Origin of the sequence: Lentzea aerocolonigenes, from assembly GCF_000974445.1 — a bacterium.
Classification (GTDB): Bacteria; Actinomycetota; Actinomycetes; order Mycobacteriales; family Pseudonocardiaceae; genus Lentzea; species Lentzea aerocolonigenes.
In genome coordinates, this window is the sequence record NZ_BBOJ01000004.1 from 1 (window position 1) to 57671 (window position 57671).

Below are 57671 nucleotides of genomic sequence, written 5' to 3' on the forward strand. Positions count from 1 at the left end.
TGGAAGTCCCCCACACCTAGCACCCACCGTTTACGGCGTGGACTACCAGGGTATCTAATCCTGTTCGCTCCCCACGCTTTCGCTCCTCAGCGTCAGTATCGGCCCAGAGACCCGCCTTCGCCACCGGTGTTCCTCCTGATATCTGCGCATTTCACCGCTACACCAGGAATTCCAGTCTCCCCTGCCGAACTCAAGTCTGCCCGTATCGACCGCAGGCTCGGGGTTAAGCCCCAAGTTTTCACGGCCGACGCGACAAACCGCCTACGAGCTCTTTACGCCCAATAATTCCGGACAACGCTCGCACCCTACGTATTACCGCGGCTGCTGGCACGTAGTTAGCCGGTGCTTCTTCTGCAGGTACCGTCACTTGCGCTTCGTCCCTGCTGAAAGAGGTTTACAACCCGAAGGCCGTCATCCCTCACGCGGCGTCGCTGCATCAGGCTTTCGCCCATTGTGCAATATTCCCCACTGCTGCCTCCCGTAGGAGTCTGGGCCGTGTCTCAGTCCCAGTGTGGCCGGTCACCCTCTCAGGCCGGCTACCCGTCGTCGCCTTGGTAGGCCATTACCCCACCAACAAGCTGATAGGCCGCGGGTCCATCCCATACCGCCGGAACTTTCCACCCTCAAAGATGCCTTCAAGGGTCGTATCCGGTATTAGACCTCGTTTCCAAGGCTTATCCCAGAGTACAGGGCAGGTTACCCACGTGTTACTCACCCGTTCGCCGCTCGTGTACCCCGAAGGGCCTTACCGCTCGACTTGCATGTGTTAAGCACGCCGCCAGCGTTCGTCCTGAGCCAGGATCAAACTCTCCAATAAGGATCGTTGTGATCGCTCCAGACGGAATATGTCTGGCAATCTGGTCTATCTACTCAAAGGAACACTCCTGACGAGGAGTATTCATATTACTGGCTGTGTTTCGGCACGCTGTTGAGTTCTCAAAGAACACGCGCTCACCGCAGCTCTTCTCCGAGGAGAGTCACTTCCGGGGCTGTGTCAAGCTAAGAAGTTTTGTCGCCGCGCTCCGTTCCGGTGTTTCCCGGCCCGTTCCGCGCTGGCAGAGAGAAATTTACACGGGCGCCCACCAACATCCAAATCGGGGGTCCCGCACCGCGTAACCGCAGGTCAGCCACCACGCGGACGGCCCAAACCCGCCAAGATCGACGCACAGTGTGACCGGGACCACGCCGACAATCTTGGATCTGCCGCTAGCGGGGTGCGCTCGGCAGGTGCACCGTCACCGACAGACCACCGGTCGGCACGGCCACTGCCTGCGCAAACCCTCCGTGCGCGGCCACCGCGGCCCGCACGATCGAGAGGCCCAGACCGGTACCGGAGTGGCTCGTGCGGTCCTTGCCCCCGCGCCGGAACGGTTCGAACAGCTCCTCGACGCGGTCCGGCGGGATCAGCTGACCCGACGACGACACCCGCACGACGGACCACTGCGGCCCGGTCTCCACCACGGTCTCGATCCACCCGCCGACGTGGTTGTGCCGAACGGCGTTCTCCAGCAGGTTCCCCGCGATGCGCTCCAGCAGGGCGGGATCCCCGACCGCGAGCGCCGGCGCGCACCGGAACACCGTGCGCAGGTTGCGCGCCTCGGCCTCCGCCCGCACGGCCTTCCACGCGGACTCCACGACAGCCGACAGGTCGACCGGCTCACGCACCGCGAGCCCGATTCCGTCCGTGCGCGCGAGCAGCAGCAGCGCGGACACCAACTGTTCCGCGCGCTCCCCCGCCGCGCGCACGACGCCGGCCATGCGTCGCAGCTCTTCCACGTCTGCGTCCGGATCGGACAGAGTCACGTCCAGCTCCGTGCGCACCACCGAGAGAGGAGTGCGCAGTTCGTGCGATGCGTTCGCCACGAACCGGCGTTGCGAGTCGAAGGCCGCCTCCAGCCGGTCGAGCATCGCGTCGAACGTGTCCGCGAGGTCCGCGACCTCGTCACGCGGCCCCTCCAAGCGCAGCCGCGACCCCAGCGACTCCGCCGACAACCGGCGCGCGGCACCCGTGACGTCGTGCAACGGCTTCAGCACCCGGCCGGTGAACGTCCACGCCAGCACCGCGGCGGCCAGCACCATGCACGCGAACGCGATCAGCCCGGCGCGGAGCAGGTCCTCACGCGCGGCCTGCGTCAACGCGTTCGTCAGCACCGTCACGTCGACGTTGACCCCGTCGACGGTGACCTGGCTCCCGGACGGGAACGAGGGCGAGGAGTCGAAGACCCGCCCGACCAGCGTCCACCCCAGGAAGAGCAGCACAGCACTCACCACCGCGACGAGCGCGGTGGTGAGGAGCGTGATCCGGAGACGCAGTCCGGGTCCGCGCCTGCGCATGGGGCTAGTCCTCAGCAGGTCCGATCGAAGCGCTGGGCACCCGGTAGCCGGAGCCCACGACGGTGTCGATGATGCCCGGCTCACCGAGCTTCTTGCGCAACGTCATGACCGTGACGCGCACGGTCGTGGTGAACGGGTCGGCGTTCTCGTCCCACACCCGCTCGAGCAGCTCCTCGCTGCTGACGACCGAGCCCTTCGCCGCGAGCAGGACCTCCAGCACGCCGAATTCCTTGCGGGTGAGCTCGATCGGCTGCCCGCCGCGCGACACCGTCCGCCGCGCCGGGTCCAGTTCGACGTCCTGCGCGGACAGCACCGGAGGCGTCGCGGGCGTCGCACGCCGGGCCAACGCCCGTACGCGCGCGACCAGCTCGGGGAACGCGAACGGCTTCGCGAGGTAGTCGTCCGCGCCCAGCGACAACCCGGCGACGCGGTCCTCGATCGTCCCGCTCGCCGTCAGCATCATGACCCTGGTGAGCGCGCCGGAGCTGAGGATCTCCTTGCACAGCTCGTCACCGGACATCCCCGGCAGGTCGCGGTCGAGCACAACCACGTCGTACCGCGTGACGGTCGACTTCTCGTGCCCGGTCTCGCCGTCGTACGCGACGTCCACGGCCATGCCTTCACGCCTCAGGCCGCGAGCGATCGCGTCGGCCAGAGGCGCCTCGTCCTCGACTACCAGAATCCGCACGCGTCAAAGGTGCCACATTCACCTGAGACGACGCTTAACGGCACCTTCACGCGGCCTGTCGGCCTCAACCGCGCTGGTGGTGCGTGAGCAGAACGCCGAGCAGCCGCGTCAGGGTCTGCCGCTCCTGCGCCGAGAGAGGTCCGAGCAGATCGTCCTGCGCCTGGTCGAGCGCCCGGTCGAGCCGGCACAACTGCGTCCTGCCGAGCTCGGTGACCATCACCATGTTGCGCCTGCGGTCCTTCGGGTCCTGCGTGCGTTCGACGAAACCCTTCTCCTCCAGCTCGGTCACCGCCGCCACGACGTCGCTGCGGTCCATGTTGCAGCGGCGGCCGAGCTCGGCCTGGCTCGCGACACCGAACTCGTCCAGCGCGGCCAGGACGCGGTAGTGGTAGCCGCGCGCCCCCGCCTCGACGAAGCCCTCGGAGGCCAGCCGGTGGGCGTGCACGGCGAGCTGGGTGAGCAGCCAGCTCGGCTTGTCAGCCAGGCGTGCGGGGGTGTCTTCCATGAACGTCATCCTAAGTCGTTGGCGCGGCCAACGATGATGTGTATGTTGGTGGCGCCAACGTTGGCGCCACCAACATAGGGGGATCACATGTCCGCGCAGTCCGTGTCCGCAGGAGTCCTGCTGGACCGCATCGAGATCACCGACCTGTTCAGCCGGCTCAACCGCCTGCTCGACGAGAAGCGGTGGGACGACGCGCACACCGTCTTCGACCACGACATCTCGGTGTCGTCGCCACGCAACGGCGAGCTCAACGGCATCGACGAACTCGTCGCCGTCATGCGGAAGGCCGAGAACCCGGACGAGCTCACCCAGCACGTGACCACGGACCTGCTGGTGGATCTCGACGGCGACAAGGCCACCACGTCGGCGAACTCGGTGACCTACTTCTTCCGCGCGGGCCAGGCTCCCCACCGGACCGCCGGCCTGCGCCTCGACGGCGTCGTCGTCAGGACGTCCTCCGGCTGGCGGCTGAGCGAGTCCCGGACCACCCTCGTGTGGCTGAACAAGGACTGATCAGGACCTGCGGGCGGGCCGGTCCACCACGACGGTCGACGCGGCCTGCAACGCGCGGAGCTCCAGCAACGCCGGGTGCTCCTCCGCCAGCCGGGCCGCGTTCAGCAACGACCGCAGCGCCGCGGTCTCGCCGCGGGCCCGCTCCAGCGCCGCACGTCCCTCCGAGGCCGCCACCAGCTCGGCCAGGGCGGCCCGCCGCAGCTCACCGGGCATGACGACGTCCCGGACGGCCACGTCGGAGACCAACACACCGAGCTCAGCCGCCCGCACCGCCACGCCCTCGTGCACCTCGGCAGCGATCGCCTCGCGCTCGGCATCGACAGCCGAGTGCGCGCGCGTAAGCACCGCACCGCGCAATGCGAGCTGCACGGCCGTGTAGAGCTCAGCCTCAGGACCAGCAGACGCCAGGACGAAGGTCGTCGCCGACGACACGGCCCACCGCACAACAACGGTCACGCGGACGAGCACACCGTCGGACGTCGGCACGTCCTGCGCGGCGGGAGTCATCGTGCGTGGACGGACATCGACGCGGTGCAGCACGACGCGCCGCGGGAACTTGTGCTGTCCGGGCTCCACCTCACCCACCAGCACGCCGCGATCGAACCGAACACCCCGCTCCCACGGGTACAACGTGTGCTTCATCGTCTCCACCGTCTCCAGGTAGACCACGACCCCGGTCGGCGGAACGTCGAGGCGGGAGTCCACAAGGGACTCGCAAAGCCCGACATCCCCGTGTGCGACCGGGGTCGTGGCGCTCAGGGATCGAACCTGAATGCTTCTGAGGCACCCAACACCCGCCTTGAGCGCGGAACCCGGACAGGAAGTCCTGCCGGGTCGCTTCGGCGGGCGCGAGACGGAAGGGTAGCCGAACTACTTGTCCGCGGGCGCGTCGATTTCGACCGGCAGGCACTCCAGCCGCGCGGCCCACTCCGTGACGCGCCGTGCGACGTCCTGCGCGGTGATGCCGCACAACGCCAGCACCTCACCGCGCGAGCCGTGGTCGTGGAACTGCTGCGGCAACGCGATGTCGCGCAACGGCACCTCGACGTCGGCGTCGCGCAGTGCGGCCGCGAGAGCCGAACCGAAGCCACCGTGCCGGCCACCGTCCTCGACGGTCACGACGAGCTTGTGCGACGCTGCCATCTCCACGAGGTCGGAAGACATCGGGTAGATCCACCGCGGGTCGACGACCGTCACGCCTATGCCCTGGTCCTCCAGCCGTTGCGCGGATTCGAGCCCGAGCTCACCCAACGCACCGATGGTCACCAACAGCACGTCGTTGCCCGACCGCCGAAGCACGTCAACGGAACCGACGCGCTCAAGAGCGGGCAGGTCCGCGCCGACCGAAGCCTTCGGATAGCGGATGACCGACGGCGCGTCCGAGATCGCCACGGCCTCGCGCAGTTCCTCGGCGAGCGTGCCCGCGTCACGCGGCGCCGCCACGTGCACGCCGGGGATGACGCCGAGGATCGACATGTCCCACATGCCGTGGTGCGACGCGCCGTCCGGGCCGGTGACACCCGCGCGGTCGAGCACGACCGTGACGCCCTGCTTGTGCAGCGCCACGTCCATCAGCAGCTGGTCGAACGCCCGGTTCAGGAACGTCGCGTAGACGGCCACGACCGGGTGCAGACCGCCGATCGCCAGGCCGGCGGCGGAGGTCAGCGCGTGCTGCTCGGCGATGCCGACGTCGAAGAAGCGCTCCGGGAACGCCTTGGCGAACGCGTCCAGGCCGGTCGGGCCCTGCATCGCGGCGGTGATCGCCACGACGTCGGAGCGCTCGCGGCCGATCTCGACCAGCGAGTCGGAGAACACGTGGGTCCAGGTGCGGCTGGACGGCTTCAGGTCCTCGCCGGTGATCGGGTCGATGACGCCGGTGGCGTGCATCTGGTCGGCCTCGTGGTTCTCGGCCGGCGCGAACCCCATGCCCTTGCGGGTGACGGCGTGCACGATGACCGGTCCGCCGAACGCCTTGGCGCGCTGCAGAGCGGACTCGAGCGTCGCCATGTCGTGGCCGTCGACCGGGCCGATGTACTTGAGGCCGAGGTCCTCGAACATCGCCTGCGGCGCCAGCGCGTCCTTGATGCCGCGCTTGGCGGCGTGCAGGGCGGCGTAGAGGGGCTTGCCGAAGATCGGCGTCTGCTGCAGCGCGCTCTTGCCCCTCTCCAGCACGCGCTCGTAGCCGGGACGCAGGCGCAGCGACGACAGGTGGTCCGCGAGACCACCGATCGTCGGCGAGTATGAGCGGCCGTTGTCGTTGACCACGATCACGACCGGACGCGTCTTGTCCGCCGCGATGTTGTTCAACGCCTCCCAGCACATGCCGCCGGTCAGCGCGCCGTCACCGACGACAGCGACCACGTGGCCGTGCGCACCGTTGATCTGCTTCGCCTTCGCCAGGCCGTCGGCGTAGGACAGCGCCGTCGAGGCGTGCGAGCTCTCCTGCACGTCGTGCTCGGACTCCGACCGCGACGGGTAACCGGACATCCCGCCCTGCTGGCGCAGCCGGTCGAAGCCGTCGCGGCGACCCGTGACGATCTTGTGGACGTACGACTGGTGACCGGTGTCGAAGACGATCGGGTCCTGCGGCGAGTCGAACACGCGGTGCAGCGCGACGGTCAGCTCGACGACACCCAGGTTCGGGCCCAGGTGCCCGCCCGTCTTGGACACCTTGTCGACCAGGAAACGACGGATCTCCCCGCACAGCTGCTTCAGCTGCGCCTCGTCCATCCGTTTCAGATCAGCTGGTCCGTGCACGGACTCCAGCAGGGTCACCACGCCCACCTCACTCCTGAAGACTTCGGCCCAGTCTACGGAGACTCGCCTGAGACGATTTGTCACCTCGTCTCAGGTACGAGCAGGGCGATGCACTCCACGTGATGCGTCATGGGGAACGCGTCGAACGCCCGCAGGTCCTCCAGCCGGTAGCCCTGAACTGTGAATTCGGCCAGGTCACGAGCCAGCGCGGCGGGGTCGCAGGCCACGTAGACGACCCGTTCGGGACGGCGTCGTGCGACTTCAGCCACAACGACCTTGCCCGCACCCTTGCGTGGCGGGTCGAGCACCACGACATGAGGGTCCTCAACGGGCAGTTTGCGCGTCACTGCTCGCTCCACCTTGTCCACCACCCACTCGACCTGGGACATGCGGCGAAGGTTGCGGCGACCGTCCTCCACGGCACCCGCGAAGGACTCGACGACCAGCACCGATCCGGTCTCGCCAACCTGCCGTGCGAGCACCGAAGCGAAGAGGCCCGCACCGCCGTAGAGGTCCCACGCGCGTTGGCCCGGTTCGGCCGCGATCCACTCCCCCACGACGGTCGCGAACGTGTCCGCGGCCGCCGGGTGCACCTGCCAGAAGCCGTCGGCCGAAATTCGCCACTTCCGGTGAGCGGCGGTCTCCACGGCCGTACCGGATCCGGCGCGTCGCACGGTGTGTCGGCCACGCACCTCACCCACATGACGGTTGCCGTCACCGTCCTGGACGATGGTCAGCTCCTGGGCTCGCCACCGACGGTCAGCGACCGCCTCGACCATGCCCGGCCGGGAGATCACACAGTGGTCGACCGGGATCACTTCGTGGGAACGCGTGCCGCGGAAACCCGGCCTGCCCTCGCTGTCGACGGCCATCCGGATCCTGGTCCGCCACTCCAGCGGGCCACCCGGCAGAGCCTCCACGACGACGTCACGTTCGATCTTGCCCAGGCGCGCGAGCTGCTCGCGGACGACCTGGGCCTTCAGCTCCCGCTGCGCGTCCCACGACACGTGCTGGAAGTCGCAGCCACCGCACATCCCCGGCCCGCTGAACGGGCACGGCGGCTCGACGCGGTCCGGTGACGGCTGAAGAACCTCCACCGCGTCCGCACGGCAGAAGGACCCGCCGTTGTCCTCGTACACCGACGCGATGACGCGTTCGCCAGGCAGTGCGTGACGCACGAACAGAACGCGCCCCTCGTGCCGTGCAACGAAGTGCCCACCGTGTGCAACTGATCCGACTTCTACTTCGAACTTCTCGCCAACCCAGCTCATCGGTCGTCAAGTCCCCTTCGGACGGCGCCGGGCGCGATGACGTCCTTGTCGCGGACCTTCGTCGACGACGCCAGCTGCCACGGCACGCTGGTGACCATCACTCCCGGCTGGAACAGCAGCCTTCCCTTGAGCCGCAACGCGCTCTGGTTGTGCAGCAGCTGCTCCCACCAGTGACCGACGACGTACTCGGGGATGAACACGGTGACGACGTCGCGCGGGTTGTCGGACTTCACGCGCTTCACGTAGTCGAGGACGGGCCGGGTGATCTCGCGGTACGGCGACTCGATCACCTTCAGCGGGATCTTGAAGTTCTCCTTCTCCCACTGCACGACGAGCTTGCGGGTGTCGCCGTCGTCGACGTTGACCGTGACGGCCTCCAGCACGTCCGGGCGTGTGGCCTTGGCGTAGGACAACGCGCGCAACGTCGGCATGTGCAGTTTGGACACGAGCACCATCGCGTGGTTGCGCGCCGGCATCGTGCGCACGCGCTCCTGCTGGCGCAGTTCCTCGGCGACGGTGTCGTAGTGCTTGCGGATCGCCGTCATCAACGCGTAGATGGCGGCCATCGCGGCGATGGCGATCCACGCGCCCTTGGTGAACTTGGTGATCAGCACGATGATCAGCACGGTCGCGGTCATGACGAGACCGAACGTGTTGATCGCCTGCGAGCGGCGCATCCGGGTGCGCGCCTGGGCGTCGGTCTCGGTCTTGAGCAGCCGCTGCCAGTGCTTGATCATGCCGAGCTGGCTCAGCGTGAACGACACGAACACACCGACGATGTAGAGCTGGATGAGCCGCGTGACCTCGGCGTCGAAGGCGATCACCAGCACGACCGCGAAGCCCGCCAGGAACAGGATGCCGTTGGAGAACGCGAGCCGGTCGCCGCGGGTGTGCAGCTGGCGCGGCAGGTAGCGGTCCTGGGCGAGGATCGAGCCGAGCACCGGGAAGCCGTTGAACGCGGTGTTCGCGGCGAGCACCAGGATCAGCGCGGTGACGCCCGCGATGAAGAAGAAGCCGGGCGGAAAGTTGTCGAAGACGGCGTGCGCGACCTGCGCCACCATCGTCTTCTGCTCGTAGTCCTTCGGCGCGTTCGTGATCTGGTCGGCGGGGAACTCGGCCATCCGCACGTCGGTCAGCTGCGCGAGCACGATCAGGCCCATCAGCATGGTCACCGAGATGGTGCCCATCATCAGCAGCGTGGTGGCCGCGTTGCGCGACTTCGGCTTGCGGAACGCGGGCACGCCGTTGCTGATCGCCTCGACACCGGTGAGCGCGGCGCACCCGGACGAGAACGCCCTCAGCACCAGGAACACGAACGCGAGGCCCATGAGGTGGTCCTGCTCGGCGTGGATCTCGAAGCCGGAGCTCTCCGCGCGCATCTCGTCACCGAGCACGAACCCGCGGAACAGGCCCCAGGCGATCAGGGCCATGATGCCGATCATGAACGCGTAGGTCGGTACCGCGAACGCGCTGCCGGACTCGCGGATGCCGCGCAGGTTGATCGCCGTGAGGATGACGATCGCGGACACCGCGAACAGAGCCTTGTGCGTCGCGACGAACGGGATGGCCGACCCGATGTTCGCCATCGCCGCCGAGATCGACACCGCGACCGTGAGGATGTAGTCGACGAGCAGGGCGCTCGCCACGGTGAGCCCTGCTCTGCGGCCCAGGTTGACGGTCGCGACCTCGTAGTCGCCGCCGCCTGACGGGTAGGCGTGCACGTTCTGCCGGTAGCTGGCGACGACTGTCAACATGACCACGACGACGGCGACGCCCACCCACGGCGCCAGCGCGTAGGCGCTCAGCCCCGCCACCGACAACATCAGGAAGATCTCCTCCGGCGCGTACGCGACCGACGACATGGCGTCGGAGGCGAACACCGGGAGGGCTATTCGTTTGGGCAGCAGGGTGTGAGCGAGGCGATCACTGCGGAACGGCCGTCCGACCAGGAGGCGTTTGGCAGCGGTGGCGAGCTTGGACACGGCCAGAGCGTAAGGGGTCCGCTCACCGGGACGGGCTAATGCTCGGTAGGTTCTGCGCAGAGTTCGCCTGAGGAGGCATGTCGTGCACGTGGTGATCATGGGATGTGGCCGGGTGGGAGCCTCCCTGGCCAGGGCCCTCGAGCGGCTCGACCACCAGGTGGCCGTGATCGACAAGGATGCGCAGTCGTTCCGCAGGCTGGGCAGCGACTTCCACGGCCAGCAGGTCGTCGGCAACGGTTTCGACCGCAATGTCCTGATCGAGGCTGGCGTCGAGCGCGCCGGAGCGTTCGCGGCGGTCTCCAGCGGCGACAACTCGAACATCATCTCGGCGCGCGTGGCGCGGGAGACGTTCGGCGTCGAGCACGTCGTCGCCCGCATCTACGACCACAAGCGCGCCGCCGTGTACGAGCGGCTGGGCATCCCGACGGTGGCGACCGTGCCGTGGTCGACCGACCGGTTCCTGCGGATGCTGCTGCCCGAGGGCGCGGCGACCGCGTGGCGCGACCCGTCCGGCACCGTCGCGGTGCTGCCGATCGAGGTCGACGAGACGTGGGTCGGCCGTCCCGTGTTCGAGCTCGAAGGGGCCATCGGCGCCCGCGTGGCGTTCCTGATGCGGTTCGGCACGGGTGTGCTGCCGGACGCCAAGACCGTCGTGCAGGCCGACGACACCATCTACGTGGCGGCGCTGTCCGGCACGATCACCGACGTCGCGGCGGCGGCGCTGCAGGCACCGGAGGAGAGCTGATGCGGGTCGCGATCGCTGGCGCGGGCGCGGTGGGGCGGTCCATCGCGCAGGAGCTCGTGTCCGACGGGCACCAGGTGATGCTGATCGAGCGGGACCGGGCGCACTTCGACCCGAACTCGGTCGAGCAGGCGGAGTGGGTTCAGGCCGACGCGTGCGAGCTGTCCTCTTTGGAGGACGCCGGCATGCAGCTGTGCGACGTGGTGATCGCCGCGACCGGTGACGACAAGGTCAACCTCGTGGTGTCGCTTCTGGCCAAGACGGAGTTCGCGGTACGTCGCGTCGTCGCGCGCGTGAACGACCCCACGAACGAATGGCTCTTCACCGAGTCGTGGGGCGTCGACGTCGCCGTGTCGACGCCACGGCTGCTCGCCGCGATGGTCGAGGAGTCCGTGACGATCGGTGACGTCGTGCGGCTGCTGACGTTGCGGCAGGGGCAGGCGAACCTCGTCGAAATCACCCTCGACGAGTCGACGCCGTTCGCCGGCCGTGCCGTCTCGGAGCTCACGCTGCCCCGCGACGCCGCGCTGGTGACGATCCTGCGCGGCGGACGGGTCATCGTGCCGCAGCCGGACGACACGCTCGAGGGCGGCGACGAGCTGTTGTTCGTCACGACCGCCGCCGTCGAGCAGGACATCAAGACCGCACTCGGCTATTAGGGGGCGTTCCAGTACTGGTTGCCGCCGCCGTGGCAGTCCCACAGCTGCACGGAGGCGCCCTGCCACCAGTTCGCGCCCGCGATCTCGACGCACCGGTTGCCGGACATCCACGACCGGATCCGGCCGATCTCGTAGCTGTACGAGGCGGGGCGGTAGAAGAGCTGGTGGGCGGGACTGTTCGGCTGGCAGTCGTACATCTGCAGGTGGGCGCCGTTGTCACCGTTGCCCCAGGCGGCGGTGAGGCATCTGCCGCCGTCGGCGTTGCGCAGCCGCAGCCCGTCCCAGTACCAGCGCTGGGTCGGCGCGTTCTGGCAGTCGACCATGATGATCCCGGCGCCGTTCTGACCGGTGGCCGCGGTCATGCACCGGTTGTTGAACCGCGACGAGATCTGGAACGTCGTCTGCGCCTCCGCCGAGGAGGACGTCGTGACGAGGACGCCGCCAGCGACGAGCGTCAGTGCTGCCATGAACGTTGCCTTGCGCTTGAGAAGGTTCATGGCGATACGACGCTGCGCGCGCACGGCCTGATACGCCCTGAAGGTATCTGCGCTGCGGAAGCGAGCACTTACCAGCTGTGAGCGATCAGCTGCCCCTGGTCGGGCGCGAGAGTGAACTGCGGGCGGCGCTGCGGGCGCTTTCCGCGGACGGTGCGGTGCTGCTGTCCGGCCCTCCCGGCGTCGGCAAGACACGCCTGGCGGCCGAGACTCTCGCCGCCGTGCCTCAGCCGGTGGTGCGGTGCTACGCCACGGTCGCCACCTCGCGGATTCCTCTCGGCGCGATCGCCTCGCACGTCCCGGCCGACCTGCCCGCCTCGCAAGGGGCGTCGCTTCTGCCGTTGTCCTCCGTACGTGCCGCTGCCGAACATCTCTCTCGTGGCGGGCGACGGGTGTTGTCGATCGATGACGCACATCTGCTCGATGACGCGTCGTTGTTGGTGTTGCAGCACGTTGTGCGCCACAGGCTGACGAGGGTCATCTGCACGGCGCGGCCCGGCTGGGGTCTGGAAGGACTGACGGTCGTCAGCGTCGACGCACTCGACCAGGAACGCGCGGACCAGTTGCTCACGACGGCGCTCGGCGGGCCTGCCGACGCCTCGACGCGGCACCTCGTGTGGGCCAACAGCCAGGGCAACCCGTTGTACCTCAAGGAACTCGTCGCGGCGGGGGTGCACTCGGGCGCGCTCACCGCGACCCAGGGCGGCTGGAGCTGGAACGGGCCGCTGGAGCTGTCCGGCAGGCTCGCCGAGCTCGTCGACCTGACGCTGGGACGGCTCGCGGAACCGCAACGGCGGGCGCTGGAGCTGCTGTCGTACGGCGAGCCGCTCGAACCCGAGCTGATGCCGATCCCGCGGGAGCTCGTGGACATGGGGTTCGTGCGCATCGGTGACGACGGTCGCGCGCGCGTCGCCCATCCGCTCTACAGCGCGCGCCTGCGTGCGACGTGCCCCACGTTGAGAGCGCGCGCACACCGAAGAGCGTTGGCCGACCGGCTCGAAGCAGGAGGCGCGGACCGGCCCGGCGACGCGGTGCGGGTCGCGACGTGGCGCCTCGACAGCGGCACGGCGGAGTCGCCCGACGTGCTCGCACGGGCCGCCGAACAGGCGCTGTCGGCCCAGGACTGGGAGCTCGCGGAACGATTGTCGCGTGCGGCGGTGGCGCGCGGGGCCACGTCCCGCGTCGGGCTCGTGCTCGGGCTGGTGCTCATGTACCAGCGGCAGTGCGCCCAGGCCGAGGAGGTGCTCGCCGAGACCATGGCGGCGGGCGGCGAGGCCCTCACGTTGATCCAGGTCGGCTGCACGCGCGCGTTCAACCTGTTCTTCGGCCTCGGCGACGAGGAAGCCGCGGTAGCGGTGCTGGACGAGGTCACCGCGCGGGAGCTGCCGCCGGAGCTGGAGCACGCGGTGCTGTTCTTCGCGCTGACGTTCGCGCTGGAGGCCGCGCCGCTGCCGATCGCGCGGCTCGGCGGGGAGCTGCTGATCGCCGAGGGCGGCTGGGCGGCGACGGCGGGACGGCAGGTGCTGGCGTTCGCCGACCAGTTCGCCGGCCGCTACACCGAGGCCATCGCGCGCATCGAGGACAACCACGACGCGGTCCTCGCGACGGCGGGGCGGTTCCCGTCGCTGGCGAACGCGGCGAACGGCGTGCGCAACGAGAGCATCCTGCGCTGCGGTGACCTGGCTCAGGCGGAGAAGCGGGCCGCGCAGGCGCTGGCCGAGGTGATCGAGGAGGGTCGCTGGTCGGTGACGCAGGTGCCGCCGCGGGTGCTGCTGAGCCAGAGCGCGCGGTTGCGCGGACAGGCCGCCGCCGCCGTGCGGATCACCGCGGAGGGCGTTCCCGAGTTCGACGGCAGGCCGAACTCGCGGCCGATGATGTGGGACGTGCTGCTGCTGGCCGAGTTCGCCGCCGGTGCCGCGTTGCACGGGCAGTCCGAACGTGCGGAACGGGCGCTGGCGCGTGCCGAGGCCGGGTTGCGGCCCGCGTGGCGCATCGCGCAGTTCGCCGTAGGCGCCGCACGGCCGTGGGTGCTCGCCGGTGCGGGACGGGTCAACGAGGCGATGCAGGCCGCTCTGGACAACGCCGCTGCCGCGCGTGCACACGGCGCGCACTCCGAGGAGATCGTGTCGCTGCACGACGCGGCACGGTTCGGTGCGGACACCTCGCCACGGCTGCTGGAGCTCGCGAAGTCCCGCAGAGATCCGTTGACGACGGCGTGCGCTTCACACGCGCAGGCGCGCGCGTTGCGTGACGCGGCAGGCCTGGAGGAGGTGGCGGCGGCGTTCACCGTGTGTGGGGCGACGTTGTACGCGGCCGAGGCGCTCGCGGAGGCCAGCAGGTTGTCGCGGCTGCACGACCGGCCCCGTGAGGCGGACCGGCTGGAGCGGCAGGCTTCGGCTCTCGCGGAGTCGTTCGACGGCGCGACCACACCCGGTCTGGTCGTGACGAGCACGCTCGCCGCGTTGACACCACGTCAGCTGGAGATCGCGCGTCTGGCCGTGGCGGGCCTGACGAACGTGGAGATCGCCGAACGGCTCGCCATCGCCAAACGCACCGTGGACAACCACCTGCACACGACGTACGCGGCGGTGGGTGTGACCGGACGAAGTGGGCTGCGCGCGCTTTTCGGCCACGCCTGACCGCGCTAATCGATGTGCGCGGAATCCCGCGTCTTCGGCACACTGCGAGGTGTGTGGCCGTTCGTGGGCAGGGGGCGTGAGCTCGAGGACGTGATGTCCGCGCTCACCGAACCCGACGGGAAGGGCGCCGCGCTCGTCGGGGCCGCCGGTGTGGGCAAAACCCGGCTCACGGACGAAGTCGTGACACGGCTTGAGCAGACTAGTGTCACCGTGCGGCGCTGCTACGCGACCGTGGCGACGTCGTCGATCCCGTTCGGAGCGCTGGCCGCGATGCTGCCCGCCGACATGCGCACGGCGAACCCGCTCGGTCGCGCCGTTGAACACCTTCTGGCCGAACCGCAGCCGTTGACAATCGTGGTGGACGACGCGCATCTGCTCGATGACGCCTCCATCGGGTTGTTGCACCACATGATCCGCAATGGGCACGCACGGGTGCTGGTCACCTCACGGCCGAGTGAACGTTCCGAGCTGTGGCAGGAAGGGCTGCTGACGCGTTATCCGCTCGGCGACCTGTCCCGCGCCGAGTCCGACCTGGTGCTGGAACGGGCGCTGGAAGGTCCGGTGGACACGCGCACGGCGGCGTTGCTGTGGTCGGGCAGCACCGGAAACCCCTTGTACCTCAGGGAACTCGTCGTGTCCGGTCGTGCCGTCGGGTCGTTGCGCGCAGCCGAGGGCATCTGGTCGTGGCACGGCGCGATCGAGCTCGGCGGACGGCTCGGGGAGCTCGTGCAGGAGAACCTCGGCCGGTTGGAGCCGTCGCACCGGCACGCCCTGGAGCTGCTCGCCTACTCCGAACCAGTGGAGCTCGACCTGCTGGCGTCGCTGGTGCAGGAGGAGTCGCTGGACGACCTCGAGACACGGGCGTTGATCCTCGTCGAGTCGTCGGGACGCCGTACGGTCCGTTGTACGGCAGCCTGCTTCGTGGGACGTGTCCTGAACTGCGCGCGCAATCGCACCAACGCGCGTTGGCCGCCGGCCTGGAGGCGACGGGCGCACGCCGCCGTGAGGATCTGATGCGCATCGCCACGTGGCGGCTGGACGGCGGCTCGCCGATCTCGCTGGACCTCTTGGCCGCGGCGGCCGAACAGGCGTGGGCGGCGCGGGACGTGACACTCGCCGAACGCCTGTGCCGCGCGGCCGTCGACGCGGGCGGGCTGAGCCGAGTCGGGCACGTGTTCGGCCAGGTGCTGATGCACGGCCGCGCGCCGGACCAGGCCGAGGCGACGCTGGCGGACGTGATGAGCGGCCCGTTGTCGGCGGAGGACCTGAGCCGCCTGGGCGCCACCAGGTCCATGAACCTCCACTTCGGACTCGGCGACGCGGACGCCGCCGTCGCGGTGCTCGACGCCGTCGACGTTCCCGGGCTCCCGGAGGACCTGCGGGACTGGCTGGCCGTGGTCAGGACCCTGGAGGAGGCCCAGTACCGTCCCGCGGCCGAAGTCCTGGAAGACACCTATCGGCCCGTGGCGCCGCATCTGTCCGTCCACATGCGACGCACCAGGGCGTTGTGCCTCGTGCACGCCGGCCGGTTCCGCGAAAGCCTGGAGGAGATCGCGGGCTACGAGGCCGAGGAGCTGGCGTCGAGCGACGAACCTCAGGAGCCGGACGACGGCGCGCTGCGCATGCGTTGCTTCGCACTGGCGTTCAGCGGCCGGCTCGCCGAGGCGGAAACCCTCGCGCTGACGATGTACAACAGGTCGTTCGACGAGTTGGCCTTCACGGGCGCGACGTCGCTCTACAGCGTGTTGTCCTTCTGCGCGCGCTTGCGCGGCCACGGTGCACAGGCCCTGCGATTCGCGCGTGAGGGCAGTCCGAAGACGCCGGACAACCCGCTGATCTTCGACGCGATCGCGCTCGCGAACCTGGCCGCTTCCGCGGCCCTGTGCGGTGACGGCGACCTCGCACAGGAGGCCCTCGCCCGCGGTGAGAAGGCCCGCCGCCCTGCCTGGCAGCTGACCGGCGTGACCGTGTCGGTGGCCCGGTCGTGGGTGCTCGCCGGCACGGGCGACGTCCAGGCCGCCGCGGACGCCGCGATGGCCGCCGCCGACGAGTGCGCCGAACTGGGCGTGCACAGCAGCGAGGCCGGGGCCCTGCACGACGCCGCCCGCTTCGGCGTCGACACGTCCCTGCGCCTGGCGGCCCTCACGTCGGCCATGGACGACCCGCTGACCGCGGCCTACGCGGCACACGCGACCGCTCTCGCGCACGCCGCACCGACCGTCCTGGAGGCGGTGGCGACGGATTTCCTGCGTCTGGGCGCCACCCTGTACGCGGCCGAGGCGCTGGCCTCCGCCGCCCGGCTGCACCGCGCGCAGGACAACGCTCGCGCGGCCTCCCAGGCCTCGGCGCGCCAGGCCCTGCTGATGCGCGACTTCGACGGCGCCCGCACGCCCGCCCTGCACGTGGACGGCCTGACCCACCTGACCCGGCGCCAGGCCGAGGTGGCGAGGCTCGCGACGTCCGGACTCACCAACCAGCAGATCGCGCAGAAGCTCCACACGTCCAAGCGCACGGTCGACAACCACCTGCACGCGATCTACGGCGTGCTCGGGGTGACCGGGCGGGACGAACTGCGCACGGCACTCGGCCCGTCCTGACGTCGAACGGCCGGCGCCTCCGAGGAGACACCGGCCGTCGAAGCGGAGCAGGATCAGTCGCGGGACTTGTCGCGCGACTCGGTCTCGACGACGCGCTTGAGCTCGTCCATGTCCGGGGTCAGCAGGTCGTCGGCGGTACGGGCCAGCACCTCTTCCGCGCTCGCCTCGGCCGCGCGGGCTTCCTCAGCGGCCTTGAGGCGCTTGTCGGCCCGGCGGACCGCCCAGACGGTGGCCAGCAGGGCGATGGCCATCAGCGGATAGCCCATCGCGAGGCGGGCCACCGCGAGCCAGCCGACCTGGTCCTCGTCGTAGAGCCAGCGCTGGACCACGAAGCGGGCGAAGAAGACCAGGGCCCACACGAAGGTCGCGATGTCGTAGTCGCGGACCGAGGCCTTGTCGCTGCGCCAGGAGCGGTCCCTGCCGTTGAGGAACGTCCAGATCACGCCGGCGAGCGGCCAGCGCACGATGATCGACAGCAGGAACGCGCTGCCGTAGACGACGCTCTGCCAGATGCCGAAGAGGAAGAAGCCCTTGGCCTCGCCCGTCTTGTAGGCGATGAACGCCGCGACGCCCACGCCGAAGACGGCGGAGATCGCGGGTTGGACCGTGCCCTTGCGCACCGCCAGGATCACACCGATGACGACGGCGGCGGCGAGCGAGCTGATGATCGCGGCCATCAGGTTCTTGGCGGCGAAGTTGACGATCACGAAGACGAGGACGGGCAGCGACGAGTAGAGCATTCCGCTCACGCCGCCCATCTGCTCGAGGACGGTGGGCTGCTTTTCTTCGGTCTCAGCTGAAGTCATGAAGCGTTCTGCAACTCGTAATAGGGGTTGTAGAGCACCTTGCGCCCGTCGCGCACGGCGATGCGGCCACGGGCCTTGATCGTCCGACCAGGCTCGATTCCCGCGATGCGACGGCGGCCGAGCCAGACGAGGGTCACGCCCTCGGTGCCGTCGTAGAGCTCAGCTTCCAGGGTGGCGGCCGCGTCACGGGGGCAGAGCTCCACGCTGCGGAGCCTGCCGAGGACGGTGACCTCCTCACCGGACTTGCAGTCGCAGGCCTTCACCGCGCCGACGGCCTCCGCTTTTCGCGAGAGGTCGTCCGCGTCGAGCTCGGCGACGTCGCTGGTCAAGCGACGCACCAAGCGGCGCCAATAGCCGCTCATCCCCGACTCCTGCATTGCTCAAGTGGCCCCGTGGTGTGGACCGTCTGTGAGTGAGGGTACGCACGAGGGCCGACAATCTCGGGCGTGCCTGCCGAGACCGTCGTCCTTCTGCCCGGAACCGCCTCCGACGAGGTTTTTGTCCGTTCCGTGTTCGCCGAGCCGTTGTCGCAGGTCGGCGCTGTTTTCACCGCTCCACGTGTTCGCACACTCAGTGAACGGTTGACGGCGCTCGAAAATGCCTTCCGAGGCCACCCGATCGTGGTGGGCGGTGTCTCACTGGGCGCGCACGTCGCGGCCACGTGGGCCGTGCGGAACCCGGACAGGTGCGCGGGGCTGATCCTCGCGCTGCCCGCGTGGACCGGAGCACCGCACCGGGCACCCGCGGCGCTCGCGGCCAAGGTGAGCGCGGGCGTCGTCCGCGACGAAGGCCTCGCGACCGCGCTCTCCGGCACGACCGGCTGGCTGCACGACGAGCTGTCCAGGGCGTGGCACGGCTACGGCGACCAGCTCGTGCCGCACCTCGAAGAAGCCTCGGAGTCGCTCGCCCCGACGCTCGACGAGCTGAAGACGGTGAACGTGCCGACGGGAATCGTCGGGTGCACCGATGACCCGGTGCACCCGATCGAGGTCGCTCGGGCATGGGCGGAAGCCATCCCACGCGCCGTGCTCGTCACCACGACGCTCGACGCCTACCCGCGCGCACTGGGGCGCGCGGTGCAGGCGTGGCAGCAGGCGCGTCAGGAGATGGCTTAACCCTGCTGCTCGATGTGGCGGGCGATCGCTTCCGGCAGCTCGACCGGCAGCGGGGTGCGGGGCGGCATCGGCTGGTCACCGCGCACGACGACGGTGCCGCGCAGCATCTCGCGCAACGCCTCGGAGTTCTGCGCGAAGTGCTCCTCCGGACCGGCCGCGACACCGCGCAGCATCCAGCGCGGGCCGTCGACGCCGACGAAGAGGATCTGCACGCCCTGATTGCGCGCGGTGATCTCCTCGCCCCACTCGCCGTTCTCGCGGTTGATGCGGGCGCCGTCCTCCTTGAGGCCGGCGATCAGCTCGGCGCCGACCTCCTTCCAGAGGCCACCCGACTTCGGCGCGGCGAACGCGCTGACCGTCAGCTGCCCCACGGACGTGAGGACGTGCACCGCGCGCACGGCACCGCTCTGCTGGTCCATCTCGACCTGCAGCTGGGCCTCGTCCGGCATCGGCAGCTGCACCGATCCCAGGTCGAGGCGCTGCACGTCGTCGCGGGGCGCCACGGTGGAGTCCCACGGACCTTCGACGTCGTCGAACACCTCGTCGTGCTCCGGACCGGTGTCGACCGCCCCCGCGGAGTGACGACCGCGCTTGCGGCGCCTTCCGAACATGCCTTAACCCTCCGTCTGCGTGCTGGCGAGCACCACGTGCCCGCCCGTCGAGCCATAGCCTCCCGCACCGCGTTCCGTTTCCGGCAACTCGGCGACCTCGCGGAACACCGCGTGCTCGACGCGTTGCACGACGAGCTGGGCGATCCGGTCGCCGCGCGACAGCACGATCGGCTCACGGAGATCATGGTTCACGAGGCAAACGCGGATCTCACCGCGGTAGCCGGAGTCGATCGTGCCGGGCGTGTTGACCACGCTGAGCCCCGCCCGTGCGGCCAGTCCGGAACGGGGGTGCACGAAGCCCGCGAACCCGTCCGGCAGCGCGATCGCGACACCGGTGCCGACCACGGCGCGCTCGCCTGGTGGAATGACCACGTCCGACGTGGTGACCAGATCGGCGCCCGCGTCGCCGGGACGGGCGTAGGCGGGCACGGGAACCCCCGGATCGAGCCGGGTCAGCAACACCTCGACGCTGGACACGGCGGCCGAGATTACCCTGACGACGTGAGTGAGACTGCCGTGACCGCCACTACGACCTTCCGCGAACGCCTGTACGTGACGTGGTGGATCTGGCCGCTGCCGCTGCTGGCGGCGGGGCTGCTGGCCGCCGAGGTGCACATGGGCTTCCCCGGTGTGCGTTCCTGGCTGCCGTACGTGATCCTGCTGCCGCTGACGCTCGCGCTGATCGTGCGGATGGGGTCCACGAAGGTGGAGGTGGCCGACGGTGAGCTGAGGGCGGGCGACGCCCACATCCCGCTCGAGCTGCTCGGCGAGGTCGAGATCATCGCACCGGAGAACCGGCGCAAGGCGATGGGCCCCGAGCTGGACCCGGCCGCGTTCGTCGTGCACCGGGGCTGGGTCAAGCCGCTCGTGCGGGTGCGGGTGAACGACCCGGAGGACCCGACGCCCTACTGGGTGGTCAGCACGCGGCACCCGGAGGAGCTCGCCGCGGCGATCAAGTCCTGAAAGACACAACTGGGCGCCACCCGTGCGGGTGAGCGCCCAGTTCTTTCTGGCGGACTTGGATCAGGCGCAGTCGCGGCAGATGTACACGCCGTTGTTGTCCTCGGCGAGCCTGCTGCGGTGGTGCACCAGGAAGCACTTCGAACACGTGAACTCGTCGGCCTGCTTGGGCAGGACCTTGAACGTGAGCTCCTCGCCGGAAAGGTCGGCACCGGGGAGCTCGAAGTTCTCCGCGCTCGCGTCCTCGTCGACGTCCACGACGCCGGACTGCGTCTCGTTCCGCCGGGCCTTCAACTCCTCGAGGGAGTCCTCAGCGAGTTCGTCCGCCTCGCTGCGACGCGGCGCGTCGTAGTCGGTCGCCATCTTCTTCACCCCTGCGGTCTACGGAGACTGTTCGTGTCGCTGGTTAACGCTCCAGCGCCCTCTTTTGTGCCCCACGTCAAGGTGACGTAGGTCTCTCACACTCGGTGGCAAGCCAACCCCCTAGACGTGACCGTCGGCTTGATCCACATGTCGGCGGAGCGCGCAGAGGGTAGCTCATTGTCCGAGTGCCTCGGCATCGGGTTACCCCTTACCGACCGGACGGGTGACACAACCTTTCTACGCAGGACCGATACCCTGTGCGGGAGCGTGTTGACCCCGGCGTGCAACCTGGCGCCGGGCCGGTACCGTCCTGACTGTGAGCAATCAGGCCGGTGCGTTGGGTCACGCCCGCCAGGGGGCGCGTCAGCTGGGCAGGGCCTAGGCTGATCACAGGGGACGGAACACGGGGAGGGCTTCGGACGTGGGACCCGCATCGGGAAGCTTGACGCCCTACAAGCGGCGTCGGCCCGTGCCCGCGCTCGTGCTGTTCGCGGTGCTGTTGGTCAGTTCCGTGTTCGTTTGGGTGAAGGTGCTCGGCAACGCAGGCGACGTGGACGCGGCCATCAAGTGCAACGCGCCCGGCCACTCGACCACCGCGGCCGACCCCGCCGCCGCCACACCGACGGCCCCGCCCCCGGCGCTGGGCACCGTCCTGGAGCACGACGCGCTGGACCGCACCAACCCGGTGCCGGTGGGCGAGGTCAACTTCAAGGTCGTGAACGCCTCGACGCAGCGCAACCACGCCAAGGCCGTCGCCACGATGTTCACCGAGCTGGGTCTCAAGCAGGTGGCCGACCCCGGCAACGACCTGATCTACCCGGCGGGCGACATGAACTGCCGCGGCCAGATCCGCTTCGGTGCCCCCGGCGCACCGGCGGCCAGGACGTTGTCGCTGCTGGAACCGTGCCTGGAGCTCGTGCGCGACGACCGCCAGGACGCCACCGTCGACATCGCGATCGGCAAGAAGTTCGACGAGGTCAAGCCGAACAGCGACGCCCGCAAGGTGCTCGACCAGCTCAAGGAGTGGGCCGAGCAGCAGCCGGAGCAGCAGGGCGGCCAGGTCGCGGCAGCCGCCCCGCCGACGCTGAACGCGGACAACCTGGCCGGCGCGCGCGACGTGACCTGCGGCTGACCGCTACCGTGCCCCCGTGGGGGTCGATCTTCTTCCGGGCGAGCACGTCCTCTGGCGTGGCAGACCGGTGGCTCGTGCGGTGTTCTTGCGCCAGGACCTGCAGTGGATCTGGTTCAGCCTGAAGTTCGACGCGCTCGTGGTCCTGGCCGTGGTCTTCGCCCTGATGAACCGGTGGCTGGACTTCGGCGACATCTGGGTCGTTGTGCTCGCCGTGTTCATCAGGGCCTGAGGTCTCCCGTTTCGCAGAACCGTTCCTTAGGCGAGTGCATACAGTCTGCCGCCTGACGAGAACGCACCGATGGGACGTCGCCGCACACCCGCCTTCTCTTTGCCCGTGCTGCCCCGCGCACCCGCCTTTATGCAAAAGACGTTTGCGGACGTCCGCAAACGTCTTTTGCATAACCGATATATCAGTGCGCTGACCAGCAGGTATGTCGCGCGAGCCGTTGCATGAGGCCATCGACATGTCGACAACCGATCAACGTTGATCCGGCGCGATCAACGTTGACGACGTCACACCTTGCCGAACCCGCTCTCCACGAGCGCGCCGTGCATCGCCTCCGCGATCCCGGGCGCCGCGGCGAACGTCGCGTCCTCCCCCAGCTCGGGCGACGACCCCGGCAACCGCACCACCGCACCGGCCTCCGCGGCGATCAGCCCACCGGCGGCCCAGTCCCACCGCCCCAGCCCGTGCTCCGCGTACGCGTCGAGCCGCCCGGCCGCCACCGAGCACAGGTCCAGCGACGCCGCGCCCGCCCGGCGCAGGTCACGCACCCGCGTCGCCATCGCCGCCCACGTGTCGGCCTGCCGCTGGCGCCGCTCCGCCCGGTACGCGAACCCGTACCCCAGCAGGGACAGGGACAGGTCGGTCGTCGCGGACACGTGCAGCGGCGAGCCGTCCAGGAAGGCCCCGTGCCCGCGCGCCGCGGTCCACACCCGGCCGGTCGCCGGCTCCACCACCGCGCCCGCGACCGACTCGCCGTCGAGCTGCGCGGCGATCGACACCGAGTACCAGGGGATGCCGTAGAGGTAGTTGACGGTGCCGTCGATGGGGTCCACCACCCACGTGAGGCCCTCGACGACCTCGCCGCCCTCCTCCTCGCCGAGCACCGGCTCGCCCGGCCGCAACTCGGACAGACGCGTCCGGACGAGTTGTTCCGAGGCGCGGTCCGCGGCCGTCACCACGTCCGTCGCGGTGCTCTTGGTGTCGAACGACACGACAGCGGTAGCACGCATGCGCTGAACAAGAACGCCTGCTTCCCGTCCGATGGCGGTCGCGATGTCAACGAGTGGCCGGGGATCGAACACGACCGGTTCCCTCCTGCGTCACTAGCACGGGACTATCGGACTACCTCAGGCTAATGTCTGCGCACCACGGTTACTGAATCGAAGCCAGCAGGATCTAGTAGGAAGGACCACGGGGATGGGCATCACCCGCGGGTTCGGTGTGGACATCGGCGGCTCCGGCGTCAAGGGCGGCCTGGTCGACCTCGAAGCAGGAGCACTGGACGGCGAACGCATGCGGATCCCCACGCCTCAGCCCTCGACGCCGGAAGCGGTCGCGGAGGTCGTCGCCGAGATCGTCGAGAAGTTCCAGTGGGACGGGCCGGTCGGCGTCACGCTGCCGTGCGTGGTCAAGCACGGTGTCGCCCTCAGCGCCGCGAACGTGGACAAGGGCTGGATCGACTGCGACGCCCAGAAGCTCTTCGCGGAGCGCCTCAAGCGCAAGCCCGAGGACATCGTCGTGATGAACGACGCGGACGCGGCCGGCATCGCGGAGATGTCGTTCGGCGCGGGCGTCGGCAAGGACGGGACCGTGGTGCTGCTGACGTTCGGCACGGGCATCGGCAGCGCGGTGTTCCTCGACGGCAAGCTGGTCCCGAACACCGAGTTCGGACACCTCCAGGTCGACGGGCACGACGCGGAGAAGCGCGCGGCCGCCTCCGTGAAGGAGGAGAAGGGCATGAGCTGGGAGGAGTGGACGCCTCGGGTCACGCGGTACATCAACGTGCTCGAGGACCTCATCTGGCCCGACCTCGTGATCGCCGGCGGCGGTGTGAGCAAGAAGGCGCACAAGTGGTTGCCGTTGCTCGAGGTTCGCACCGAGGTCGTCGCCGCCGCGCTGAAGAACGACGCGGGCATCGTGGGCGCTGCCTGGGCTGCCGCACACGGCGTCAGGCCTTGACGACCATTCGACACCGAAACGTGTCCGACTCGATCTAGCTGCGACAACGCAGGTGAGAGCGCCCCGAAGCACCTCGGGGCGCAACACCGCGTCACCGACGTCGTTACAATGGAACGCACACCCGCCAAGCAAGATCGGCGGGGAGATCCCCTGAACTCTGGCGACCGAGGTTTCGCGCCCTCTGGTTTGCCTTGAACGACCGTCGCGAAAGGGCGTACGTGGCAGCCGCAGAAACCGCAACCCGACGCTCCAGCTCCGCCGCGAGCGCCGCCAAGACGACCAAGGCGACCGCGGCCGGTGAGGCCGAGGAGAAGCCGAAGCGCAAGACGACCGCTGCGGCAGCGAAGAAGCCCGCCGCGAAGGCCGCCGGCGCCAAGACCCCGCGCAAGACGGCCGGCAAGGCCGATCCTGCCGCGAAGGGTGCCACCAAGAAGGACGGCGAAGAGCCGGAGGACATGGAAGGCGCTCCGGGCGCCGAGGACTTGGTCGACGACGTCGAGCTCGTGGACGAGCCCGTCGTGGACGAGCCTGAGGAGGCGGAGGACCCCAAGAACGAGGGCGACTTCGTCTGGGACGAGGAGGAGTCCGAGGCCCTGCGCCAGGCGCGCAAGGACGCGGAGCTCACCGCTTCGGCCGACTCCGTCCGGGCGTACCTGAAGCAGATCGGCAAGGTCGCCCTCCTCAACGCCGAGGAGGAGGTCGAGCTCGCCAAGCGCATCGAGGCAGGCCTCTACGCCGCCGAGCGCGTCCGCCGCTCCGAGGAGGAGGCGGAGAAGCTCACCCCGCAGCTGCGCCGCGACCTGCGCTGGATCGTCCGCGACGGCGAGCGCGCCAAGAACCACCTGCTCGAGGCGAACCTGCGTCTCGTCGTGTCGCTCGCCAAGCGCTACACCGGCCGCGGCATGGCGTTCCTGGACCTGATCCAGGAGGGCAACCTGGGTCTGATCCGCGCGGTCGAGAAGTTCGACTACACCAAGGGCTACAAGTTCTCCACGTACGCCACCTGGTGGATCCGTCAGGCGATCACCCGCGCGATGGCCGACCAGGCCCGCACCATCCGCATCCCGGTGCACATGGTCGAGGTCATCAACAAGCTGGGTCGCATCCAGCGCGAGCTGCTCCAGGACCTGGGCCGCGAGCCCACGCCGGAAGAGCTCGCCAAGGAAATGGACATCACGCCCGAGAAGGTGCTGGAGATCCAGCAGTACGCGCGTGAACCCATCTCGCTGGACCAGACGATCGGTGACGAGGGCGACAGCCAGCTCGGTGACTTCATCGAGGACTCCGAGGCCGTCGTCGCGGTCGACGCCGTGTCGTTCACGCTGCTCCAGGACCAGCTCCAGTCGGTGCTCGCGACGCTGTCCGAGCGCGAGGCGGGCGTCGTCCGGCTGCGCTTCGGCCTGACCGACGGCCAGCCGCGCACGCTGGACGAGATCGGCCAGGTCTACGGCGTCACGCGTGAGCGCATCCGCCAGATCGAGTCCAAGACGATGTCGAAGCTGCGTCACCCGTCGCGCTCCCAGGTCCTGCGCGACTACCTCGACTAGTCCTACTCAGGCATACGCAGAGATCCCCGCACCGGTTCGGTGCGGGGATCTTTTTGTTCCGGTTCCTCTGCGGTTCCTCTGCGGGTGCCGTGACCAGGCGTGATCGAACGCATGCGAAAGATGAGTACCCATGTACTCATGTGCCGCCTATGCATCCCGCGACACCATCAGTGTGTGGCTGTGCCGGAGGGGTGCACAGGGACAGTTCCGGACATCGGAACGAGGGGGCTGGAAACATGGGCAGGTCAGTACTCGAAGGGGCTTTCTCGCTGCTGGACAAGCTGATGGACGAGGGTGAGCTGGGGCTCACGCAACTCGCCGACCGGTGCGAGATGCCGAAGACGACGGTGCACCGCCTTCTGGACCAGATGGAGGCGCTCGGCGCGGTCGAGAACGTGCGCGGCCGCTACCGCATCGGCGCGCAGATGTTCCGGTTCGGGCAGGCGTGGGAGCCCGCCCCCGGCATCCTGCGGGTCGCACGGCAGCCTTTGCGCGCGTTGTCCGCGACGATCAGGACGTCGACGATCCTCGCGGTGCCGCGCCGCGACCGGGTGCTCGTCGCGGCGGCGAGCATCGTGCGGGCAGAGGACGTGGCCCGGTTGCGGCCCGGCGCCACGGTGCCGGCGGGCATGGAGTTCGTGAGCGCTCCGGTGCGCACACCGTCCAGCAACGTCATCGGAACCGTCTCCGCGGTCCTCGACAACGGCCGCAGCGCCACCGCTCTGAGGGAGGCCGTGGGGCACGCCGCACGGGCGATCAGCGCGGCCCTCGCGAGCTGATCGGGAGTACCGAGCAAGCGTTCGGCCGAGATTTTGATCACGGTCCCGCGTCCGAATCGTGGGACGTTCGTGATCTGTTCGCTGCGGGCGGACAAGCGCAACCGATATCACACTCCCGGCTGCACACAACCGACCGAACAGCCTTAGTTCGCTGCTCCACCAGCGGGTTTCCGGTTGCGCACAGTGCCTGTCAAGACGGTGAACCGGTGGCGAACCGAGGTGTGAACCTGCGACAGACGGGTAAATCGGATAGTGACGCGAGTCGCCACGTACACGGGAACACTGACTATCGCGAGAACGTCTGTCAGAGTGGAGCCAGCGAGCACCGCGCACCAGCCAGGGGCGCCGTGGTCGCAGCTTGGTAAGAGGGCACCGGAACACAACGTTTGCGGTGCTGGGACGGAGGGAGATCCATCATGACTGCAGCACTCACCCGCCCCGAGTTGACCGCTGCCGACCGCTGCGACCGCTGCGGGGCTGCTGCCCAGGTTCGCGCTGTTCTCCCGTCCGGGGGCGAGCTGCTGTTCTGCGGGCACCACTCCCGCGCACACAGCGAAAAGCTGCGCGAGCTCGCTGCTGAGATTCAGCAGGGCTGACTTCCACCCCACCTAGCCGCTCGGGGCGGAGATCCTTCGGGATCTCCGCCCCCTTCGCTTCTAAAGGGTGTCGAGGACCGGTTCGAAGGCCAGTTCGGCGGCGCCGACGAGCTTCGCGTCACGGCCGAGCGGCGACGTCACGACCTGGGTTCCGCCGACCGCGCGTGAGACGAGGCTGCGCCGCTGCACGGCGGCGCTCACCGAATCCACGACCGACGCCGGCAGTGCCGTGTAGAGATCGCCGAGCACGACCAGTTCCGGGCCGAGGACGTTGACGATGTTCGCGAGCCCCAGTGCCAGCCAGTCGGCGAACTCGTCCAGCACGCTCGGGTCGTCCAGTGCCCGCAGTGCCGCGACGACAGCGCCGCGCGGGGCGTCGTCGGGCAGGCCCAGCGCCCGGCACAGCGCCGGTTCGCCGACCTCGGTCTCCCAGCAGCCGACGCAGCCGCAGTAGCAACTACGACCACCGCGCGGGTTCACGACCATGTGCCCGAGCTCGCCGACGTACCCGCCGGTGCCGCGCAACGGTTGCCCAGACAGGATCACGCCGCCGCCGACGCCGACGTCCGCGGAGATGTAGACCATGTCCGAGGACTCCTGCGCGGCGCCGCGCACGTGTTCCGCGAGCGCGCCGAGCTCCGCGTCGTTGCCGACCTGGACCGGCAGCTTCAGCACCGCCTCCAGGCGTTTGCCGAGCGCCACGCCCGACCAGTGCAGGTTCGGGGCCTCGTGCACGTGCCCGTCGGCGCGACGCACGACGCCCGGCACCGACACGCCGACACCGACCGCGGTGGCGTCGAGGTCGTCGGCCATGAGGCGCGCCGACTCGACGATGTGCGTGATGACCTCACCCGGATCACGCGTCCGGTGCAGGTTCCAGCTGTCCCGCCCGAGGATCTCCCCGCCGAGGCCGACGAATCCCATGGCCACGTGCTCCACCCGCACGTCGATCGCGATGACGACCGCCGCGTTCGGCTGAGGCAGGACCAGCAAGGAGGGGCGGCCCGCTCCGCTGCGCAGAGCGGGCACGCGTTCGGCGACGACTCCGGCTTCGGCGAGGCCGTCCACCAGGGCCTTGATCGTGCTGCGGTTGAGCCCGAGCTCAGCCGCGAGCGACGCCCTGGTGGACGGTCCGTCGACGTGCAGGCGACGCAGTAACGCCGTCCTGTTGTGCCTGCGGATCTCGTCGGGACGGGTGCCGGACGTAGGTCCAGTCACCTCGTCATCGAGCTGCGGTGGCAGCCCGGCGGCGGGACAACGCGTCGACGCTCGCGGCGAGCAGCAGGACCAGGCCGGTCACGATGAACACGACCGCGGCGGGCTGCTTGAGCAGGCCCATGCCGTTCTGGATGATCGCGAGCACCGCGCCACCGATGACCGCGTCGCGCAGCCGGCCCTTGCCACCGAACAGCGACGTACCACCGATGACGGCCGCACCGACGGACAGCAGCAGCGTGTTGCCGGCACCGGCGTTCGGGTCGACCGAGCCGACCTTCGACGAGTACACGATGGCGCCGATCGCGGCCGCCGAGGAGGCGATCACGAAGACGCTCATGCGGATGCGCTCGACGTTGATACCGGCCCTGCGCGCGGCTTCCTTGTTGCCACCGACGGCGTAGACGTGGCGGCCGTAGCTGGTGCGGTCGAGCACGAACGTGCCGACCACGAGCAGCACGAGCACCAGCGGCACCACGTACGGCACACCCTGGATCACGATCAGGTTGCTCGGCGCCCGGTTCAGCGAGAGCGCGTAGGTGATGACCGCGGCCAGCACCGCGAGGGCACCGATCTTGGCCAGCACCAGCGACGTCGGCTGGGCGACGAGTCCCTTGCGCAGCCGGGAGAAGTGCCGCGTGAGCACGACCGCCGCGTAACCGCCGACAGCGACGATGAACAGGACCCACGAGCCCACGAAGTTCAGGTTGCCGTTGGCGACGTTGAAGATCGTGTCGTCGCGCAGGCCGAGCGTGCCGCCCTGTCCGATGAGCTGAAGCACGACGCCGCCCCAGACGAGGAAGAGCGCCAGGGTCACGACGAACGACGGGATGCCGACCTTCGCGACGAGGAAGCCCGTGACACAGCCGATGGCCGCGCCGACGCAGACCGCGAGCAGCATCTCGAGCCAGGCGTTCGCGGGGATGCCGATGACGGCGATGAGGAGCGCGATCAGCGACAGCGCCGCTCCCGCCCAGATCTTCATCAGCACCGCGAGCACGATCGCGAGCACCAGCAGGCCGCAGAACACGTAGAACACCGTGTCGCCCATGCCGCCGAGCAGGTTGCCGTTGTGGATCAGGTGCAGTGCCATGACCGATGCCGTCACACCGGACGCGGTACCGGCGGACAGGTCGATCTCGCCGAGCAGCAGCACGAACACCAGGCCCATCGCGATGATCGTGATGCTGGCGCCCTGCTGGAGCAGGTTGGCGAGGTTGCCGAGGGTGAAGAACGTGTCGGACAACGAGCTGAACACGATGAGCAGCACGATGAGCCCGAGCAGAGCGGGCAGTGAGCCGAGCTCGCCGCCGCGGACCCTGGCCCAGTAGTCGCGTACCGCTTCGCCGGTGGACTGGGACGTCGTGTCGATGCCGAAGTCGGAGATGGCACCCTGCGGCGGGGTCTCCTGCTCAGGCGTTTGGGTGGTGTTGGTCATGCTCGCCTCTTCGGAACTCATCAGATCGTCGCCGCCTCGGGGCGGGCGATGCCCAGGTCACCGGAACGGCCGGCGGTGATCAGCTCGACCACCTGGCCGTGCGTGACGTCCTTGGACCCCACGACGGCGGCCATCCGTCCGAGGTAGAGACACGCGATCTTGTCTGCGACCTCGAAGACGTCGTTCATGTTGTGGCTGATCAGGACGACCCCCAGGCCCTGCTCCGCGAGCCGGCGGACCAGGTCGAGCACCTGCCGCGTCTGGGCGACGCCGAGGGCCGCGGTGGGCTCGTCGAGCAGCACGACCTTGCTGTTCCACAGCACGGCCTTGGCGATCGCGACGGTCTGGCGCTGACCACCGGACAGCGACGAGACCTGCGTGCGCACCGACTTGACCGTGCGCACCGACAGCGAGGCGAGCGTCTTGCGCGCCGCCTGCTCCATGTCCGTCTCGTCGAGCAGGCCACCCTTGGTGCGCTCACGGCCGAGGAACATGTTCTGGACGATGTCGAGGTTGTCGGCCAGCGCGAGGTCCTGGTAGACGACCTCGATCCCGAGCTCCGCGGCGTCGCGCGGGCCCTTGATGTGCGTGGGCTGGCCCTCGAACAGGACCTCTCCCGAGTCGGTCGGGTGGATGCCCGCGATGCACTTGACCAACGTCGACTTGCCCGCGCCGTTGTCGCCGACGAGCGCGGTGACCTCGCCCGGGTTGACGGTGAGGTCGATGTCGTGCAGGACGTGCACGGGGCCGAAGCTCTTGTTGATGCCGCGCAGCTCGAGAATCGGCTCGCTCACTGGGGTTCCTCCGTGGTTACCACGCGCCGAGGCGGGGTGCGCAGGTTCCGCACCCCGCCACGACGCAAGCGGTCCTACTTGATGCCGAGCTCGGTGCAGGCGGCCTGGGTGTCGGCCACGCAGATGTCCGAGGCCTTGACGAAGCCGGCGTCGACCACGGACTTGACCTTGTCCTTGGTGATCAGCTGGGCGGTGAGCAGCACGGACTTGACGTCGCGGTTGCCCTTGCTGTCGTCTTGCCGGACGCGAGGGCGTCGGCGCCGGCGGTGTCGCCCTTGGCGAGAGCGGCGGCCAGCTTGGCGGCGGCCTCGGCCTCGTCCTTGATGGGCTTGAACACGGTCATGTACTGGTCACCGCGGAGCACGGCCTGCAGACCGTCCGGGGTGGCGTCCTGACCGGTGACCGGAACCTTGCCGGCCAGACCGACCTTCTTCAGCACGGTGATGACCGCGCCGGCGAGACCGTCGTTCGCGGCGACGACGCCGTCGACCTTGCCGCCGTTGCTGGTCAGGATCTGCTCGAAGACCTGACCACCCTTCTGGTTGTCCCAGTTGTCGATCGGCTGGGACTGGACCAGCTTGAGCTTGCCCGAGTCGTACAGCGGCTTGAGGACCTTCTGCTGACCCTCGTGGAACAGGGTCGCGTTGTTGTCCGTCGGCGCGCCCTCGATCTCGATGACGTTCGCACCCTGCGCGGCGCTCTTCATCGCGTCCGCGAGGCCCTGGCCCTGCAGCTCGCCGACCTTCACGTTGTCGAACGACACGTAGTAGGACGAGGAGCCACCGAGGTTCAGGCGGTCGTAGTCGATGACCTGGATGCCCTGGGCCTGGGCCTTCTTGGCCACGGAGGCGCCGACCTCGCTGTTGGGCGTCGCGATGATCAGGACCTTGACGCCGGCGTTGATCATGCCGTCGGCCAGGGTGCTGAACTTCTGGACGTCGCCCTGGGCGTTCTGGATGTCGGGGGCGAGCCCCTCCTTCTCCAGAGCGGCCTTGAGGAGCGGCTTGTCGAAGCCCTCCCAGCGAGCGGAGGAGGCGGTCTCCGGAAGGATCACGCCGACCTTCGCGCCATTGCCGCTGCCAGAGTTCGATTCAGTGCTTCCTCCGGTGCCGGAGGACGTGTTGGCGCCGCACGCCGAGACCGCCAGGGCGAGGCCCGCGGTAACAGCGATGGAAGCGAGAGTCTTGCTGCGCATCCGCCATCCCTTTCACTGCGCTGTGTCACAGAGAATGTTGTGGCGCACAACGTATGCCCGACATATGCGTGACCGGAACCACACTGGATCGATTAAGTCGCAACGATGCGGTAACCGTGGCGAGATTTGGTGACTCAGTGTTGTGAGAGCGTTACCACCGCGCTACGGCATCCGACACCGATATATTGGATATCGCTACTTCACGTTCAGGACGGACCGGACCATCCGCCGCACGGCCTCGGCGTCCGGCGGGGCGTCGCGGTCGGCGAAGAGCAGGTGCGCGGTGCCGATCAGCATCGGCGCGACACCGTCGGCATCGATCCCACCGACGCGCCCCAGCTCGCGCTCGCGTTCGAGGTAGTTCCTGATCATGATCGCGGCGTCGGTCAGCACCGGAACGCCGGCGGGCCACGTCTCCCGCAGCCGCCTGCGCAGGTCGTCCCGGAACGTCACGAGGGCGACGATCGCGACGGCGACCGAGCCGAAAACCGCACTGATCGCTTCGGCGAGGTTGTCGACGACCTCGCCGGCGCCCGCGGCCCCCAGCAGCGCCTTCGCCCGCTCGTCCATCTTGTCGACGCGATCGAGCACGTACTCGGCGAGGAACGCGTCGAAGTCGTCGAAGTGCCGGTGCAACACACCCTTGGCCACCCCGGCCTCGGCCGTGACCGCACGGCTCGTCAGAGCACTGGCCCCGCCCTGGACCAGCAACCGGTCCGCGGCGCCGAACAACTGCTCCCGCACGTCACGCAGGTGCACACCGGTGGGCAAGCTGGTTCCTCCTAGCCAAGTGGGCGCTTGCCCACTATGGTGGGCGCATGCCCACTTTAGACGATGACCTAGGCAAACGCCTCGCCGGCTCGTTCGGCGCGGACGCCGCCCGCTACGACCGCACCCGCCCGTCCTACCCCGACGAACTGGTGCGCCGGATCTTGACGGCCAGCCCCGGCCCGCGCGTGGTCGACGTCGGCTGCGGCACGGGCAAACTGTCCCGCCAGCTGCTGGCGGCCGGGTGCGAGGTGGTCGGCGTCGAGCACGACGAGCTCATGGCCGAGTTCGCCCGCGGCACGGGCGTTCCGGTGGAGGTGTCGAAGTTCGAGACCTGGGACCCGGCAGGCCGCGAGTTCGACGCCGTCGTCGCCGGCCAGTCCTGGCACTGGGTCGACGCGGAGGCAGGAACACGCCAGGCCGCACGACTGCTACGCCCCGGCGGCGTGTTCGCGGCCATCTGGCACGTGTTCTCCACACCGGACCCGATCGCCCAAGCCCTCGCCGACGCCTTCCAGCGGGTGGCACCACAGTCACCGGTCCGCGTCGGCCACTCCCGTGAGGAGTCGATCGGTTTCTACCGTGCGGGCTGCCAGCAGACAGCGGACGTCTTCGTCGGCACCGGGGAGTTCACCGACCCCCAGCAGTGGAGCGCCGAGTGGGACCAGACCTACACGACCGCCGAGTACCTCGACCTGATCCTCACCATGAGCCCGCTGGCCCTGCTCACGAGCGACCAGGTCACCGAGGTGCTGGACAGCACGGGCGCCGCGATCGACGCGGTCGGCGGCAGCTTCGTGTCGAACTACGAAACCCTCGCCGTCGCCGTCACCCGCAACTGATATATCGGATATCACCGCAGGCAAGGGGCCGCTTTGCTCTCCCAGCCACCACGTCGTCGTGGGACCTAGCTGCTCTGCACCCTTATGCAAAAAACGTTTGCGGACGAAGTCAAAAGACTCATTGCAAAGGTATCCGACGCTCCTACCAGCAACAACGATCTGCATGGCTCTGGTCAGCGCAGCGCGAGCATGAGAACCAGCCCGTGCGAGGTCCGGCACGGCGGACACCTGACGCCACGCCAAGGCCGGTCCCCACCGACCCATCGCCTGTGCGCGGCTCGTCCCAGACGAGCACGACAGCAGACACCGGACCTCGCCGGTAACGGGACCAGCGCCCTACCAGGAACGAAGGGTCGCGATCCGCTCTTCCAGCTGTTCGATGGTCGCCATCGCCGTAGGCGGCCCACCGCAGTACTCGCGCAGCTGGTTGTGAATCTTGCCGTGCGGCTTCTTGGTGCGGTGGTGGTGCATCGCGACGAGGGTGTTGAGCTCCTTGCGCAGTGACGTGAGGCGCTCCTGCACGCTGGCAGGCCTCGCCTCCCGCACCGGCGCCTCGACCTTCGGACGCTTCGCCGCGGAGGCCATCTGCTCCTCCTGCCGCTGCAGCAGCAGGGTGCGCACCTGGTCCGGTTCGAGCAGCCCCGGCAGACCGAGGTACTCCTGCTCCTCCTCCGAGCCCGCGATGGTCGGCGCGCCGAACGACGAGCCGTCGAAGATCACCTGGTCGAGCTCGGCGGTGGTGCCCAGGGCCGTGAAGGCGCGTTCGTCCTCGCCCGGTTCGTCCTTGGTCTGGTTCGCAGCCGCCATCAGCTCGTCGTCCCAGCCGTCCTTCTCGCGGTGCGGCTTGCCGAGGACGTGGTCGCGCTCCGCTTCCAGCTCGGACGCGAGCTGGAGCAGCACCGGCACGGACGGCAGGAACACCGACGCGGTCTCGCCGGGCTTGCGGTTGCGCACGAAGCGTCCGATGGCCTGGGCGAAGAACAGCGGCGTCGACGACGACGTCGCGTACACGCCCACCGCGAGTCGCGGCACGTCGACGCCCTCGGACACCATGCGGACGGCGATCATCCAGCGTTCGTTGGTCGCGGCGAACTCGGCGATCTTGCCCGACGCCTTCGGGTCGTCCGAGAGGACGACGGTGGCGACCTGGCCCGTCACGCGGTGCAGGACCTGCGCGTAGGCCTTGGCCGTGTCCTGGTCGGTGGCGATCACCAGGCCGCCCGCGTCCGGGATGCCGTTCTCGCGCTTCTGGGTGAGCCTCTGGTCCGCGGCGCGCAGCACGGACGCCATCCAGTCGCCGGCCGGGTCGAGGGCCGTGCGCCACGCCCGCGTGGTCTGCTCCTGCGTCAGCGGCTCGCCCAGGCGCGCGGTGAACTCCTCGCCCGCGCTGGTCCGCCACGACGCCTCTCCCGAGTACGCCAGGAACAGCACGGGCCGGACGACGCCGTCGCGCAGCGCGTCGGAGTAACCGTAGGTGTGGTCCGCCTTGGACGTCTTGAAGCCGCCGTTGCTCTCCTCGTACTCCACGAACGGGATCGGCGAGTCGTCCGAGCGGAACGGCGTGCCCGTGAGGCACAGCCGGCGGACCGCGGGCGTGAACGCCTCGCGGATCGCATCACCCCACGACTTGGCATCACCACCGTGGTGCACCTCGTCGAGCAGCACGAGCGTCTTGCGGTTCTCCGTGCGCACCCTGTGCAGCGTCGGATGGGCAGCGACCTGCGCGTACGTCACGGCCACGCCGTGGTAGTCGCGGGAGGTCATCGCGTTGGTGTTGCGGAAGTTCGAGTCGATCTGGATGCCCTGCTCGGCGGCCGCCTTCGCCCACTGGTGCTTGAGGTGCTCCGTGGGTGTGACGATCGTGACGGCCTCGATCGTCCTGTCGGCCAGCAACTCGGCGGCGACGCGGAGCCCGAAGGTCGTCTTGCCGGCGCCGGGCGTGGCGACGGCGAGGAAGTCCTGGGGCTTCGCGGCCAGGTACTTGGTCAGCGCCCGGCGCTGCCATGCCCGCAGCGGTCGCATTGCTGCTGTCGCTGTCACGAGACGTGTTTCTCCTCATTTGTGCAGGTCAGACATGGCTTGGACATGCAACTGCCCTCAGGCAGACCGTTGCCGAGGGCACCGTGACTCTACCTGTTCCGGGCGTCGATGCCGCGAAACGTGGCCCCATGCACCATGCTTGTCACTGCGATGGGTTCGCCTACCGACAACGACGCGCGCAGGTCCGGCCGCAAGGGGCCGCTGCGTCTACTCGCGCGCACGCTGTCGAAAGCGTGGGAGGGCAACATCTTCTCAGAAGCCGCCGAGGCGGCTTTCTGGCAGACGCTGTCGTTCCCTCCGCTGCTGCTCGGCGTGCTGGGCGCGATGGGTTATCTCGGCGACTGGTTCGGCTCCGAGGTCGTCTCGGCCGTCCAGGAGAAGATCATCGGATTCACCCGGACGATCTTCAGCGCGGACGTCGTCAACGGCGTGATCCAGCCCACGGTCGCGGAGATCCTCACCACCGGCAAGGGCGAGATCGTCTCGGTCGGCTTCCTGATCTCGCTGTGGGCCGGTTCGTCGGCCATGTCGTCGTTCGTCGACGCGATCACGGTCGCGCACGGCCAGTACGGCGTGCGCAACGAGCTCTGGCAGCGCATCTTCGCGCTGCTGCTGTACATGGTGTCCCTGGTGGCGCTGGTGGTCGGCCTGCCGGTCCTGGCGCTGGGCCCGGACATCCTGCCGCAGTTCTTCCCGGCGTCCTGGCAGCCCTACATCACGACGTGGGTGGGCCGCTTCTACTACCCAGGCGTGGCGCTGCTGCTCGTGCTGTCCCTCTCCGCGCTCTACAAGGTCGCACTGCCCCGGCGACTGCCGTACCACCGCGTGCTGCCCGGCGCGGTCCTCGCGATGGCCGTGTTCATCCTGACGTCCATCGGCCTGCGCCTGTACATCCAGTGGATCACCACCACCGGCTACACCTACGGCGCGCTGGCGACGCCGATCGCGTTCCTGCTCTTCGTGTTCTTCATCGGCCTGGCGATCACGATCGGCGCGTACTTCAACAGCGCCATCCAGGACATGTGGCCCGCCCGCATGACCCGCCGCCAGCGCCGCCGGTGGCGCAGGCTGGAGATGGAGCGCGCCGCGTCCCGCATCCGCGAGGAGAGCGCGCAGCCCGACCGGGAGACCGCCGACGACGTCTACTCGGCGCCCTCCCCCGCCGACACGCAGCTGACGGCGCCGCTCAAGATCCAGGAGCAGCGCCAGCACACGGAGGAAGAAAAACAGCGGGGGTAGCCGAAGCCACCCCCGCTGTCCCTGACTCGGCTGAGCTCAGCTCGGGTTCACCGGCGTGGCCCAGCGCTGGTTCCAGTCTCTGGTGCAGTTGTAGATCGCCAGGGGGTTGCCGTTGGCGGAGCTGTACCCGACGTCGTCGACACAGCGACCGGCGAGCGCGCTGACCAGCGACCCGTCGTGTCGCGCCGTCCACTGCTGGCTCGTGCCGCCGTGGCAGCCCGCGTTCACGATGGCCGTGCCGTTCACCGTGTCGCCGATGTCGAGGCACTTGCCGTAGATGCGGAAGGTGCCGTCACCCGGCGCCCACCACAGCTGCCCGGTGGGACCGAAGCATTCCCACAGCCACAGCCTGCTGGCGTTCGGATCGTTGCCGTAGACGTCGATGCACTTGGTGGCCACACCGACGATCGCGCCGCGAGAAAGCCATTCCGCGGTCAACGACCAGGTCTGCGTGGGCGTGCCGGCGCAGTTGGAGATCGACAGGGTCGAGCTGTCCGCGGACGACGCCACCGTGAGGCAGCGGCCCGACAGCGGGTTCACCAGCGAGCCTTCCGGCTGGGCGACCCACTGCTGGGCCTGGGTTCCGTTGCACTCGTAGAGGATCACCGCGCTGCCTTCGGCGGTGTTGGAATTCGCCAGGTCGATGCACTTGCCGTCGGCGCGCAGCGTCCCGTCTCCGGGAGCCGCGAAGCTCTGCGCCGGGCTGCCGTTGCACGGCCACAGGACGACCTTGTTCAGCGTCGGGTCGTTGTTCGGAACGTCCAGGCACTTGCCGGCGGCGCCGACGACCTTGCCCGCTCGCCCGTTCTGCGCGGGCACCTGCCACACCTGGTCCGAGCGGGACTTGTCACACGCCCGCAGGACCAGTTGGGAACCCTGGTTGCCGTCGTTCGGCGTGGCGCAACGCCCGGAGTAACGGCTGATCAGTCGTCCGTCGGTGCGCAAGACCCACTGCTGACCGTCGATGCCGGCGCACCCGGCCAGCACGACCGAGGCACCGTCACCGCCGGGGTCGCTGGCCGTGAGGCACCGGCCACCCGCCATGAGCAGGCCCTCGTTCGACGTCCACGTCTGGGCGAACAAGCCGTGGCAGTCCCACATCTGCACGACCGGCTGGAACGGGTTGCTCTCCTTCACGTCGAGGCAACGGCCGTTGACGCCCTTCAACGTGCCGGAGAACACGGGGGTGTCCCGCTTGATCCGGATGTTGCGGAACCGGACGCTGTCGTTGGCGCCGTCGTTCTGCAGGCCGATGAAGGTGTTGCGCGCCACCCCCGTCGAGTCGGCGGAGGTGTACTCGTTGACCTGCTGACCGTTGAGGTACACGGTCGCGGTGTTCCAGCGCACCTTGATCTCGAAGGTGTTCCACTCGCCGGTCGGCTTGACCGGCGCGGTGGTGGTGGGCGCCTGGATCCCGGAGAACCCGCCGGTCTGCAACGTGCCCGTGGCGTTCCTCGGGCCGATGTTCACCTCGTACCCGCTCCCGTGCGGCGCGGAGGAGTTGGTGCCGGGATTGTTCATCAACACGAAAACTCCGGAGTCGGAGTTGTCCGTGGTGGCCTTCCAGTCGATCTTCATCGTGTAGTCGTTGCCGTAGGTGTGAGCCGAGTACCAGGAGACGTCGACGCCGTCCTTGGTGACGAGCTCACAACCGTCGGTGCCGATCTTGGTGCCGGTGCTCTGCCAGCCCTCGAGGTCGGACTCCCGCCTGCCGTCGAACGCGCTGTAGAAGCCCGGTCCGTCCTTGGCCGTGACGCAGTTGCCCGCGACAGCCGGTACCGCGACCTTGGTGCCACCGACGAAGTAACCCATGACGTCGGCCGTCAGCCGCGTCTGCCCGCGTTCGTTGCGCACGTCCACCTTGCCGCTGTTGCCGAGCGGCACCAGGGCGAGCCCGGTCGCGGTCTCCATCTTGCGCGTGGACACCTGGCTCGCGGAGGTCCACCCCACCTCGCTCGCGACAGCGCTGAGCTCGGTGCCGAGGTTGTCGTCCCTGCCGGTCATGAGGACAGCAGCCGATGTGGCCGACGCCGGGACGTCCGCGACCCCGCTCACCTGGAACGTGGCCACCTGCCCGTGCCCCACCTGGGCCTTCGGCAGCCCGTTGCCGGTCGCCGTGTCCGCGACCCTGCTTACGCCGGTCAGCGGCACGTACCTCGCGCCACCGGAATCCGGACCGAACCAGCCGACCACGTCCAGCGCGGCACCGACCACCGTCGCGCTGTTGTTGGTCAGCCGGATCTTTCCGTCCGCGCCGATCGGCACGATGACCAGGTTCGTCCGCCGGTCACCGGGAGAGACCGCGATCGACGTGTAGCTCAGGGTCTCCGAAGTGTGGTGCGCCACCAGGAACGACTCGGCCGTGGCCTCGAAACCGGTCAGGTTCAGGGCCACCGCCCGCGCGCTCTGCGGCACACCGGCGACACCGCGGATCTGCAGGTCCACGAAGTTGGTGGTGTTCGTGTCGCGCAGCGGCGTGTTGCGGTCGCTGCCCCCACTGACGACCTGGAACCCGCGCGTGTCGAGCACCCGCTCGGGCTTGGGCTTGGCGAAGTAGGTGTCAGTGCTGTTCTGCGGGCTGAAGTAGCCCAGCAGTTCAACGACCACGAACACCGGCCCGTTGCCGCGGTGGCGCACCTTCAACGATCGCGCGTTGTCCAGTGGCGCGAACATCGTCAATGACTGCCACGTCTGCCGGGTGTCGCCGCGGGCGTTGAGCGTCGGCACCTTGCCACCCAGTTGTGCCGGGTCACCGGGCGCGACCTCGATGGCGAAGTCGCCGATGTCGCTCGCAGTGGCTCGTGCGGACACGGTGATCGCGACAGACTTGGTGTCAGTCGGCAGATCTCCGAACGTGAGCGTCTTGACCTCGTTCGCCGCATAAGACTCGCCGTGCACGCGGTATTGCTGCTGCAGAACGGTGAAACCCGACCCGTTGGGGGCGGTGGGCGCCGTGCTGGGTGCCCCCACGCTGAGAGGACCGTTGCCCCAGGTGTTGTTGGACTGCTTCGGGTTCGCCGCGTTCTGCAGCGCCGTCTGCAGCTGTCCCGCGTCCAGACCGGGGCTCGCCGACTTGAACAACGCGGCCGCACCCGCCACGTGCGCCGTCGCCGCGGAGGTACCACTCATGACGAGCATCGACTTGGTCGACACCTGGTCATAACCCGTGATGTCGGGCTTCTGCCGGCCGTCGATCGTCGGACCGCGGCTGCTGTAGTCCTGCGCCCGCCCCGACCCCGGCTGGGTCGCACCGACCGCGATCACGTGCGGCGAGGTCGCGGGTTCGACGATGCTGCCCGCCTCGGTGTACTGCTGGAGCTGCTGGCCGAGGGCGAGACCGTTGACGAACAACTCCATCGGCGTGTTGAGCGCCGCGTTGTGGTTCTTCACGAACACCCAGTAGGTCCTCGTGGCGCCCGAAGTGTTGCGGAGGGTCACCGACTCGGTCGGCGCCAGCCCTTCAGGCGTGTCTTTCTGGGAGCGCGTCGAGACCGCGACGAGGTTGGGGTCGTTGAGGCCCGTGGGTGGTGGGTCTTGGGCCGTCGAGATGTAGAGGTCGAGGTCCTGCTTGGTCTTGGGCCAGGCGTCCCACCGCAACCCCACCGTGGCGGTGGCGCCGGGATCCAGCGGGAAACCGTTCTGCCGGGAGATGCCGAATTCGACCCAGCCGTCGCCGTCCGAGTCGATCGCCTTGCCGGCGTAGTGCTGCCGCGCTTGGTTGCCCGCCGCGACGCTCCACAGAATGCCGGCCTGCCTGCTGCGCTTGACCACCTCGGCCGGGCTGCCGGCGTCACCGGTGCCGTCGCCGCGGCTGCCGGCGGGCGCCAGGAACCCGACCGCCGACGAGATCACCTGCACCCCCTGCGCGCGCAGCCACGTCTCGGCCTGGTCGAAGCTGAACGTGTCCTCGATGCAGGCGAGGAACAACTGGGCCTCGGGGGCCACGTCGTGCACGATCTCGGCGATACCGGTGCCGTGCTGAGGCTTCTCGGCGGCGTCGAGGCAGTTGTCGTTGTTGATCGTGATGTTCGCCGGCAACTCCCCCGCGGCCTGCGAGGCGGCCACGTTGCCGAAGCCGACGTCGATGATGCCGACCTTCACGCCGGCACCCTTCTTGCCGGCGTCGTGCCACAGGTTCGCCTTGGCCGCGGCCACGCCCTCGGACGTGATCGCCATCGGCACCGCACGATCCGGCAGCCGCACCTCCGTCACACCGGGCCGGCTCGCGACCGCGTCCAGCTTGTCCTTCGGCACAGCGGCCTTGACCCGGCCGCCCGCCTCTCCGCTGACCGAGCCTCCTGCTTCGAGCACAGCCGCTTTGAGCTGGTCCGCCCGCGGGCCCTCGACATAAACCAGGCTGCGGCCCTTGGCATCCTTCGGCACCGTCTGACCGGGTCTGGCATCGTCCGCGGAGTTCACCACGTCCGGTCTGGCACCGGGAGGCGGCGCGGCCGCCCATCCCGGTGTTGCGACGACAGCCGCCCCCAGCGTGAAACACACGGCCGCGATGGCCGTACGTCGCAATCTTCTCATTTCATTCCGTTTCAGTCTTCGAGAACAACCCAGTAGTAGTGGTCTTGCGCGAGGAAATCCGTCGTGCCGTCATCCGGGACAGCGGAGACGATCACGTCGTCCACGATGTCGATCCGGAACTCCATGTCGTCGTCGTACCCGCAGTGCGGACAGCCGGTGTTGAACCCCTTCAGCGCGACGTGATGATGCCCGGAAACACCTTCCTGACTGGCTCCACCCCATTCGATCCGCTCACCCAGTGCATACTCACGGAGCGTCTGCGCCCCGTAGTAGAACTGGATGAAACGAGTAGTTTCGCGGCCGCACTGGGCACACTTCTCGGAATCGGGAACCAGCAGCAAGTTGTACATACCCATTAGGACGCCGCACTTTCATAGCTCACTTCGGAGTGTTCGGACAGGCCATAGGGTATGGCGTGTGCGTCGCGCTCTGCAGGTAGATGACCGGGGCGCCTTGGGCAAGCATCGCGCGACAGAACTGCTTGTCCGAAGTGAAGACGATCAAGCCATCCGCCTTCGCCGAAGCGAACACCCTCGCGTCTCCGTCCCTCAACGTGGCGGAACCCTTCGGACGAGGCGCGTTCTTCACGGCGTCCACCTCCTGTTCACTGGGCTCGTGGCCATCCCTGATCTTGAAGCCCCGATACTTCTCAAGGTCACGAAGGAACTTCGCCCGATCCTTGTCGAACGGCTTGGTCCCCTTCCAGTAAACGAATTCCCAGTATGCCTGAGGAGAAATCACCACGGTTTGGCTGCCGATTACCTTCTCGATGGCTTCCGAGTTGTTGTTCTCGTTCCCTATCCAGGCGGAGAGGATGTTGTTGTCGATCGCGATCTCGAGCGGTGGGACGGGTGGAGTGCCGGGCGGGTACGGACTTGGATTGCTGGTCGGTGCGGGGCTGGGCGTCGGAGTCGGAGTCGGCAGCTTCGGCTGCTCTTTCGGCGGCTCCTTGTAGTACTTGACGTTGTCGTCCTGTGTGATCTCCGTCGAGTCGGTGGTGTCCTTGTCGCGGTTGTCGATCACACGGTCCGCTGGCGGAGCAGTCTCGACGTCGGGTGCCCTTGGGATGAGCCGGTCGCCCATGTCCGGACGCGGCAGGTACCGGTGCGCGTCCCGCCACCACTTCGGCGGAGGCGGCGGCTTCGGTGGCGTGACCGTCGGCCGGTTCCCGATGCCCGGCTGGTTGGCGCTCGGCTGGTTGCTGTTCTGCGAGGAACTGTCCGGACACCGGCCGCCCCGGTAGGACTTGCAGGTGCCCGGCTTGTAATCCGGTTCGACGTAGTAGTAGTTCTCCTTGTTGTAAGCGCCGGTATCGCAGAACGTGGTCGGCGGCGTCGCCTTCGGGAAGCGGTTGCCGGGTGGACAGTCGACGACGAAGTCCGGGCACTCCATCACCGAGGAGCTGGAGAGAAAGATGTTCAGCCAGCCCCACGGAACACCAGGAATGCTCTTGCCCGGGAATCCGCACGGCCGATGGCCGTCGGGGTCGATCTGGCCGAGTGGGTCGTTGTGCGTGTAGGCGTAGCGGTTGCCGCGAGACGACGGCGACGGGTCGAGCGTCCAGTCGTCACGGCTGACGAACTGGCCTGCATCTGGCGAGTACCAGCGCGCACCCATGTTCACCGAGCCGGTCGCCCCGTCGGTCCAGTCGCCCTGGAAGCCGAGCGGCGACGTGTCACCGGACGAGCTGGTGACCGTGCCGAACGGGTCGAACGAGCGCAGACCGTCGACCGCGCCACCGAGGTACCGGCCGATGACGTCACCGTGCAGGTCCGCGAACAGCATGCGGCCCTTGAGCGTGCTGCCCGCGGCCTTGTCCGAGAACGCCGTGCCCTCCGGCAGACGGCTGACCAGCCTGCTGCCGTCGCTGACGGCTTCGTTGGTCTGGCCCTGGTACTGGAACGCGACACCGTTCCGGTCGGTGACGCGGTTCAGGCTGTCGTAGCGGTAGTTGACCGCACCCGCGGAAGCCATGCGGTCGAAGGCGTCGAACGAGGACGCCGTCGTTTGACCGTTCTGGGTGACCGAGGCCCGCGTACCGCGCGGCGTGTACGTGTAGGTCGCGCCGCCGCCGGACTTGAGCCGGTTGCGTTCGTCGTAGTCGAACGTCACCGCGCCGGCGCCGACGCGGTTGCCCGAGTCGTCCCAGCGGTAGGCCGTGGTGCCGGCGGGGCCGGTCCACGAGGTGAGCCGGCCGGCGCCGTCGTAGCCGTAGGCGTTGGTGACCGAGCCCGCGGTGTCGGTGACCTTCTTCGAGGTCACCTTGCCGTCGAGGTCGTAGCCGTACTCGGCGCCGACGAGGACGCGCACGCCGCCTTCCACCGTCTGCTGGACCTGGTCGGACGCCTGGCGCCCGAGCGGGTCGTACGTCAGCCTGCGGGCCGACCACGTGCTCACCGTGCGGTCCGCGACCACGCCCAGCCGACCGGCGGAGTCGTAGCCGTAGTCGACCGTGCGGCCCGACAGCGGGTCGGCGGCGCTGAGCAGTCTGCCCGCCTTGTCGTAGCTGAACGACGCCTCGCCGGTGACGTCCTTCCGAGTGGCGACCGTGCCGTCACCGTTGTAGGTGTAGGTCGCCGAGCCTCCCGCCCCGTACGAGGTGAGGAGGTTGCCCCGGTCGTCGTAGGTGTAACCGCTGTTGCCCGCGGGACCGCCGATCGTGATCATCCGGCCCGCGAGGTCGTAGCCGAACGTGCGGTCCGCGGTCGCCGCCTCGGCGCCGGTGCCCCGTTCCAGCTTCACCCGGCCCTGCGCGTCGTACCCCCGGTCGACCGACACACCGCCCGGTTTGAGCTCACGGGTGATCTGCCCCGCGGCGTCGTACACCGTGGTCCACGTGCGGTCCGCCGCGTTCGGCGTGGTGGCCGTGGCCGGTTCGACCGTCGACTCGGGCAGGCCGCTCGGGGTGTAGGTGTAGACCGTCGCGTTGCCACGGCCGTCCACGTACCGGCTGCGGTTGCCGAGCTTGTCGTAGCCGAACGACGTGACGACTGACTTGGTCGCGTCGACCTTCTCGGTCTGCGACACCGTCCGGCCCAGCGCGTCGTACTCGTAGCTCGACACGCGGCCCTGCGGCGAAGTGCGTTTCAGCACGTTGCCGGCCGCGTCGAACTCCGTCGTGCCCGCGCGCAGCTCGGTTCCGTCGACCAGGCTCGCCGATCGGACCGCCCTGCCGAGCAGGTCGTAGGTCTGGCTGGTGACCAGCCCCGACGGGGCGGTGGCCGTCGCGGTGCGCCCCGCGATGTCGTAGGTGCTCTTCGAGACGCGGCCGGTCGGGTCGGTCGAGGTGAGCACCTCACCCGCCGCGTTGTAGGTGGCGCTCGACGTCGCGTCCATCGAGTTCGTCACCGACAGCGCGTTGCCCGCGAAGTCGTACTTCGTGGTGGTGGTGAAGTAGAGCGGTGAACCGGACGAACGCTCGACATCGGTCGCGGTGATCTGCCGGCCGAGCTCGTCGTAGGTGAACCGCGTCTCGATCCCCATCGGGTCGATCCCCGCGAGCAGGTCACCCGCGCGGTTGTAGCGCGCCCTGATCACGGCCGGCGTCTCGCCCACCTGGGGCAGGGTCGTCGCCGTCACGCGGCCGTACGGGTCGTGGTCGAAGCTCGTGACCCGGTTCAGCCCGTCGATCGACTTCTTCAGCCTGCCGCCGTGGTCGTACTCCATCTGCTTGCTGTGCACGACCGGCTGTCCGCCAGGCGGCGTGTACGCGGGCATGCTGACGTTGGTGGCACGGCCCATCGAGTCGTACTCGGTGACAGACACGGAGTTCGCCGCGTCACGGGTGTGCGTCTGCTCCCCGAACGCGTTGCGTCCCGCGGTGGTGGTGCCGGCGAAGCCCGCGGTCCGCACGCCCGCGACCCACGCCTCCACCGCGGGCGAGGTCACGCTGACCTGGTTGCCCGTCGCGTCGTACGTGAACGTCGTCGTGTTCAGGCGGCGGTCGGTCACGGACTTCAGCAGCCCGCGCTCGTCGCGGTCGAACCTGGTGGTGAAGGCGGTGTTCGCGTTGAGGAACGCATGTTCCGCCGTCACCTGGTTGCTCGCGTCGAACTCGTACGCCGTGACCTCGGCACGGGTGTCGTCGGCCGCTCCGCGTCGTTCGGTCCTGATCGCGTTGCCGTCGGCGTCACGCGTGTAAGTCACCGCGCGCCGCAGACCGTCCGGGTCGAACGTCGACGTGATCGGCAGACCGGCCGCGTCGAACGTCTGGGTGGTCTTGCGTCCGCCGGCCGTGACGAGCACCGCGACGTTGCCCACCGGGTCGTAGGTGCGGTCCTCCAGCACCACGTCCCGCACCGTGCCGTCGGGCTCGTGGTAGCCGTTGCGCGTGGTGGTGGCGAGCAGGCCGTCGGCGTAGTACGCGAAGGTCGTCTTGCGTCCCATCGCGTCGTCCGACGACCGCACCTTGCCCGCGGGGTCGTAGATGTGGGACTCGACGAGCAGGCCCGCCGCGGCGGGGTCCTCCGGGTCGGCACCGGGAGCGGTCGCGGTGCGCGACAACAACAGTCCGCGTTCCTCGAACTGCGAGGTCCACACGACCTTGTTGACGTCGGTCACGGTCTCGGTGAGCCCGTTGTCCGAGTAGGCACGCGTTTCCGTTCCACCGTCGGGGAACTCCGTGCGCACCAACCGGTCCTGCGCGTCGTACGCCGTCTTCGTGGTGCGTGAAGGCGTACCTCCGTCCGCGATCGGCAGCACGTCGGAGACCGTGGTCTCCAGGACGTTGTCGTTGCTGTCGTAGCGGAACGTCGTCACCTGCTGGTGCGTCTTGCCGGTGATCGAGTTCAGCACGGCGGGCGCGGTCACCTTCGCGACCTTCGACCGCGGCGTGTACTCGTAGGCCGTGGTGCCGAAGACTCCGCCGCCGGCGTTGCCGCTGGTGACGGACTTCTGCCTGCCGAGCGCGTCGTAGGTGAACCGGACCTTCAGGCCCGACGGGCTGTTGACCTCGGCCTGGTCGCCGTTCGCGAAGTACGAGATCGACGTCGTCTGGCCGCGCTTGCCGGTCGAGCTGATCGGCAGGCCGGCGGGCACCTTGCTGCCGCCGGCCGCGTCCTCGTTGCCGGTGGAGTAGGTGATCGACGTGCTCGGCCGGACGCTCACGCCGACGGGTGCCGGTGTGGTGACACCGGTCGGCCTGCCTGCCGCGTCGTAGGTGTAGTTGGTGCGGAACCGGGTGTCCGCCGAGTCGGTCGAGCGAGCGTCCGAAGTGGACTCGAGCTTGTCCCGGCGTGGATCGAGCGCGTCCGCGGACTCGATGTAGGTGAAGTACCTGGTGTTGCACGAACCGGTCGCACGGCACGTCTTGCTGCTCAGCACGTTGCCGCGGGCGTCTGTGGTCTGCTCGGTGCGCAGCCCGCTCGGGTCGATCGTGGCGGACAGGAAGCCTGCGGTGTTGTACTCGTTGCGAGACGTGGCGCCGTCGTGCGTGACCGACGTGAGCCGGCCGCCGTTGTCCAGGTCGAACGAGTACGTCCAGTCGCCGAAGTTGCTCGGCCCGCGCAGCACGGCGGTGCGGTTCGCGCCCTCGATCCGCGGTGTGTCGAGAGACCAGGACCGGCCGGTGTGGTCGAGCAGGGTGGCGACCCTGTCGTTGATGTCGTCGTGGGTGAGCTTCGCGAACTGCCTGTTGTCCTGCGGCAGCTTGATGGTCGTCAGCTGGTCGAGCTTGCCCCTCGCCGCGTGGTGCTCCGACACGGCGAGCGAACCGAGGGGGTGCAGGTAGACCGCGGCCTCGTCGATCGCACCGGCGAAGTAGAAGTTCCCGCCGCTGGTCGCGGGCCAGTCCTTGCCGGAACCCGCGCCGATGGTGAGCTTCGCCTGCTGCTTGTGGTCGATGAGACCGGCGAGCGGCTCACCGACCTTCTTCCCGTCCAGGTACAGCGTCTGGGTGTCGACCGCGGCGGACAGCACGACGTGGTGCCACTGGTCGTCGTTGACGGCCTGCGGGCTGACCACCTGGCGCGGGCCACCCGCGTCGCGGCGGGAGAAACCGCCGTACAGCAGGCCGTCCGTGCCGACGTACAGCACCGGGGTCGACTTGTCGGCCGCTTCAGGGAACGCCTTGTCGGCATAGCTCAGCAAGGTGCCCTGGGAGGTCGTCTTGAACCACAGCTCGACCGCGAGCGACATCGACTCGGACGTGAGCTTGTCCGGCAGCGTCACGTAGCTCGAGTTGCCGTCGAACGACGCCGCCCGATCCGACGTGCCCTCCAACGCGCCGGCACTGCCCATCAGGACGTTGTGGGGCTGCGCGGCGTACTGACCGTTGCTGCGGGCGGTGACGCTGGCGAACGTGTCGCCGGAGGACTCACCCAGCCGCCAGTAGGTCTTCGGGCGGTCGTCGACGACCGTGCTGCGGTAGTGCGAACCGTCCGTGTAGTCCTGCGTGGTGCAGTTCGGTGCCGCACCGGGAACGCAGACCGCCGTGAGCCGGTCGCCGACGTAGGAGTACGTCCACACCAGCGCCGGGCTGCCGGTCTCCGGCACCTCGGTCGTCACCGACGAGACGTGGTTTCCTTGCCACGCAACGGTCAGCGTCCGCTTGCTGGTGTCGTTCGTGATCGTCTTGACGCGGTCGTTGTCGTCGTAGGCGAGCGTCTCGGTGAGCCCAGCGGGGTTCACGATCGTGACGAGACGCCCGAGTCCGTCGAACCGCCACTGCGCGCCGGTGGTGTCGCGCAACGTGTACAGACCGGTCGCCGGCGTGTAGACGAGGTCGGCGGTGCTGCCGCTGGGCGAGCCGAACGTGCCGTCCGGGTTGCGGCCGTACCGCACCTGGCGACCGGTCGGGTGAGTGATCACCACGTTTTCGGAGTGGTCGTCGTCGCGCTTGAGCCGCATGTCGAGCCGCGACGACCAGCCGGTGCCGAACGCGGTGTCCTTGCGCGGGTCGAGGCTGTTGTAGGTGCGGCTGATCGTGAGGTCGGGCCCGACCGTCGCGACGGAGGTGTCGGTGACGACCGTCGAGTAGTTGCCGATGTTCGGATCCAGACCCGGACCCTGCGCCGAGTTGGGGCTCCCCGCGAGGTGCGACGTGATCGCGGGCTGCGGCACCCGTGTGGTGAGGACGAGCGGTCCGGCCCAGAACGGAGTCTCGTCGACCGTGTCGTAGGTCTTGACGCCCCAGTAGTACGTCTTGTTCCAGCGGGTGAGCTGCGGTGAGAACGACTGCCCGCCCCACTCCGGGGTCTCCTGGCACTCCTGGGTGAGGGCGGCGTCCGTGCAGACCTTGAACTTGTAGGTGAGACCGCGCCCCGGCCAGTTGTCTGCGTCGACACCCTCCGCGTACAGGGTCGGCCGGAGCGACTCGACCGTCGCGCCGGTGCCGGGCTGCTGGTAGTTCGTGCTGGGCGCGCGGTTGGAGACCGTGATCGGCATCCGCCCGTACGGCACGCCGTGCGCGTCCCGGAAGTCCGTGCCGTCCGGGTTGAACATGGTGAGGAAGACGTCGTAGTCGCCGGGGGCGAGCGCCGGGACCGGCAGGTCGACGAACTGGTGCGTCGCCATCGGAGCGACGTCGGCGCGGTAACCGTTGCGGCGCGCGACTTCCCGGTCGCCCTGCTTGATGATGAATCCGAAGTGGACACCGCCGCCCGCCGACCACGCCGACGAGCCCGTGTTGGTGACCTTGACGTTGAGCTTGCCCTCCTTGACGTTGGACGGCAGCGTCACGCCGGTGGCCTCGTAGGAGGCGCCCTCCGGCGAGTAGCGGACCTCCAGGTACGGCTTGTTCACGGTGCTGGCCGAAGCGAAACGGCGACCTTCGCGCAGCGTCTCGTCGGACATGCGCAACGAAAGACCGTGCGCCAGCGCGGATCCGTGCGTCCAGCGCGTCATCAGGTCGGGGTCGAGCGTGAAGTACACCCACGCCGGGTTGGCGCACGGGGTGCCGGCCGCACCGCCGGCCGCGAACGTCGACGAGGACAGCGACTGTCCGACGCCGGCACCCGGCCACCGCATCGACGCCGACCACGGCTGGGTCACCTCGAACACCGAGACCGACCGTGCGGTGCAGTTCGTCGAGAAGACGCTGTCGACCGCCAGCGAGGCGCTGACGACGTAGCGGTTGCGCAACGCGTTCTGCGCGTTGGCGAAATGCAGGTAGGTGCGGGAGACGGGGTTGCCGTCGACCCTCCCGACCTCGAGTCCTCCGTTGGCGCCGCCGAAACCGTTCGAACGCACGAACATCGCGTCGGTGTCCGTGTCGAACCGCTGGGTGGTCGGGTCGAGCGTCACCGGGAACTTGCGGGCGGGATCGCGCAACCAGGCCTGGTCGGCGTCGACGCGCAGCGCCCAGGTGTCGTCGGCGATCTTGTCCAGGCCGTACTTCACCCCGGTCGACCGCACACCGGCCGCGTCGTCCATGACGCCGGCGGGGATCGTGGCAATGATCTTGTCGCCGTCCACGAGCTCGACTCCGCCGAGGGCGTCGACGCGCGGGGTGAGGCGCTTGAGCTTGAGCGTGAAGGAGTAGGACGACTGCGCCGCCGCGGAGGCGAGCACCAGGTCCTCCTTCACACCGCCGCGGGTGGCGGTGAGCCGGAGATCGGTACCGGGCCGCACGCCGCGGTAGGTGATCCGCTCGGCGTTCACCTCACCAGGCACGTTCGCCGCGTCGCGCAGGCCGTAGCTGATGCTGTGGTCACCGTCGACGTCGATCTGGACGAGTGCGCTGTCCCCGCTGGTGCTCGCGAAGCTCAGACCGGTGGGAGCGACTTTCGGCTTCAGCCTGTTCCCGGCCGGCGTGAGGGTCAGGTCGACCGGGAGCCAGGAACCGTCCGGCTGCCTCACGTTGGCCGGTCCGGTGTGCAGCCTCAGCGTGCGACTGCCGTCCGGGTTGTCGAACGTCTGGGTGGTCTCGGTGCGGTCCTGCGGGCGCTCGACGGCGCCCTTGTCGATCGCGGGAAGGACGGGCTTCTCGACCTTCGGGGTGACCTTGCGGTCCTCCTCCGAGGGGGTCTTCACCTCGGGCAACGGACCGGCTTGGTCGGCGACGGCGTTCTTCGGTCTCGGCTGGTCGCGCTTGGGGAGATCGCGGTTGATGCGGGTGGACTCGGCGGAGGCCTCGTGCGTGGAACCATCCGCGATGCCGCTGCGTTGTTCCGGTGCGGAGGTCGACGCCCCCAGCGGTAGCGCACCAGACCAGCCGTAGGGCGACTCGGCGCCGGACAGGATCGGCAGAGTCACCAGCAAGACGAGCAACAGGCAGAACTGTCTGCGCGTGCGTCTGTGCGCAGCGCTGATCCACGCGTGTCTCAACGCGTCCCCCCAGGTTTTCGGTTGTCGCCTTCGCAGGGCCGAAGTGCGCGCGAAAGGTACCTGGGGTCTGCTCACACTCCGGTCACACCGGCCGAGCCGCAACAGAACAGCCGCGCCCGGCGCCTCGAGTCGGTCGAGGCGCCGGGCGCGGCTGTGTGCAGTTCTGGGGCCTGCGGCCTACTCGCCGTCGCCGCCGGAAGGCAGGTTGTCGTAGATCTTCTTGCACTCCGGGCACACCGGCGAGCCCGGCTTCGGCGACCGCGTCACCGGGAAGACCTCGCCGCACAGCGCGACCACGTGGGTGCCCATCACGGCGCTCTCAGCGATCTTCGCCTTGCGCACGTAGTGGAACATCTTCGGGGCGTCGTCCCCGGTGTGGTCGGTGCCTTCCGGCCGTACGTCGACCTCGGGGAGAGTCTGAGTGCTCACCCGCCCAGGGTACCTGGGATGATGTCCCCTCGTGACCACGCTGCACATCGCCGAGGAAGTAGCCGCCGCACTGGCCGAGAACCGGCCCGTCGTCGCTCTTGAAAGCACCATCCTGTCCCACGGGCTGCCCGCACCGCGCAACCTGGCCGTCGCCGCACGCCTGGAGAAGGTCGTCCGCGAGGCCGGCGCCGTCCCAGCCACGATCGCCGTGCTCGACGGCGTGCCGCACATCGGGCTCTCCGCCGCCCAGCTCGACCGCGTCTGCAACTCCGGTGACCTGTTCAAGCTGTCGTTGCGCGACCTCGGCGCCGCCTACGCGCTGGGCCGCAGCGGCGCGACGACCGTGGCCTCGACCACCGCGCTCGCGCACCAGGCGGGCATCCGCGTCTTCGCGACCGGCGGCCTCGGTGGTGTCCACCGCGGCGCCCGCGAGACGTGGGACGTGTCGGCCGACCTCGACGTGGTGGCGACGACGCCGGTGCTGATCGTCTGCTCGGGCGTGAAGTCGATCCTCGACATGGGCGCGACCCTGGAGGTGCTGGAGACCCGCTCGGTGCCGGTCGTCGGCTACCGGACCTCCCGCTTCCCCGCGTTCTACCGCCGCGAGTCGGAGTTCGAGGTGCCGTGGCGCGTCGAGAACCCCGCCGAAGCCGCCGCCGTGTTCGCCGCGGGCGAGCGCGGCATGCTGCTCGCGAACCCGATCCCCGACGCGTTCGAGATGGACGCCGCCCTGCACGACCGCCTGCTGGCCGAGGGCCTGCAGAAGCTCATCGACCAGGACGTCCGCGGCAAGGACGTCTCGCCGGTGCTGCTGGAGCACTTCCACACCGCCAGCGAGGGCGTGAGCCTGGACGCCAACGAGGAGCTCGTGGTCAACAACGCCTCGGTCGCCGCCGCCGTCGCCGTAGAGCTGTCCCAATGAGTGTCACAGTCAGTGGCAAAGTGAGGCCGGTCGTGGTCGTGGGCGACGCCGGCCTGGACGTCGTCGCCCGCCACACCGGCCCCATCGCCCACGGCGGCGACGTGCGAGCGAAGGTCACCATCGAACCGGGCGGCGCCGGCGCCAACACGGCCGTGTGGCTCGCCGCGTGCGGCGCGTCACCGGTCCTGGTGGCACGAGTAGGCGCCGACTCGGCCGGACGCCAGGTGCACGCCGAGCTGACCTCCGCGGGCGTCCAGTGCGCCTTCGCGGTGGACCCGGACCTGGCGACCTGCTGCGTCGTGGTCCTGGTCGACGAGAACGGCCAGCGCTCGATGCTCCCCGACCGCGGCGCGAACGCCCGCTTCTCCCCGGCCGACCTCGACCCGGGCCTGCTCGCGGGCACCGACGGCCACCTGCACCTGTCCGGCTACGTGCTGCTCGACGCCACCTCCCGCCCCGCGGGCCTGGCCGTGCTGAAGGCGGCACACGCCGCAGGATGGACGACGTCGGTGGACCCGCAGGCAGCCGTCCTGATCCACTCGGCCGAGGCGTTCCTCGAGGACGTGCGCGGCGTCGACTTCCTGCTGCCCAACGCCGACGAGCTCCTCGCCCTCACCGGCTCCTCGGAACCGGCGTCGGCGAAGTCCTTGCTCACGCACGTTGGCGCGGTCGTCGTGACGTCGGGCCCGGACGGCGCGTCGTGGGTGGACGCGGACGAGATCATCTCGGTCCCTGCTGAAACCACTGAGTGCGTCGACTCGACGGGCGCCGGAGATGCCTTCGACGCCGGGTTCCTCGCCGCGTGGCTGGCAGGAGCGTCCAAGCGCGACGCGCTGCTCGGCGGAGTTCGGGCAGGGTCGCGCGCGGTCAGCGTTGTGGGCGCACAGCCGCCGCGCTGAGGCTGAGCCGATATATCAGCTCTCTCGACGCGGTCGTGGACGGCGACACCTCGATACCGGCTTGCCCGTCACCTGGTCGCGGCTGCATCCGGTGCTCGGCAGTGTTCGCGGCAGCAGTGGTCGCCCCCACACCCCAGCGCGCTTAGCCGATATATCAGTTCCGCCCGCTCGACCCGGCGACGACGCCAAGCCCTTCGACACCCGCCGCTCCGGCGCCCGCAGCTGGCCGCCCCGTCGCGTGCCGAGCTTTGGCCGATATATCAGTTCACCGCCGACCAGCCACCCGGATGCAAAAAACGTTTGCGGACGAAGTCAAAAGACTCGTTGCAATGGCCCACAGCGCGCCTGCTGTCCTAGCAATGACTCTTTTGACTTCGTCCGCAAAAGACTCGTTGCAAAGGCATGGACGTCCGGCCGGACCGACGGTGCTCGGCTGACAAGGTCGGACTGGGGTTCGGCGGGCTCAGCCGTCGATGACAGTGGTGCTCTTCGGAGCGATAGCGCGGCGCTCCACCTGATAACGGTTGGCCTTTTCGGCCTTGCGCGGCGGCCTGTCGTTGGCGATCAGCACAGCCATCCACGGCAGCGGGACGGACAGCACGATGAAGAACAGGGCCAGCCACCAGGTCTGGGCGAACAGGGCCGCCAGGATGAGGCACGGGAAGCGCAGACTCATCATGATCGCGTACTTCTTGCGCCGGGCGGCGTGCTGCTCCTCGTACGACGGGGCCGCCTCGGTGATCAGCACCGGGGTGTCGTTCCGGTCGGGACTGCTCACGACACCACCTCGTTAACTCCATCGGCTACGTGTCTCATCGTCCCACGTTCGAGTGGCGCTCGGGACACCCGGTCGGCGGTTAACATCCGCGAGTGGTCGCCCTTGATCGCCTCGTGGACGTGCTCGGCAGCCTGGGTACGCATCTGGCGTGCGCTCCCAGGGGCCGCGATGCCGAACTACGTGGGGTTGCCCTGCATGATCCGGCGGAAAACACGCCGGCCGCCGCGGGCGATGTTCTGCTCGGGCTGGGTACGCCGTCTGTTGCCGCAGCGGCGCGTCTGGTGTCGTCCACGGCGGCGTCCGCCGTTGTGCTGCACGGGAAGCCTCCGCTCGACGAGCGGGTGATCGCCGCGGCGAAGAAGTCCGGGGCCGCCGTGTTGCTCGTGGATCCCTCTGTGCCGTGGAGTCAGCTCGCCAACGTCACGCAGACGCTGGTCAACGGCGGTACGCGCACGGGTGACCTGTTCGGACTGGCCGACGTCATCGCGGGGGTCGTGGGCGGGCCGGTGACGATCGAGGACCAGCAGTCCCGCGTGCTCGCCTACTCCTACCGGCAGGAGGACGTGGACCCGGTGCGCGTCCAGACGATCCTCGGGCGGCGCGTTCCAGAGGAGGCCCGCCGGGCGCTCGACGAGTTCGGGGTGTTCACGCACCTCGCGTCGTCGGACGAACCGATCTTCGTGCCGAAGTTGACGCCGCAGCTGGGCAACCGGCTGGTCGCCGCGGTCCGGGCGGGACGCGAGCTGCTCGGGTCGGTCTGGGTCGAGGTGACCGGGCCGGTGGACGCGGCTCGCAGTGCCGCGTTGGTGGACGGTGCCCGGACGGCGGCGTTGCACCTGCTCAGGTCCCGTGCGTCCACGGACCTCGAACGTCAGGCCGAGGCGGACCTGGTGATCCGGCTGCTCGAACAGCCGGAGTCCGCCGACGTCGCGCGCCTCGGGCTGCCGTCCGCGGACCTGCGCGTGATCGCGGTGCAGGCCCACGCGGGCGAAGGTGAGCACGGGGCGGCGGTGCTCGCGTTCCAGCGGGCCACCGCGGGCTTCGGCTGGTCGCGGCCAGGACGCAGCGCGCTGTTCGGCAACGTGCTCTACACGGTCATCCCCGCCGCCGACGACGCCGTCGACTGGGTGCGGTCCCTGGTGCGCGAACTGCCCGCGGAAGCCACCGTGCTGGCCGGCATCGGCGGGCCGGCCGAGGCGACGCAGCTGCCCACGTCACGGCAGGAAGCCGACGAATGCCTCGCGCTCTCCACCGGTGCGCCGGTCGTGTACGACGACGCGTGGGCGCAGGTTCTGCTGCACCGGCTCGCCGCCGTCGCCGAGGCCGGACGTCTGCCGACGCGCGGACCGATATCCAATATATTGCGCTATGACGCCGAGTACGGCACCCAGTACGCGGTGACGCTCAAGGCGTGGCTCGCGGCACAGGGCGATGTGCGGGCGGCAGCGCGGGAGCTCAACGTGCACCCGAACACGCTCCGGTACCGGATGCAGAAGATGGCCGAGGTGACGCCGCTCCCCCTCGACGATCCCGACCAACGGCTCGCCATGGCCATCGCCCTCTCGATCACGCGCCACTGACGAGGCCGTGAAAGCATGTCGACCCGTGCACCCCGATCTTTCCGCTGATCTCTGCGCCCGCCTGCGCGAAGCCTTCCTGAACGCCGGCTACACCGCGGACGGCGTCGTCGACGTCCTCGGCCCGCAGGCCCACTCCGCACTCGGCCGGGGCGAGCCGGAGCCCGCCCGCCGCGCCAGCAGGGACGCCGGGTCGCTCGGCACGCTGATCCGCCTGTTCCTGCTCGGCGACCAGGAGCCGGAGCAGGACGTCCGCAAGGCGCTCGCCGGTGTCGACATCGACGACGCCGTCATCAACGAGGTTCTGGCCGCCGGCAGCAACGCAGGAGACCTCAAAGCCGGTCTCGACGTGCGGCCGTACGAGGACAACTGGTGGGTCATCGCCGACCTCGACTCCGACTTGCGTGGCGGAGCGGTCCCGGAGGACCACGTCCTCGGGGTCGGCCACGCGTCCATCAGCCTCGCCCGCGCCACCAAGCGCACCCCGGTCGGCACGCTGCTCGACCTCGGCACCGGCTGCGGCGTCCAAGCCCTGCACGCCAGCACGCACGCCGAACGCATCACCGCGACCGATCTGTCCGAACGCGCGCTGCGGCTCGCGCAGGGCACGTTCCGCATCAACGGCCTCGACGTCGAGACACTGCAGGGCGAGTGGTTCGGCCCGGTCCGCAACCGGCGGTTCGACCAGGTTGTGTGCAATCCACCGTTCGTGGTCGGCCCGCCGCGCGTGGACTACGTGTACCGCGACTCCGGCCTCGGCGGCGACGACGCGTCGGCGCTGGTCATCCGGCAGCTGCCCGCCTTCCTCAACGAAGGCGGCGTCGGCCAGTTGCTGGCGTCGTGGGTGCACCGCAGGGGTGAGGACTGGGAGGAGCAGGTCTCGGGCTGGCTGCCGCGCGGCGGGATCGACGCGTGGTTCGTGCAGCGCGACATCGCCGAGCCCGCCCTGTACGTCGGCACGTGGCTCAAGGACGCGGGCGTCGACCCGCGCAGCCCAGAGGGGCAGCGGAAGGCCGCGGCGTGGCTCGACTGGTTCGAGCAGAATCAGGTCGACGGCGTCGGCTTCGGCTACGTGACGCTGCGGCGCACCGACGAGATGCACTCCCAGGTCGTGTGCGAGGACCTGCGCCACGCCTACGACGACCCGCTGGGCCCGGAGGCGGCGCGGTGGCTCGACAACGTCGCGTGGCTGCGCGCGAACCCCGACCTGCTGGGCCAGAGGTTCCGGGTCGCCGACACCGTCCTGCTCGAGGAGGTCTCCGAGCCGAGCGAGGAAGGCTGGCGCAAGGTCGTCGCCCGGCTGCACCGCACCGACGGACCGGGCTGGCAGCACGAGGTCGACGAGGCGACCGCGAAGCTCGTCGCCGGCTGCACGGGCGCGCTGTCGTTGGAGGACCTGCTCGCACTGCTCGAGTTCGCTTACGGAGAAATCGATGCAGAAGCCGCCTTGCCGATCGTTCGTGATCTCATCCGGCACGGAATGTTGATTCCGGCGTGAAAGCGGTTGTGGCGCGCGTCACAGAGGCGAGTGTGGAAGTCGGCGGGGAGATCGTCGGCGCCATCGACGAGCCCGGATTGCTGGTGCTGCTCGGCGTCCACCACGACGACTCGGCCGAGCACGCCCGCAAAATGGCGCAGAAGCTGCACGGCCTGCGCATCCTCGACGACGAGCAGTCATGTGAGTCGACTGGCGCTCCGCTGCTGGTCGTCAGCCAGTTCACCCTCTACGGAGACACGCGCAAGGGCCGCCGTCCGTCCTGGACGGCGGCCGCACGGCCCGAGCACGCGGAACCGTTGGTGAACGCCGTCGTGCAGGAACTCCGCCAAAAGGGCGCCCGCGTCGAAACAGGACGATTCAGGGCTGAGATGAAGGTACGGAGCGTGAACGACGGTCCGTTCACCGTGCTCGTCGAGGTCTGACTAAACGGTTCTCAGCCAATCCTCAGATTAGTCGCGCAACCGCTGTGACAGCGGTGACGTCTTCAGGTCAGGAAGTCGGGAACGAATTCGGAATCGTCTTCGTTACCCAGGTATCAGCCAGCTAGCGATGGGATCCCGAGCGGGCCCGCCGCAACCGGCAACCAGGGCGCAGCGCCGCGCCGCCTTGACCGCCACGCGACTTGTCGCCGCCCGCAGCAGGGGGAGGGAGATCCATGACCGTCACGAGGATCTCCGACCGTGAAGTCGGAGAGAACACGCCTGTCGTCGACCACGACCTCGACGCCCAGGGGCCAGCAGCAGATCTGGTTCGAGTCTACCTGAACGGAATCGGCAAGACCGCGCTCCTCACCGCAGAGGAGGAGGTGGAGCTCGCCAAGCGCATCGAGGCCGGTGTGTTCGCGCAGCACGTCATGGAGACGACCAAGCGCCTCACCCCCACCCGTCGTGAAGAGCTGGGGGAGCTCGTCCGCGACGGCCGCCGAGCCAAGGACCACCTGCTCAAGGCCAACCTGCGCCTCGTCG

The 57671-nt window shown here is 69.0% G+C and carries 46 protein-coding genes, 1 rRNA gene and 1 pseudogene (1 of these 48 running past the window's edge); 22 read left to right on the top strand and 26 right to left on the bottom strand.

What is annotated here, in order from left to right:
- The 4 genes from AOM45_RS08330 to AOM45_RS08345 form a co-directional block, all read right to left on the bottom strand.
- A 16S ribosomal RNA gene (locus tag AOM45_RS08330) occupies positions 1-817 on the bottom strand; the annotation flags it as partial.
- 389 nt (positions 818-1206) lie between these two features.
- Positions 1207-2334 carry a sensor histidine kinase gene (locus AOM45_RS08335; protein WP_030464809.1) on the bottom strand — a complete coding sequence of 376 codons (1128 nt, stop codon included), beginning with the start codon at positions 2332-2334 and terminating at the stop codon, positions 1207-1209.
- A 4-nt stretch (positions 2335-2338) separates the two neighbouring features.
- Positions 2339-3022, bottom strand: a complete 684-nt coding sequence (locus AOM45_RS08340; RefSeq protein WP_030464810.1) for a response regulator transcription factor — start codon at positions 3020-3022, stop codon at positions 2339-2341.
- Between the two features lie 64 nt (positions 3023-3086).
- Positions 3087-3527 (bottom strand): MarR family winged helix-turn-helix transcriptional regulator, encoded by a 441-nt coding sequence (locus AOM45_RS08345; RefSeq protein ID WP_030464811.1) that lies wholly within the window; start codon positions 3525-3527, stop codon positions 3087-3089.
- 87 nt (positions 3528-3614) lie between these two features.
- Here AOM45_RS08345 and AOM45_RS08350 point away from each other — a divergent pair, with 87 nt between their 5' ends.
- Positions 3615-4040 carry a nuclear transport factor 2 family protein gene (locus tag AOM45_RS08350; RefSeq protein WP_030464812.1) on the top strand — a complete coding sequence of 142 codons (426 nt, stop codon included), beginning with the start codon at positions 3615-3617 and terminating at the stop codon, positions 4038-4040.
- Here AOM45_RS08350 and AOM45_RS08355 read toward each other — a convergent pair whose 3' ends face one another.
- The 4 genes from AOM45_RS08355 to AOM45_RS08370 form a co-directional block, all read right to left on the bottom strand.
- Positions 4041-4745 (bottom strand): slipin family protein, encoded by a 705-nt coding sequence (locus AOM45_RS08355; protein WP_156093522.1) that lies wholly within the window; start codon positions 4743-4745, stop codon positions 4041-4043.
- 165 nt (positions 4746-4910) lie between these two features.
- On the bottom strand, positions 4911-6815 hold the full coding sequence (dxs, locus tag AOM45_RS08360; RefSeq protein WP_030464814.1) for a 1-deoxy-D-xylulose-5-phosphate synthase: 1905 nt from the start codon (positions 6813-6815) through the stop codon (positions 4911-4913).
- 62 nt (positions 6816-6877) lie between these two features.
- Positions 6878-8068: a class I SAM-dependent RNA methyltransferase gene (locus AOM45_RS08365; RefSeq protein ID WP_030464815.1), complete on the bottom strand. Its 1191-nt coding sequence runs from the start codon at positions 8066-8068 to the stop codon at positions 6878-6880.
- A complete protein-coding gene (locus AOM45_RS08370; protein WP_030464816.1) occupies positions 8065-10050 on the bottom strand; it encodes an APC family permease in 1986 nt (661 codons plus the stop codon). Before AOM45_RS08370 ends, AOM45_RS08365 begins: the two co-directional genes overlap by 4 nt.
- Before the next feature lie 82 nt (positions 10051-10132).
- Between AOM45_RS08370 and AOM45_RS08375 the strand changes: the two genes are divergently transcribed.
- A complete protein-coding gene (locus AOM45_RS08375; protein ID WP_030464817.1) occupies positions 10133-10795 on the top strand; it encodes a potassium channel family protein in 663 nt (220 codons plus the stop codon).
- Positions 10795-11451: a potassium channel family protein gene (locus AOM45_RS08380; protein ID WP_030464818.1), complete on the top strand. Its 657-nt coding sequence runs from the start codon at positions 10795-10797 to the stop codon at positions 11449-11451. Before AOM45_RS08375 ends, AOM45_RS08380 begins: the two co-directional genes overlap by 1 nt.
- Here AOM45_RS08380 and AOM45_RS08385 read toward each other — a convergent pair.
- Positions 11448-11948, bottom strand: coding sequence for an RICIN domain-containing protein (locus tag AOM45_RS08385; RefSeq protein ID WP_030464819.1), 501 nt, complete (start codon positions 11946-11948; stop codon positions 11448-11450). The genes AOM45_RS08380 and AOM45_RS08385 overlap by 4 nt on opposite strands.
- 77 nt (positions 11949-12025) lie before the next feature.
- On the opposite strand from AOM45_RS08385, the gene AOM45_RS08390 reads away from it, so the two are divergent.
- Genes AOM45_RS08390 through AOM45_RS08400 form a run of 3 tightly spaced genes read left to right on the top strand, consistent with a single transcriptional unit; the run spans position 12026 to position 17181 of the window.
- On the top strand, positions 12026-14584 hold the full coding sequence (locus tag AOM45_RS08390) for an AAA family ATPase (RefSeq protein WP_030464820.1): 2559 nt from the start codon (positions 12026-12028) through the stop codon (positions 14582-14584).
- 51 nt (positions 14585-14635) lie between these two features.
- The gene (locus AOM45_RS08395) at positions 14636-15598 is read left to right on the top strand and encodes an AAA family ATPase (protein WP_030464821.1); all 963 of its coding nucleotides are present in this window, start codon (positions 14636-14638) and stop codon (positions 15596-15598) included.
- Positions 15598-17181, top strand: a complete 1584-nt coding sequence (locus AOM45_RS08400; RefSeq protein ID WP_156093523.1) for a helix-turn-helix transcriptional regulator — start codon at positions 15598-15600, stop codon at positions 17179-17181. The genes AOM45_RS08395 and AOM45_RS08400 overlap by 1 nt, the downstream gene beginning before the upstream one ends.
- Before the next feature lie 53 nt (positions 17182-17234).
- Here the strand turns inward: AOM45_RS08400 and AOM45_RS08405 are convergent, their stop codons facing one another.
- Together AOM45_RS08405 and AOM45_RS08410 are read right to left on the bottom strand one after the other, a co-directional pair.
- Positions 17235-17987, bottom strand: a complete 753-nt coding sequence (locus AOM45_RS08405; RefSeq protein ID WP_081901779.1) for a DUF3159 domain-containing protein — start codon at positions 17985-17987, stop codon at positions 17235-17237.
- On the bottom strand, positions 17984-18364 hold the full coding sequence (locus AOM45_RS08410; protein ID WP_030464824.1) for an OB-fold nucleic acid binding domain-containing protein: 381 nt from the start codon (positions 18362-18364) through the stop codon (positions 17984-17986). The genes AOM45_RS08405 and AOM45_RS08410 overlap by 4 nt, the downstream gene beginning before the upstream one ends.
- 69 nt (positions 18365-18433) lie before the next feature.
- Between AOM45_RS08410 and AOM45_RS08415 the strand changes: the two genes are divergently transcribed.
- Positions 18434-19102, top strand: coding sequence for an alpha/beta fold hydrolase (locus AOM45_RS08415; RefSeq protein WP_030464825.1), 669 nt, complete (start codon positions 18434-18436; stop codon positions 19100-19102).
- On the opposite strand, the gene AOM45_RS08420 is transcribed toward AOM45_RS08415, so the two are convergent.
- Positions 19099-19713: a DUF3710 domain-containing protein gene (locus AOM45_RS08420; protein ID WP_030464826.1), complete on the bottom strand. Its 615-nt coding sequence runs from the start codon at positions 19711-19713 to the stop codon at positions 19099-19101. The genes AOM45_RS08415 and AOM45_RS08420 overlap by 4 nt on opposite strands.
- A 3-nt stretch (positions 19714-19716) precedes the next feature.
- Positions 19717-20190 (bottom strand): dUTP diphosphatase, encoded by a 474-nt coding sequence (gene dut, locus AOM45_RS08425; protein ID WP_030464827.1) that lies wholly within the window; start codon positions 20188-20190, stop codon positions 19717-19719.
- Between the two features lie 24 nt (positions 20191-20214).
- Here dut and AOM45_RS08430 point away from each other — a divergent pair, with 24 nt between their 5' ends.
- Positions 20215-20676 carry a DUF3093 domain-containing protein gene (locus AOM45_RS08430; RefSeq protein ID WP_030464828.1) on the top strand — a complete coding sequence of 154 codons (462 nt, stop codon included), beginning with the start codon at positions 20215-20217 and terminating at the stop codon, positions 20674-20676.
- A gap of 60 nt (positions 20677-20736) precedes the next feature.
- Here the strand turns inward: AOM45_RS08430 and AOM45_RS08435 are convergent, their stop codons facing one another.
- Positions 20737-21036: a DUF4193 domain-containing protein gene (locus AOM45_RS08435; protein ID WP_030464829.1), complete on the bottom strand. Its 300-nt coding sequence runs from the start codon at positions 21034-21036 to the stop codon at positions 20737-20739.
- A 421-nt stretch (positions 21037-21457) separates the two neighbouring features.
- Between AOM45_RS08435 and cei the strand changes: the two genes are divergently transcribed.
- Together cei and AOM45_RS08445 are read left to right on the top strand one after the other, a co-directional pair.
- The gene (gene cei, locus AOM45_RS08440; RefSeq protein ID WP_030464830.1) at positions 21458-22168 is read left to right on the top strand and encodes an envelope integrity protein Cei; all 711 of its coding nucleotides are present in this window, start codon (positions 21458-21460) and stop codon (positions 22166-22168) included.
- A gap of 16 nt (positions 22169-22184) precedes the next feature.
- Positions 22185-22397, top strand: coding sequence for a hypothetical protein (locus AOM45_RS08445; protein WP_030464831.1), 213 nt, complete (start codon positions 22185-22187; stop codon positions 22395-22397).
- Positions 22398-22681: 284 nt separating this feature from the next.
- Here AOM45_RS08445 and AOM45_RS08450 read toward each other — a convergent pair whose 3' ends face one another.
- Positions 22682-23476, bottom strand: coding sequence for an inositol monophosphatase family protein (locus AOM45_RS08450; protein ID WP_030464832.1), 795 nt, complete (start codon positions 23474-23476; stop codon positions 22682-22684).
- A gap of 115 nt (positions 23477-23591) precedes the next feature.
- On the opposite strand from AOM45_RS08450, the gene ppgK reads away from it, so the two are divergent.
- The 4 genes from ppgK to AOM45_RS08470 all read left to right on the top strand — a co-directional run bounded on the left by ppgK (position 23592) and on the right by AOM45_RS08470 (position 27275).
- Positions 23592-24353 carry a polyphosphate--glucose phosphotransferase gene (ppgK, locus tag AOM45_RS08455; protein ID WP_030464833.1) on the top strand — a complete coding sequence of 254 codons (762 nt, stop codon included), beginning with the start codon at positions 23592-23594 and terminating at the stop codon, positions 24351-24353.
- A 218-nt stretch (positions 24354-24571) separates the two neighbouring features.
- The gene (locus tag AOM45_RS08460) at positions 24572-25900 is read left to right on the top strand and encodes an RNA polymerase sigma factor (RefSeq protein ID WP_030464834.1); all 1329 of its coding nucleotides are present in this window, start codon (positions 24572-24574) and stop codon (positions 25898-25900) included.
- A 236-nt stretch (positions 25901-26136) separates the two neighbouring features.
- Complete coding sequence (locus AOM45_RS08465) at positions 26137-26679, top strand: helix-turn-helix domain-containing protein (RefSeq protein WP_051782700.1); 543 nt, start codon at positions 26137-26139, stop codon at positions 26677-26679.
- Positions 26680-27095: 416 nt separating this feature from the next.
- Entirely contained in the window at positions 27096-27275 is a 180-nt protein-coding gene (locus AOM45_RS08470; RefSeq protein WP_030464836.1) for a DUF7455 domain-containing protein, read from the top strand.
- A 60-nt stretch (positions 27276-27335) separates the two neighbouring features.
- Here the strand turns inward: AOM45_RS08470 and AOM45_RS08475 are convergent, their stop codons facing one another.
- From AOM45_RS08475 to AOM45_RS08495, 5 genes and pseudogenes are all read right to left on the bottom strand, one after another.
- Positions 27336-28493 (bottom strand): ROK family transcriptional regulator, encoded by a 1158-nt coding sequence (locus AOM45_RS08475; protein WP_030464837.1) that lies wholly within the window; start codon positions 28491-28493, stop codon positions 27336-27338.
- Positions 28494-28497: 4 nt separating this feature from the next.
- On the bottom strand, positions 28498-29928 hold the full coding sequence (locus AOM45_RS08480; protein ID WP_030464838.1) for a sugar ABC transporter permease: 1431 nt from the start codon (positions 29926-29928) through the stop codon (positions 28498-28500).
- A gap of 20 nt (positions 29929-29948) precedes the next feature.
- Positions 29949-30722, bottom strand: coding sequence for an ATP-binding cassette domain-containing protein (locus AOM45_RS08485; RefSeq protein ID WP_030464839.1), 774 nt, complete (start codon positions 30720-30722; stop codon positions 29949-29951).
- A gap of 74 nt (positions 30723-30796) precedes the next feature.
- Positions 30797-31917 (bottom strand): annotated as a pseudogene (locus AOM45_RS08490) (sugar ABC transporter substrate-binding protein).
- Between the two features lie 195 nt (positions 31918-32112).
- A complete protein-coding gene (locus AOM45_RS08495; RefSeq protein WP_030464841.1) occupies positions 32113-32688 on the bottom strand; it encodes a TetR/AcrR family transcriptional regulator in 576 nt (191 codons plus the stop codon).
- Between the two features lie 47 nt (positions 32689-32735).
- Here AOM45_RS08495 and AOM45_RS08500 point away from each other — a divergent pair, with 47 nt between their 5' ends.
- Positions 32736-33527 (top strand): class I SAM-dependent methyltransferase, encoded by a 792-nt coding sequence (locus AOM45_RS08500; protein WP_030464842.1) that lies wholly within the window; start codon positions 32736-32738, stop codon positions 33525-33527.
- Between the two features lie 336 nt (positions 33528-33863).
- On the opposite strand, the gene AOM45_RS08505 is transcribed toward AOM45_RS08500, so the two are convergent.
- On the bottom strand, positions 33864-35549 hold the full coding sequence (locus tag AOM45_RS08505) for a DEAD/DEAH box helicase (RefSeq protein ID WP_051782701.1): 1686 nt from the start codon (positions 35547-35549) through the stop codon (positions 33864-33866).
- Between the two features lie 153 nt (positions 35550-35702).
- Between AOM45_RS08505 and AOM45_RS08510 the strand changes: the two genes are divergently transcribed.
- Positions 35703-36806: a YihY/virulence factor BrkB family protein gene (locus tag AOM45_RS08510; RefSeq protein ID WP_051782702.1), complete on the top strand. Its 1104-nt coding sequence runs from the start codon at positions 35703-35705 to the stop codon at positions 36804-36806.
- A 36-nt stretch (positions 36807-36842) separates the two neighbouring features.
- On the opposite strand, the gene AOM45_RS08515 is transcribed toward AOM45_RS08510, so the two are convergent.
- From AOM45_RS08515 to AOM45_RS08530, 4 genes are all read right to left on the bottom strand, one after another.
- Entirely contained in the window at positions 36843-41339 is a 4497-nt protein-coding gene (locus AOM45_RS08515; protein WP_156093524.1) for a ricin-type beta-trefoil lectin domain protein, read from the bottom strand.
- 11 nt (positions 41340-41350) lie between these two features.
- On the bottom strand, positions 41351-41689 hold the full coding sequence (locus tag AOM45_RS08520) for a hypothetical protein (RefSeq protein WP_156093525.1): 339 nt from the start codon (positions 41687-41689) through the stop codon (positions 41351-41353).
- A gap of 28 nt (positions 41690-41717) precedes the next feature.
- Positions 41718-50546 carry an RHS repeat-associated core domain-containing protein gene (locus AOM45_RS08525; protein WP_156093526.1) on the bottom strand — a complete coding sequence of 2943 codons (8829 nt, stop codon included), beginning with the start codon at positions 50544-50546 and terminating at the stop codon, positions 41718-41720.
- A gap of 234 nt (positions 50547-50780) precedes the next feature.
- Positions 50781-51032 (bottom strand): DUF3039 domain-containing protein, encoded by a 252-nt coding sequence (locus tag AOM45_RS08530; RefSeq protein ID WP_030464848.1) that lies wholly within the window; start codon positions 51030-51032, stop codon positions 50781-50783.
- Between the two features lie 31 nt (positions 51033-51063).
- Between AOM45_RS08530 and AOM45_RS08535 the strand changes: the two genes are divergently transcribed.
- On the top strand, positions 51064-51954 hold the full coding sequence (locus tag AOM45_RS08535; protein ID WP_030464849.1) for a pseudouridine-5'-phosphate glycosidase: 891 nt from the start codon (positions 51064-51066) through the stop codon (positions 51952-51954).
- 20 nt (positions 51955-51974) lie between these two features.
- Positions 51975-52853: a carbohydrate kinase family protein gene (locus AOM45_RS08540; protein ID WP_236703241.1), complete on the top strand. Its 879-nt coding sequence runs from the start codon at positions 51975-51977 to the stop codon at positions 52851-52853.
- A gap of 463 nt (positions 52854-53316) precedes the next feature.
- On the opposite strand, the gene AOM45_RS08545 is transcribed toward AOM45_RS08540, so the two are convergent.
- Positions 53317-53631 carry a DUF3099 domain-containing protein gene (locus AOM45_RS08545; protein ID WP_030464851.1) on the bottom strand — a complete coding sequence of 105 codons (315 nt, stop codon included), beginning with the start codon at positions 53629-53631 and terminating at the stop codon, positions 53317-53319.
- A gap of 92 nt (positions 53632-53723) precedes the next feature.
- On the opposite strand from AOM45_RS08545, the gene AOM45_RS08550 reads away from it, so the two are divergent.
- From AOM45_RS08550 to AOM45_RS08565, 4 genes are all read left to right on the top strand, one after another.
- Positions 53724-55211 carry a PucR family transcriptional regulator gene (locus AOM45_RS08550; RefSeq protein WP_030464852.1) on the top strand — a complete coding sequence of 496 codons (1488 nt, stop codon included), beginning with the start codon at positions 53724-53726 and terminating at the stop codon, positions 55209-55211.
- Positions 55212-55236: 25 nt separating this feature from the next.
- Complete coding sequence (locus AOM45_RS08555) at positions 55237-56706, top strand: DUF7782 domain-containing protein (RefSeq protein WP_030464853.1); 1470 nt, start codon at positions 55237-55239, stop codon at positions 56704-56706.
- Positions 56703-57128 (top strand): D-aminoacyl-tRNA deacylase, encoded by a 426-nt coding sequence (gene dtd / locus AOM45_RS08560; RefSeq protein WP_030464854.1) that lies wholly within the window; start codon positions 56703-56705, stop codon positions 57126-57128. The genes AOM45_RS08555 and dtd overlap by 4 nt, the downstream gene beginning before the upstream one ends.
- Before the next feature lie 233 nt (positions 57129-57361).
- Positions 57362-57671: the beginning of a sigma-70 family RNA polymerase sigma factor gene (locus AOM45_RS08565; protein ID WP_030464855.1), read on the top strand. The gene runs 677 nt beyond the window's last position; the window shows 310 of its 987 coding nt (coding positions 1-310); the start codon lies at positions 57362-57364; its stop codon lies off the right edge, out of view.

Bases quoted from the DNA above. Each gene is read 5' to 3' on its own strand.
- AOM45_RS08515 (WP_156093524.1), bottom strand. From the start codon at position 41,339: ATGAGAAGATTGCGACGTACGGCCATCGCGGCCGTGTGTTTCACGCTG.
- AOM45_RS08520 (WP_156093525.1), bottom strand. From the start codon at position 41,689: ATGTACAACTTGCTGCTGGTTCCCGATTCCGAGAAGTGTGCCCAGTGC.
- AOM45_RS08465 (WP_051782700.1), top strand. From the start codon at position 26,137: ATGGGCAGGTCAGTACTCGAAGGGGCTTTCTCGCTGCTGGACAAGCTG.
- AOM45_RS08435 (WP_030464829.1), bottom strand. From the start codon at position 21,036: ATGGCGACCGACTACGACGCGCCGCGTCGCAGCGAGGCGGACGAACTC.
- AOM45_RS08420 (WP_030464826.1), bottom strand. From the start codon at position 19,713: ATGTTCGGAAGGCGCCGCAAGCGCGGTCGTCACTCCGCGGGGGCGGTC.
- AOM45_RS08400 (WP_156093523.1), top strand. From the start codon at position 15,598: ATGCGCATCGCCACGTGGCGGCTGGACGGCGGCTCGCCGATCTCGCTG.
- AOM45_RS08410 (WP_030464824.1), bottom strand. From the start codon at position 18,364: ATGCAGGAGTCGGGGATGAGCGGCTATTGGCGCCGCTTGGTGCGTCGC.
- AOM45_RS08480 (WP_030464838.1), bottom strand. From the start codon at position 29,928: ATGACCAACACCACCCAAACGCCTGAGCAGGAGACCCCGCCGCAGGGT.
- AOM45_RS08365 (WP_030464815.1), bottom strand. From the start codon at position 8,068: ATGAGCTGGGTTGGCGAGAAGTTCGAAGTAGAAGTCGGATCAGTTGCA.
- AOM45_RS08345 (WP_030464811.1), bottom strand. From the start codon at position 3,527: ATGGAAGACACCCCCGCACGCCTGGCTGACAAGCCGAGCTGGCTGCTC.
- AOM45_RS08350 (WP_030464812.1), top strand. From the start codon at position 3,615: ATGTCCGCGCAGTCCGTGTCCGCAGGAGTCCTGCTGGACCGCATCGAG.
- AOM45_RS08380 (WP_030464818.1), top strand. From the start codon at position 10,795: ATGCGGGTCGCGATCGCTGGCGCGGGCGCGGTGGGGCGGTCCATCGCG.
- AOM45_RS08405 (WP_081901779.1), bottom strand. From the start codon at position 17,987: ATGACTTCAGCTGAGACCGAAGAAAAGCAGCCCACCGTCCTCGAGCAG.
- AOM45_RS08470 (WP_030464836.1), top strand. From the start codon at position 27,096: ATGACTGCAGCACTCACCCGCCCCGAGTTGACCGCTGCCGACCGCTGC.
- AOM45_RS08385 (WP_030464819.1), bottom strand. From the start codon at position 11,948: ATGAACCTTCTCAAGCGCAAGGCAACGTTCATGGCAGCACTGACGCTC.
- AOM45_RS08510 (WP_051782702.1), top strand. From the start codon at position 35,703: ATGCTTGTCACTGCGATGGGTTCGCCTACCGACAACGACGCGCGCAGG.
- AOM45_RS08500 (WP_030464842.1), top strand. From the start codon at position 32,736: ATGCCCACTTTAGACGATGACCTAGGCAAACGCCTCGCCGGCTCGTTC.
- AOM45_RS08335 (WP_030464809.1), bottom strand. From the start codon at position 2,334: ATGCGCAGGCGCGGACCCGGACTGCGTCTCCGGATCACGCTCCTCACC.
- ppgK (WP_030464833.1), top strand. From the start codon at position 23,592: ATGGGCATCACCCGCGGGTTCGGTGTGGACATCGGCGGCTCCGGCGTC.
- AOM45_RS08505 (WP_051782701.1), bottom strand. From the start codon at position 35,549: ATGCGACCGCTGCGGGCATGGCAGCGCCGGGCGCTGACCAAGTACCTG.